52 protein-coding genes and 3 tRNA genes (2 of these 55 cut by a window edge) are annotated in these 57,209 nt (G+C 56.3%); 24 read left to right on the top strand and 31 right to left on the bottom strand.

Annotation, left to right across the window (positions count from 1 at the left end):
• From AC0V60_RS03740 to AC0V60_RS03750, 3 genes are all read right to left on the bottom strand, one after another.
• Positions 1-1,285: the 5' portion of a hemopexin repeat-containing protein gene (locus AC0V60_RS03740; RefSeq protein ID WP_486177196.1), read on the bottom strand. It extends 101 nt beyond the left edge of the window; only the first 1,285 of its 1,386 coding nucleotides appear in the window; its start codon is at positions 1,283-1,285; its stop codon lies beyond the left edge, outside the window.
• Positions 1,286-1,335: 50 nt separating this feature from the next.
• Positions 1,336-2,730 carry a glutamate--cysteine ligase gene (locus AC0V60_RS03745; RefSeq protein WP_486177197.1) on the bottom strand — a complete coding sequence of 465 codons (1,395 nt, stop codon included), beginning with the start codon at positions 2,728-2,730 and terminating at the stop codon, positions 1,336-1,338.
• 86 nt (positions 2,731-2,816) lie between these two features.
• Positions 2,817-3,587: a 16S rRNA (uracil(1498)-N(3))-methyltransferase gene (locus AC0V60_RS03750; RefSeq protein ID WP_486177198.1), complete on the bottom strand. Its 771-nt coding sequence runs from the start codon at positions 3,585-3,587 to the stop codon at positions 2,817-2,819.
• Between the two features lie 145 nt (positions 3,588-3,732).
• Between AC0V60_RS03750 and ubiA the strand changes: the two genes are divergently transcribed.
• Genes ubiA through AC0V60_RS03770 form a run of 4 tightly spaced genes read left to right on the top strand, consistent with a single transcriptional unit; the run spans position 3,733 to position 5,784 of the window.
• Complete coding sequence (ubiA, locus tag AC0V60_RS03755; protein WP_486177199.1) at positions 3,733-4,653, top strand: 4-hydroxybenzoate octaprenyltransferase; 921 nt, start codon at positions 3,733-3,735, stop codon at positions 4,651-4,653.
• Positions 4,654-4,698: 45 nt separating this feature from the next.
• Positions 4,699-4,890: a hypothetical protein gene (locus tag AC0V60_RS03760; RefSeq protein ID WP_486177200.1), complete on the top strand. Its 192-nt coding sequence runs from the start codon at positions 4,699-4,701 to the stop codon at positions 4,888-4,890.
• 25 nt (positions 4,891-4,915) lie between these two features.
• A complete protein-coding gene (locus AC0V60_RS03765) occupies positions 4,916-5,536 on the top strand; it encodes an SOS response-associated peptidase (protein ID WP_486179429.1) in 621 nt (206 codons plus the stop codon).
• Positions 5,533-5,784 carry a MerR family transcriptional regulator gene (locus tag AC0V60_RS03770; protein WP_486177201.1) on the top strand — a complete coding sequence of 84 codons (252 nt, stop codon included), beginning with the start codon at positions 5,533-5,535 and terminating at the stop codon, positions 5,782-5,784. Before AC0V60_RS03765 ends, AC0V60_RS03770 begins: the two co-directional genes overlap by 4 nt.
• A gap of 2 nt (positions 5,785-5,786) precedes the next feature.
• Here AC0V60_RS03770 and AC0V60_RS03775 read toward each other — a convergent pair whose 3' ends face one another.
• The 4 genes from AC0V60_RS03775 to AC0V60_RS03790 form a co-directional block, all read right to left on the bottom strand.
• The gene (locus AC0V60_RS03775) at positions 5,787-6,317 is read right to left on the bottom strand and encodes a SixA phosphatase family protein (RefSeq protein WP_486177202.1); all 531 of its coding nucleotides are present in this window, start codon (positions 6,315-6,317) and stop codon (positions 5,787-5,789) included.
• Between the two features lie 194 nt (positions 6,318-6,511).
• Positions 6,512-7,435, bottom strand: coding sequence for a sterol desaturase family protein (locus AC0V60_RS03780; protein WP_486177203.1), 924 nt, complete (start codon positions 7,433-7,435; stop codon positions 6,512-6,514).
• 107 nt (positions 7,436-7,542) lie between these two features.
• Positions 7,543-8,637 carry an AraC family transcriptional regulator gene (locus AC0V60_RS03785; protein ID WP_486177204.1) on the bottom strand — a complete coding sequence of 365 codons (1,095 nt, stop codon included), beginning with the start codon at positions 8,635-8,637 and terminating at the stop codon, positions 7,543-7,545.
• A 13-nt stretch (positions 8,638-8,650) separates the two neighbouring features.
• Positions 8,651-11,434, bottom strand: coding sequence for an ATP-dependent DNA helicase (locus AC0V60_RS03790; RefSeq protein WP_486177205.1), 2,784 nt, complete (start codon positions 11,432-11,434; stop codon positions 8,651-8,653).
• Positions 11,435-11,769: 335 nt separating this feature from the next.
• On the opposite strand from AC0V60_RS03790, the gene AC0V60_RS03795 reads away from it, so the two are divergent.
• Together AC0V60_RS03795 and AC0V60_RS03800 are read left to right on the top strand one after the other, a co-directional pair.
• On the top strand, positions 11,770-12,126 hold the full coding sequence (locus AC0V60_RS03795) for a hypothetical protein (RefSeq protein ID WP_486177206.1): 357 nt from the start codon (positions 11,770-11,772) through the stop codon (positions 12,124-12,126).
• Positions 12,127-12,464: 338 nt separating this feature from the next.
• Entirely contained in the window at positions 12,465-14,084 is a 1,620-nt protein-coding gene (locus tag AC0V60_RS03800) for a lysine--tRNA ligase (protein WP_486177207.1), read from the top strand.
• Positions 14,085-14,095: 11 nt separating this feature from the next.
• Here the strand turns inward: AC0V60_RS03800 and AC0V60_RS03805 are convergent, their stop codons facing one another.
• On the bottom strand, positions 14,096-14,764 hold the full coding sequence (locus AC0V60_RS03805; protein WP_486177208.1) for a prolyl hydroxylase family protein: 669 nt from the start codon (positions 14,762-14,764) through the stop codon (positions 14,096-14,098).
• A 114-nt stretch (positions 14,765-14,878) separates the two neighbouring features.
• Positions 14,879-16,051 carry an RcnB family protein gene (locus AC0V60_RS03810; protein ID WP_486177209.1) on the bottom strand — a complete coding sequence of 391 codons (1,173 nt, stop codon included), beginning with the start codon at positions 16,049-16,051 and terminating at the stop codon, positions 14,879-14,881.
• A 196-nt stretch (positions 16,052-16,247) separates the two neighbouring features.
• Here AC0V60_RS03810 and AC0V60_RS03815 point away from each other — a divergent pair, with 196 nt between their 5' ends.
• Positions 16,248-16,832, top strand: coding sequence for a pyridoxamine 5'-phosphate oxidase family protein (locus tag AC0V60_RS03815; RefSeq protein WP_486177210.1), 585 nt, complete (start codon positions 16,248-16,250; stop codon positions 16,830-16,832).
• A gap of 47 nt (positions 16,833-16,879) precedes the next feature.
• Here AC0V60_RS03815 and AC0V60_RS03820 read toward each other — a convergent pair whose 3' ends face one another.
• Positions 16,880-18,058, bottom strand: coding sequence for a GGDEF domain-containing protein (locus tag AC0V60_RS03820; RefSeq protein WP_486177211.1), 1,179 nt, complete (start codon positions 18,056-18,058; stop codon positions 16,880-16,882).
• Between the two features lie 312 nt (positions 18,059-18,370).
• On the opposite strand from AC0V60_RS03820, the gene AC0V60_RS03825 reads away from it, so the two are divergent.
• Complete coding sequence (locus AC0V60_RS03825) at positions 18,371-18,742, top strand: hypothetical protein (RefSeq protein ID WP_486177212.1); 372 nt, start codon at positions 18,371-18,373, stop codon at positions 18,740-18,742.
• A gap of 326 nt (positions 18,743-19,068) precedes the next feature.
• Here the strand turns inward: AC0V60_RS03825 and AC0V60_RS03830 are convergent, their stop codons facing one another.
• From AC0V60_RS03830 to ettA, 3 genes are all read right to left on the bottom strand, one after another.
• Complete coding sequence (locus tag AC0V60_RS03830; protein ID WP_486177213.1) at positions 19,069-19,503, bottom strand: hypothetical protein; 435 nt, start codon at positions 19,501-19,503, stop codon at positions 19,069-19,071.
• Positions 19,466-19,954, bottom strand: coding sequence for a Panacea domain-containing protein (locus AC0V60_RS03835; protein ID WP_486177214.1), 489 nt, complete (start codon positions 19,952-19,954; stop codon positions 19,466-19,468). The genes AC0V60_RS03830 and AC0V60_RS03835 overlap by 38 nt, the downstream gene beginning before the upstream one ends.
• Positions 19,955-20,044: 90 nt before the next feature.
• The gene (gene ettA / locus AC0V60_RS03840) at positions 20,045-21,718 is read right to left on the bottom strand and encodes an energy-dependent translational throttle protein EttA (protein ID WP_486177215.1); all 1,674 of its coding nucleotides are present in this window, start codon (positions 21,716-21,718) and stop codon (positions 20,045-20,047) included.
• A 312-nt stretch (positions 21,719-22,030) separates the two neighbouring features.
• On the opposite strand from ettA, the gene AC0V60_RS03845 reads away from it, so the two are divergent.
• Both AC0V60_RS03845 and AC0V60_RS03850 read left to right on the top strand, forming a co-directional pair.
• Positions 22,031-23,200, top strand: coding sequence for a GGDEF domain-containing protein (locus AC0V60_RS03845; RefSeq protein WP_486177216.1), 1,170 nt, complete (start codon positions 22,031-22,033; stop codon positions 23,198-23,200).
• 166 nt (positions 23,201-23,366) lie between these two features.
• Complete coding sequence (locus tag AC0V60_RS03850) at positions 23,367-24,635, top strand: GGDEF domain-containing protein (protein ID WP_486177217.1); 1,269 nt, start codon at positions 23,367-23,369, stop codon at positions 24,633-24,635.
• 80 nt (positions 24,636-24,715) lie between these two features.
• Here AC0V60_RS03850 and AC0V60_RS03855 read toward each other — a convergent pair whose 3' ends face one another.
• Positions 24,716-26,377 (bottom strand): ShlB/FhaC/HecB family hemolysin secretion/activation protein, encoded by a 1,662-nt coding sequence (locus AC0V60_RS03855; RefSeq protein ID WP_486177218.1) that lies wholly within the window; start codon positions 26,375-26,377, stop codon positions 24,716-24,718.
• Positions 26,378-26,518: 141 nt separating this feature from the next.
• Between AC0V60_RS03855 and AC0V60_RS03860 the strand changes: the two genes are divergently transcribed.
• Both AC0V60_RS03860 and AC0V60_RS03865 read left to right on the top strand, forming a co-directional pair.
• Positions 26,519-28,543 (top strand): FecR domain-containing protein, encoded by a 2,025-nt coding sequence (locus AC0V60_RS03860; RefSeq protein ID WP_486177219.1) that lies wholly within the window; start codon positions 26,519-26,521, stop codon positions 28,541-28,543.
• A 56-nt stretch (positions 28,544-28,599) separates the two neighbouring features.
• The gene (locus AC0V60_RS03865; RefSeq protein ID WP_486177220.1) at positions 28,600-30,915 is read left to right on the top strand and encodes an EAL domain-containing protein; all 2,316 of its coding nucleotides are present in this window, start codon (positions 28,600-28,602) and stop codon (positions 30,913-30,915) included.
• Between the two features lie 64 nt (positions 30,916-30,979).
• Here the strand turns inward: AC0V60_RS03865 and AC0V60_RS03870 are convergent.
• The 4 genes from AC0V60_RS03870 to AC0V60_RS03885 form a co-directional block, all read right to left on the bottom strand.
• Positions 30,980-31,056, bottom strand: a tRNA-Pro gene (locus AC0V60_RS03870).
• Between the two features lie 77 nt (positions 31,057-31,133).
• Positions 31,134-31,209 (bottom strand) — tRNA-Ile (locus tag AC0V60_RS03875).
• A gap of 119 nt (positions 31,210-31,328) precedes the next feature.
• Positions 31,329-32,393 carry a polysaccharide deacetylase family protein gene (locus tag AC0V60_RS03880; protein ID WP_486177221.1) on the bottom strand — a complete coding sequence of 355 codons (1,065 nt, stop codon included), beginning with the start codon at positions 32,391-32,393 and terminating at the stop codon, positions 31,329-31,331.
• An 84-nt stretch (positions 32,394-32,477) separates the two neighbouring features.
• On the bottom strand, positions 32,478-34,634 hold the full coding sequence (locus AC0V60_RS03885; RefSeq protein ID WP_486177222.1) for a histidine kinase dimerization/phospho-acceptor domain-containing protein: 2,157 nt from the start codon (positions 34,632-34,634) through the stop codon (positions 32,478-32,480).
• Between the two features lie 375 nt (positions 34,635-35,009).
• Here AC0V60_RS03885 and AC0V60_RS03890 point away from each other — a divergent pair, with 375 nt between their 5' ends.
• Positions 35,010-35,471, top strand: coding sequence for an Lrp/AsnC family transcriptional regulator (locus tag AC0V60_RS03890; protein WP_486177223.1), 462 nt, complete (start codon positions 35,010-35,012; stop codon positions 35,469-35,471).
• A 27-nt stretch (positions 35,472-35,498) separates the two neighbouring features.
• On the top strand, positions 35,499-35,948 hold the full coding sequence (locus tag AC0V60_RS03895; protein WP_486177224.1) for a GFA family protein: 450 nt from the start codon (positions 35,499-35,501) through the stop codon (positions 35,946-35,948).
• Between the two features lie 287 nt (positions 35,949-36,235).
• Here the strand turns inward: AC0V60_RS03895 and AC0V60_RS03900 are convergent, their stop codons facing one another.
• From AC0V60_RS03900 to AC0V60_RS03920, 5 genes are all read right to left on the bottom strand, one after another.
• Complete coding sequence (locus tag AC0V60_RS03900) at positions 36,236-37,555, bottom strand: NAD(P)/FAD-dependent oxidoreductase (RefSeq protein ID WP_486179430.1); 1,320 nt, start codon at positions 37,553-37,555, stop codon at positions 36,236-36,238.
• 242 nt (positions 37,556-37,797) lie between these two features.
• A complete protein-coding gene (gene accC / locus AC0V60_RS03905) occupies positions 37,798-39,147 on the bottom strand; it encodes an acetyl-CoA carboxylase biotin carboxylase subunit (protein ID WP_486177225.1) in 1,350 nt (449 codons plus the stop codon).
• 7 nt (positions 39,148-39,154) lie between these two features.
• Positions 39,155-39,643, bottom strand: a complete 489-nt coding sequence (accB, locus tag AC0V60_RS03910; RefSeq protein ID WP_486177226.1) for an acetyl-CoA carboxylase biotin carboxyl carrier protein — start codon at positions 39,641-39,643, stop codon at positions 39,155-39,157.
• Between the two features lie 109 nt (positions 39,644-39,752).
• Positions 39,753-40,193, bottom strand: coding sequence for a type II 3-dehydroquinate dehydratase (locus AC0V60_RS03915; protein ID WP_486177227.1), 441 nt, complete (start codon positions 40,191-40,193; stop codon positions 39,753-39,755).
• A gap of 46 nt (positions 40,194-40,239) precedes the next feature.
• Entirely contained in the window at positions 40,240-40,635 is a 396-nt protein-coding gene (locus AC0V60_RS03920; RefSeq protein ID WP_486177228.1) for a BLUF domain-containing protein, read from the bottom strand.
• Positions 40,636-40,781: 146 nt separating this feature from the next.
• On the opposite strand from AC0V60_RS03920, the gene AC0V60_RS03925 reads away from it, so the two are divergent.
• Positions 40,782-41,906: an Acg family FMN-binding oxidoreductase gene (locus tag AC0V60_RS03925; protein ID WP_486177229.1), complete on the top strand. Its 1,125-nt coding sequence runs from the start codon at positions 40,782-40,784 to the stop codon at positions 41,904-41,906.
• 14 nt (positions 41,907-41,920) lie between these two features.
• Positions 41,921-42,364: a MarR family winged helix-turn-helix transcriptional regulator gene (locus tag AC0V60_RS03930; protein ID WP_486177230.1), complete on the top strand. Its 444-nt coding sequence runs from the start codon at positions 41,921-41,923 to the stop codon at positions 42,362-42,364.
• 36 nt (positions 42,365-42,400) lie between these two features.
• Here AC0V60_RS03930 and AC0V60_RS03935 read toward each other — a convergent pair whose 3' ends face one another.
• The 4 genes from AC0V60_RS03935 to AC0V60_RS03950 form a co-directional block, all read right to left on the bottom strand.
• Positions 42,401-42,814, bottom strand: coding sequence for a holin family protein (locus AC0V60_RS03935; protein ID WP_486177231.1), 414 nt, complete (start codon positions 42,812-42,814; stop codon positions 42,401-42,403).
• Positions 42,815-42,896: 82 nt separating this feature from the next.
• Entirely contained in the window at positions 42,897-43,778 is an 882-nt protein-coding gene (locus AC0V60_RS03940) for an HpcH/HpaI aldolase/citrate lyase family protein (RefSeq protein WP_486177232.1), read from the bottom strand.
• A 33-nt stretch (positions 43,779-43,811) separates the two neighbouring features.
• Positions 43,812-45,893 carry a TonB-dependent receptor plug domain-containing protein gene (locus AC0V60_RS03945; protein WP_486177233.1) on the bottom strand — a complete coding sequence of 694 codons (2,082 nt, stop codon included), beginning with the start codon at positions 45,891-45,893 and terminating at the stop codon, positions 43,812-43,814.
• A 180-nt stretch (positions 45,894-46,073) separates the two neighbouring features.
• Positions 46,074-46,150: transfer RNA gene (locus AC0V60_RS03950), tRNA-Pro, on the bottom strand.
• A 275-nt stretch (positions 46,151-46,425) separates the two neighbouring features.
• Here AC0V60_RS03950 and yajC point away from each other — a divergent pair.
• The 3 genes from yajC to secF all read left to right on the top strand — a co-directional run bounded on the left by yajC (position 46,426) and on the right by secF (position 49,413).
• Complete coding sequence (gene yajC / locus AC0V60_RS03955; protein ID WP_486177234.1) at positions 46,426-46,752, top strand: preprotein translocase subunit YajC; 327 nt, start codon at positions 46,426-46,428, stop codon at positions 46,750-46,752.
• Between the two features lie 133 nt (positions 46,753-46,885).
• A complete protein-coding gene (gene secD / locus AC0V60_RS03960) occupies positions 46,886-48,415 on the top strand; it encodes a protein translocase subunit SecD (RefSeq protein WP_486179431.1) in 1,530 nt (509 codons plus the stop codon).
• Positions 48,416-48,432: 17 nt separating this feature from the next.
• Positions 48,433-49,413, top strand: a complete 981-nt coding sequence (gene secF / locus AC0V60_RS03965; protein WP_486177235.1) for a protein translocase subunit SecF — start codon at positions 48,433-48,435, stop codon at positions 49,411-49,413.
• Between the two features lie 100 nt (positions 49,414-49,513).
• On the opposite strand, the gene AC0V60_RS03970 is transcribed toward secF, so the two are convergent.
• Positions 49,514-50,698: a glycosyltransferase gene (locus AC0V60_RS03970; RefSeq protein WP_486177236.1), complete on the bottom strand. Its 1,185-nt coding sequence runs from the start codon at positions 50,696-50,698 to the stop codon at positions 49,514-49,516.
• A 73-nt stretch (positions 50,699-50,771) separates the two neighbouring features.
• Positions 50,772-51,368 (bottom strand): helix-turn-helix domain-containing protein, encoded by a 597-nt coding sequence (locus AC0V60_RS03975; protein ID WP_486177237.1) that lies wholly within the window; start codon positions 51,366-51,368, stop codon positions 50,772-50,774.
• A 119-nt stretch (positions 51,369-51,487) separates the two neighbouring features.
• On the opposite strand from AC0V60_RS03975, the gene AC0V60_RS03980 reads away from it, so the two are divergent.
• Positions 51,488-51,973: a DUF6456 domain-containing protein gene (locus tag AC0V60_RS03980; protein ID WP_486179432.1), complete on the top strand. Its 486-nt coding sequence runs from the start codon at positions 51,488-51,490 to the stop codon at positions 51,971-51,973.
• Between the two features lie 83 nt (positions 51,974-52,056).
• Here AC0V60_RS03980 and AC0V60_RS03985 read toward each other — a convergent pair whose 3' ends face one another.
• The gene (locus AC0V60_RS03985; RefSeq protein WP_486177238.1) at positions 52,057-52,656 is read right to left on the bottom strand and encodes a uracil-DNA glycosylase family protein; all 600 of its coding nucleotides are present in this window, start codon (positions 52,654-52,656) and stop codon (positions 52,057-52,059) included.
• Entirely contained in the window at positions 52,653-54,470 is a 1,818-nt protein-coding gene (locus AC0V60_RS03990; protein ID WP_486177239.1) for an ABC-F family ATP-binding cassette domain-containing protein, read from the bottom strand. Before AC0V60_RS03990 ends, AC0V60_RS03985 begins: the two co-directional genes overlap by 4 nt.
• Before the next feature lie 146 nt (positions 54,471-54,616).
• On the opposite strand from AC0V60_RS03990, the gene AC0V60_RS03995 reads away from it, so the two are divergent.
• The 4 genes from AC0V60_RS03995 to AC0V60_RS04010 all read left to right on the top strand — a co-directional run.
• Positions 54,617-55,351, top strand: coding sequence for an SIMPL domain-containing protein (locus AC0V60_RS03995; protein ID WP_486177240.1), 735 nt, complete (start codon positions 54,617-54,619; stop codon positions 55,349-55,351).
• Between the two features lie 129 nt (positions 55,352-55,480).
• Positions 55,481-55,822 (top strand): PepSY domain-containing protein, encoded by a 342-nt coding sequence (locus AC0V60_RS04000; protein ID WP_486177241.1) that lies wholly within the window; start codon positions 55,481-55,483, stop codon positions 55,820-55,822.
• A gap of 126 nt (positions 55,823-55,948) precedes the next feature.
• Complete coding sequence (locus AC0V60_RS04005) at positions 55,949-56,629, top strand: response regulator transcription factor (RefSeq protein ID WP_486177242.1); 681 nt, start codon at positions 55,949-55,951, stop codon at positions 56,627-56,629.
• Positions 56,577-57,209, top strand: partial view of a sensor histidine kinase gene (locus tag AC0V60_RS04010; protein ID WP_486177243.1) — the start only. It continues 870 nt past the right edge of the window; 633 of the gene's 1,503 nt are visible here — the first part of the coding sequence; the start codon lies at positions 56,577-56,579; the stop codon falls past the right edge of the window. The genes AC0V60_RS04005 and AC0V60_RS04010 overlap by 53 nt, the downstream gene beginning before the upstream one ends.

Here is a 57,209-nt window from a genome sequence, read left to right on the forward strand (position 1 = left end):
TGCCGTAAAGGTAATCGAACTGCCCCCATTCGCGGTTGTCTCGCAAGTTCATAAGGGCGCCCGCTTTACTGGTCTGGAAATTGAAAACACGGTAGTAAGGGCCATAAAAGAATAGCGCATGGCTTTTGTCTTTAGACACGATAGCGGCGTCGATACCCTCCTTCAGCCCGGCCCATCCTGTCTTGCCGATCGTGCGAACATTATCGTGGTCAACGCCTTCGCCAAATTTATACCGCCAATAGCGATTACCCTTGAAAAAATAGGCTTTGCCGTTTTTCGGGTGAAGAATGGCCGCATCAAGATTGTGGGGAACACCGGCCCAGCCGTCGACGCCAATTTTGGCACTGGCTTTGTCGACTTGATGAATAGCTGGGTCATAGCGCCAATAGCGGTCCCCCTTGAAAAAATAGTATTTGCCGTTCGGGTGATGGACAGCGGCGTCAACATTGGCTGGTACACCGGTCCATTGAAGAGCGGGCGTCGTCCCGGCTTTCTGCATCCGGATAAAGCTACTTGTCTTCTGCCTGATCCGCTCACGATAAAGGAGGAACTGTTCGACATTTTCCGCACTCTTCGCAGCCCTGAGTGGATCAGATGCGGCAAAGGCCAACGCTCGCGCTTCACCGTAAACCTTGTTTCCGGAGGCATCGTTCAAGTCCACAGTCCCAAGTCCGCCAATAGCATGGCACAATTCATGTGCAATTACCGAGGCTTGGTAGTATTTTTTGTCGAGTTTCAACGCGTGTGTGTCTGATTGATACTTTTTGTTGAACCATTTGGGGCATAGATGAAAACGTCGCGGCCTGGCAGAGCCAGCCGTTTGAAACGCTATGATACCCTCGTCGCATTTGCGCGAACGGCGGCCTGTAGCTGGACGACATCGCACGGTTAGCCCCTTGTCTATTCTCTGAATGATTTCGTTAAAGCGCAATTCCAACCGTTTCAGCGCGCGGTCCGGGTCTTTTTCATACCAGCCGAACCAGATTGGAAAGCTTCGTCCTTCGCTCTTGAAGTAGGCTTCTTTGACCTTATCCATACCTTCGCCGACCCCGCCGCCGGCAAGGCGGATATCGCTAATTTCGTCGCTCGCGCTGGCGCACATTTCGCGGCAAGTGCGGATCGCCTCTTCCACCACGGCAACTGGGTTGCTCACATCAATATGTGCGTCTGCTTGACGGATGAGTTTGATTTTGTGGTCTGACATGTTTCCCTCTAATTCATGGATAAGACTGAGGGAGTGTCTGAATAGTTTCTTAGAGAATTGATGTGTTGGCCAACACACCATGAAAAGATTTCATCCTTTTGCAAAGGTTTTCGAAGGCGAATTAACCTCTATTAGAACGAATGCTTGTAGACTTGGCTCACATCCTCGCCCCAGTCCATGTGATAGGCGTCGAGCAAACGCTGCGCGGGGACTTTGCCGCTGGAGACGATTTCGTCGAGCTCTTCGAGAAAGCCGGTTTCATTGTCTCCCGCGACGTTGAGCCGGGCGCGGGCAGACAGACCCCCGCGTGCGATTTCAAGGACTTCGCGGCCCAGATCCTGCATAGTGCCGCCAGAACTATTGGCGCCGGGCAAGGGAGCCTGAAGGCCAAGTTTGGGCGCATCATTGCGCAGTTTCTCGCGCTCTTCCATCGACCAGCCTTTGACCCTGTCCCACGCGGCATCGAGCGCGCCTTGATCGTAAAGAAGACCGACCCACAGCGCAGGAAGCGCGCAAATGCGGCTCCAAGGACCGCCGTCTGCACCGCGCATCTCGAGGAAACTTTTAAGGCGTACTTCGGGGAAGGCGGTGGAAAGGTGGTCCCACCAATCGCTGGCCGTGGGGCGTTCGCCGGGAAGAACTGACAGCTTCCCGTCGATAAAGTCGCGGAACGATAGGCCCGCTGCATCAATGTATTTCCCATCGCGAAAGACAAAATACATTGGCACATCAAGCATATAGTCCGCCCAGCGCTCGTACCCAAAACCGTCTTCAAAAACGAAAGGCAGCATGCCGGTGCGGTGCGGATCGGTGTCTGACCAAATGTGGCTGCGGTAGGAGAGATAGCCGTTCGGTTTGCCCTCGGTGAAGGGTGAATTGGCGAACAGCGCGGTTGCCAGCGGTTGGAGCGCTAGCCCCACGCGGAACTTCTTCACCATGTCGGCTTCGGAAGAGTAATCGAGATTGACCTGAATTGTGCAGGTGCGCAGCATCATGTCGAGACCCAAATCACCCACTTTGGGCATATGGTCCATCATGATCTTGTACCGACCCTTGGGCATCACCGGCAGCTCTTCGCGGGTCTTATCGGGCCACATGCCAAGGCCGAGGTAGCCCACACCGCATTTCTCGCCGATTTCCTTGACCTGCGCGAGGTGACGTCCGGTTTCGTTGCAGGTCTCATGCAACGTCTCCAGCGGCGCGCCAGAAAGCTCCAATTGCCCCGCAGGCTCAAGGCTCACCGCGCCATCTTTGCCTTTAAGAGCGATGACATGACCGTTCTCCTCGATGGGTTCCCACCCAAATTTGCGAAGACCCATAAGCAGATCGCGAATACCGCATTGCTCATCATAAGAGGGCGCGCGGCGATCTCCGCCTGCATCCAATCGCTTGTAAACGAGCTTCTCGTGCTCTGTCCCAATGCGCCAATCCGCTTTCGGCTTTTCGCCGCGGCGCATGGGCGCGGTGAGGTCGTCCATCCCCTCGATGATCGGTTCGTTGGCGTCAGAGGCTTCGCGGGTGCTCATGTATATTGGGATCCTCTCTCAGGCACAGCCGCTTTAGAAAACGAAGATGAGATGGGGAAGTGCAAACTGGCTTTTGTCGCGCCAAGTCATTCTTTGTTGGACGAGCTGACTTCTTTCCAATCACCCGCGCTGGCCATCCAGACCGAGAGCGCGGCAATCGCGGCAGTCTCTCCGCGCAGGATCCGCGGGCCAAGGGTAATCGCGCGCGCTTGGGGAAGGGCGCGGATGGCCCCGCGTTCTGCGTTGTCAAAACCACCCTCTGGGCCGACAAGGATAGCGGCTGGTCCATTGTTCGCAGCGAAGGTTTCAGCGGCCAGCGCGCCGCCCTCCTCGTCGGCAAAGTAAAGCGTGCGGTTCGCTGGCCAGCCCTTAAGCAGCGCATCAAGCTTCACCGGCTCTGCAAGCTCAATGAGCGCTGTGCGCGCGCATTGTTCGGCGGCTTCGGTCGTGATGGTGCGGGCGCGTTCAGCATTGAGTTTGTCAGCGACACACCGGCGCGTGACGACCGGCTGAATGCGTGCAGCGCCCAATTCTGTCGCTTTTTCAAGCACAAGGTCGAACCTGTCTTTCTTAAGCAGAGCCGGACACAGCCACAGGTCGGGCACGTTCTCTCGGGGACGCAGGCGTTCGGCCACGATTAAATCGACCCGGCGTTTTTCGACCTGACCCACGCGTGCGGCCCATTCACCGGTTTGGTCATCGCACAGGATCACCGTGTCATCAGTCTGCACCCGCATGACCTTGGCAAGGTAGTGCGCATAGTTTCCATCAAGAGTAATAATGCGCCCTTCGCCTAGCTCATCCTCGACGAATAGACGCGGTGCGCTTTTGGGCGGCCAGGATGGTGTGGCAGGCATGGCTTTTCCCTAAGCGTTTGAACGGCTAGGGGGAAGGGATGATAGAGCGCTTTTTCAAGATTTGGACTGCTGTTGGGGTTCTGCGCCGGATTGGTAGGCAGGCCAAAAACAAAGGTGGCAAGGGCGAAGGGAGTATAGTGCGTCTGTGACTGATACGAGCGCTCCCGATATCGTCCCCGACAGCGAACACCGCGGCCTCATCGCGCGCCTTCCGCAATTGCCGCGCGATTTGGCGCAGCTTGCCCGCTTTGACCGCCCGATTGGGTGGTGGCTCCTCTTTTGGCCGTGCGTTTTCGGCGTCTGGCTAGCGGGGGCGGGGCCGCAGTTCGCGCTGCTCGGCTGGCTTTTGCTGGGCGCGATTGCGATGCGCGGGGCAGGGTGCGTCTATAACGATATCGTCGATGCGAAGCTGGATGCGAGCGTTGCGCGCACCGCTTTGCGGCCTGTTGCCAGCGGGCGCGTGTCGAAAAAGCTCGCTTGGGGGTGGCTTATTGCGCTGTGCCTGATTGGACTGGTGGTGCTGCTAAAACTGCGCCTCAGCGCGCAACTTGTGGCTCTGGCCAGTCTCGCCTTGGTCGCTGCCTATCCTTTTATGAAGCGCATCACTTGGTGGCCTCAGGCCTGGCTTGGTATGGTGTTCAATTGGGGGCTGCTTGTTGGCTGGACTGAGCTGAGGTTCGACAATTGGGATGCGCTGGGGGCGCTTTATGCAGGGTGCATTTGCTGGGTGATCGGGTTCGACACGATCTATGCGCTGCAAGATCGCGAAGATGATGCGCTGGTCGGAATTAAGTCGAGCGCTCTGAGGATGGGGAGCCAAGTGCATGCTGGGGTCGCTGCATTCTACGCTGCGACAATTGGCCTATGGGGGCTGGGTATCTGGCTGTACCGGCCCGATTCCATCGCCCTGCTTGCGCTTCTCCCTGTGGCCGGGCATCTTTTGTGGCAAGTCTCCACCCTTGATCCAAGCGATCCTGAAAACCCGCTCGAACGCTTCCGTTCCAATCGGTGGGCTGGAGCCTTGATGGGAGCGGCGTGTTTTGTGGTTGGGAATGCGGGGGCTTAATTGCCTTAGTTATAGGATTAGCAGGCTCGAACGAAGGAATTGCCAATGGCTCTAAGCATAACAGCCAAGTTTCTCGAACTTACTGGTCTTGATGGCGGCCGGGTTGTCGTGATGAAAGATGCGATCGTAGCGTTTGAAGAAGCTGGGCAAGGCACTTTTGTTTACTTACGAGGCGCGGCTCGGCTCGAGGTCAGAGAGACTATCGCTAAAGTCTTTGACCAGATGGAAGCGGGATGAGAGCGTAAAGTCAGTCTATCAGACCATGTGCAACCTATACCGCATGACCAAATCGCAGGATGAAATCGCGCAGCTCTTTGACGCTGTGGACTCTGGCCCGCCTGCCAATTTCGGCGAGGAGGTTTACCCCGGCTATCCCGGTCTGGTTGTTGCTAGCGGAGCAAATGGTGAGGCCCAATTGGGCACGATGAGCTGGGGTTTCCCTCTCGTGATGAAGGGCAAGAACGGGCAAGCCTTAAAGCCCAAACCGGTGAACAACGCGCGCGCGGATAAGCTCGATGGGTTCTTCTGGCGCTCCTCTTTTGAGCGGCGGCGGTGCCTGATACCTGTCTCCGCATGGGCAGAGGCGCAAGGGGCAAAGGGGGAAAAGACCCGCACATGGCTCTCGCTCCCGGATGCGGAGACCTTTGCTTGCGCCGGGGTTTGGCGCAAAAGCGAAGAATTCGGCATGTGTTACTCCATGGTGATGACGACAAGCGCCGGCTCAGATGTGGAGAGCGTCCACGCCCGCATGCCGGTGCTGCTTGCGCCGGAGGACTACGGCCTTTGGATGCGCGGACCTTCCGATGAGGCAAAGAGCCTTTGCAAGCCTTGGGATGCGGCGATTGCGATAAAAGCGACTGATGAGCCTTGGACGCGGCGTTGAGATCTGCCAAGGGCATTGCGGGTTTTCTTCTTGGGCGGGTCAGCAAAGCCATTCGCGCCTCACTTGATGCTCGTATCGCAGCGCTGAAACGCACGCGTGACACGCTCGAGGGATGCATTGGATGCGGCTGCCTCAGCCTTGAGAAATGCGCGAACTATAACCCGGACGATAAGCTCGGCGCAGATGGGCCGGGTCCGCGGCAGATTTTGACTGAGGCTTTAGAAACAGGTCTAACGGCGGGTGAATAGGTTTACGCGCCCGGAGCCAGCTCTGGGTCCAGATCGCGCGGGCGTTTGAAGTGCACCAGCGTGCCTGTGAACTTCTTGAGATCAGCCCAGCTGTCGATATCGCATTCAATAATCGCAAATGATCCGGTCGGAAATTTGATGATCAATTCCTTGAAGAGATCATTCTCATTCGAAGGTGAAACCAGCTCAAGCACGGTTTCATAAAGCCCCGGATTGTGACCAGAGATCAGGACCGCATCGCCATCACCGCCATGCTCTTGGACCACCTCGAAAATAGTATCGGGGCTTGCCAGATAGAGGCGCTCGTCAAAGGTAAGCTCTACCTCAGGAAGGCCAACGTCGAAGGTCGCTTTGACCCGCTCGGCTGGGCTGGCGATGACTTTGTCCCACACTTGCCCATCTTCGCGGATATGGTCGCCCATGACCACCGCGCCACGGTGCCCGCGCTCGTTCAAACCGCGGTCAAAATCGCGTTTCGCGCCGTCGCTCCAGTCGGATTTCGCGTGGCGCAGTATTCCCAATAATTTTGCCAAGCTTGCAGGCTCCATTGATCGAAACGACGTGACGGCGACTCCATGGCATGACTTGATACAAATTGAAATGCGGCAGTCTTGCAAGAGTGTCCTTCGGACATGTTGCCGCTAGGGATGGGCGCTTCATACAAGACTGCCGGTTGCAAGGTTCAGAGCGGAGAAGCACCCCGAACCTTGCTGGAAAAAGCAAGCGGTCAGATAAGACTCGGGTCGGCCGCGATGAGCCAGCCATGCACAGTGGTCGCACCTGCAAGCAGAGCAGCGAGCATGATGCTTACGCTTTCCGCCTTGGTCCGGGCCAACTGGGGTAGACGCTTGCCTCCGAACAATGGCTTCGCATTTTTGCGGAATTCTTCGGCATAACGCGGGTGCTCAGTGCCCATCATGCGGTCCCAAAAGGTGAAGTAGAATCCGTAATTGTGGCCAGAGGAATGGTGCAGATCATGGTGCGTGGTGGTGCTGATCCAGCTGGTAAGGGGATTGTCGACCCAGCCTGCTGGGAACAATTCGCTGCCTGCATGCGCCATCACATTGCGGATGATCATGTGCCACAGGAAAAGGAGCAGTGCGAAGCCTGCATATTGTAAACCCAGCACGCTGGTTGCGATCAAGAACAGCGGCATAAAGGCTGCCTCAACCACGGCCTCAATCGTTGCAAAGCTATAGGCTGTCCATGGGGTTGGGGTGCGCGATTTGTGGTGGTGGAGATGCGCGATCTTGAACAAAGCCTTGGTGTGCATCGCCCGGTGGATCCAATAGAAATAAGCGTCATGCACCAGCACGATCAGCGCAAACTGCCATGCGACGGTGAGCAACGGCGCGCTGTCCAGTGTGAGTTCGATGACGCCAATTTCGCGGCCCACCAGCGTCACTAAGGTGACAAAGGCAAACACCAGAACGGTGCGGAAAGATGAGAGCACCTCGCGTACATAGTCTTTGCCCGAGGCTTTGCGCTTTCGCTGAATGCGTCTCGCATCGGACCAGCTGCGAAACACAAGCAGGAAAAGCGTAAGCGCCCCTGCTGCAATCACATAGCGGCCAAGATCGAAGTAGAGCACATTGGCAAAGTGATCGGAGACCCGGGTGACGGCGTATTCAAGTGTGGGGGTGTCGGACATCGAAAGGCTCCCATTGGATTGGTTGCCCTGATGTCTGGCCGCAGCCCCGCCGAAAGTCTCAGCAGCTTTGAAAAATTCCGCTCAATTTCGAAATCGAGCGCTCTTTTTCAGTTTTGATCAGCTTCAATCAGCGCCGGTTCCACTGGCTCTTCAACGAAGGCCCGCTTGCGAAATTCGCTGGGAGATGAGGCTGTTAATTCGCGAAATGCACGGTTGAAAGGGGGAAGGGAGTTGTAACCCAAATCCATCGCAATCGTGAGGATCGGTAGATCGATATGCTCGCTTGAAGACAGCAATCGCTGCGCCTCTGCAATGCGGTAGCGGTTCAAAAAGGCGCTGAAATTGCGGTGGCCCAGCTGCCTGTTGATGAGCGCGCGCAGTCGGTGTTCCGGTGTGTCCAACTGATCTGCAAGCGTTGCAATGGTAAGCCCCGGCGCGGTGTAAGCGCCTTCATCCATCGCGCTTGTTAGCTTGTCGTGGAGTACTTTTTCGGAAGGCGATAGATCGAGTTCGGGAACCAGTTCTTCTTCCGGATTGGCGCTTTGTTCCTCAATCTGTTTGGGCAAGAGGTCGCGATTGGTTCGGAAAAGGGTAAGGCTCGCAAAAAGCAAGATCACAAGAATAATGGCAGAGTTGAAGAGCGACACGGCGGGATACCGGCTGTCGAGAACAGAAACCAGTTCGAGCACTTCGAAAAACAAAATCTGCCCGGCCTGAACCGCGACTAATAAGGGAAGCCACAGCCTTACAATCCGGCGCTCTTCCACAAGGTCATCATCGCGCTCGAAAATACCGACCCGAACAAGGTCCGCCACAAGGGCAAGCGCAACGATATGGAGCAAGAGAAAGCCCGTTCGCCAGGTCAATTCGGCCAAGAAATTCTGGAGGAACCAACCGAGCACCATGATGGCGGCAGCGGCCAACATGATGCGCTGCTGAGGCTCGCGTTCAAAAAGTCTGCGCCCGAACAGCCAAATCCAAAACGGCGTTGAGAGCGAGACAAGATCAACCCACGGATCAAGCGGACTGTTGGAAGACATAAGCGGCGTTGAGTTGAGCAGATAGCCCACTACGCCCACCACCATGCCTATAAGAGGCACTCGGATGGAGAGGCGCACCTCGCTTGCCACCACCATCGCGATGAGCGTTATGGCGCTGCCGATAGAGAGCAGCCGGATCAGGTAATCCATTTGGTCGATCATGCGCCTTGTCCCATCACATGATGCTATCTGGGATATCATCGTCCAAGATTCCAGTCTCTTGAACGGTTTTGGGTGCGTCTTCGCCGATTAAGCCGCCTTTGACCCTCTCCAATGCCTCATCCAGCGTCACGCGGCGCACCACGGTGCCTTCGGGGAAGGCTGTGAGCAGGCGCGAGGGGAAGGCGGAGGACAGCACGACGAAGTGGCCTGCGTCATCCTTATTGCGTATAAGACGGCCAAATGCTTGGGCAAGCTTTGCGCGGATGATGCGATCATCGTGCTTGCTGCCACCATTTGCCGCGCGGCGGGCCTTGTGGAGGATATCGGGGCGGGGCCATGGGACGGCTTCGAGGACAACGCAGCGCAGCGAGCGTCCCGGTACGTCCACTCCGTCACGCAGAGCATCGGTGCCGAGCAGGCTGGCTTTCGGGTCATCGCGGAATATGTCGACCAAAGTGCCCGTGTCGATCGGGTCTACATGCTGCGCATAGATGGGCAGGCCCTCGCGCGCCAAACGGTCGGCGATCCGGCCATGGACCGCGCGCATTCGGCGGATCGCTGTGAACAGGCCAAGGACGCCGCCTTCGCTTGCTTCAATAAGGCGGGCGTATGCTCCTGCTAAACCGGGCAGGTCGCCCTTCTTCACATCGGTAACGATCAAGACTTCGGCGCGTTTGGCATAGTCGAAGGGGCTGGACGCTTGGGTGAGGAGCGGCTGGCTTTCGATGTGGGCAGCGCCTGAGCGGGCAATGGCGCTCTCCCATTGTGCGCCTTGCGTGTCTCCGGCCTCTGAACCGATCCTGTCGGTCAATGTGGCGCTGGTTAGCATCACGCCGTGGGCGGGCTCCAGTACCACTTTAGCAAAGGGTTTCATCGGGTCGAGCCAGCGGCGGTGGATCGCGACATCAAACTCGCGCGCGTCCGAGCGGTCAACTGCCAGCCAATCGACAAATTCAGGATCAGCCGGACCACCAAGACGCGCCAGCAGCGATTCCCAAGCGGTGAGCAAATCTGCGCGCCAGCTCAGCGAAAACCGCGCGCCTTCTATCCGCGCTCTGCCTTGACCATCGAGCCAATCGGGCGGGTCGGTCATAATCGCCTCAAGCCGGGCGCCCAGCTTCATCAATGGGCTGCGAATACTGGCGAGAGCTTCGGCAGCGGTGCCCGCTGCTTCGATGACTTCGCCGGGGAGGCCGGATGCTTCGGTTTCGATGCCGTATCCTGCCTCCTGCCCGGTTTCATCGCGGGCATAGGTGGCCGTGCGCACGGCTGATAAAAGCGCCTCTACTGAGCCAAACGGCTCGTTTTCACTGAGGCGCTGGAGCCAGCCTTCACCGGGCAGGGCGGAGGCGTTTTCGCAGGCCTGATCAATCGCCTCGCCGCCTTCTTCGTCATACGATGCGACGTCCGCAAGCCGGGCGGCAAGGCCCCGTCTACGGCCCCGATTTTTGCGTTCGGGCCCGATGATCCAGCGGCGAAGTTCAATCGCCTCTTGGCCAGAGATTGTTGCAGCAAAGGTGCTGTCGGCTGCTTCGAAAACGTGGTGGCCCTCATCGAAGATGATACGGGTGGGTCGCTGTGCGTGGTCGCGGCCTCTTGCTGCGTTCACCATAACCAAAGCGTGATTGGCAATCACCAGGTCGGCCTGCGCGCTGTCACGGCTGGCGCGTTCGATAAAGCACTTTCGGTAATGCGGGCAGCCGGCATAGATGCACTCGCCGCGTTGATCGGTCAGCGCTGCAATCCCGCGTTTGCGGAACAACGTGCCAAGCCATCCGGGAAGGTCGCCCCCGATCATATCGCCGTCGCGGGTAAAGCTCGCCCAGCGCGCGACCAAATGCGCTAGGATCGCAGGCCGCCCCGCAAAACCGCCTTGCAGCGCATCTTCCAAGTTTAGCAGGCACAGGTAATTTTCACGCCCCTTTCTCACCACCACAGGCGGCGTCCCATCGTGTCGTTTCATCGGCCAAGCGCGGCGCGATTCTGTCCGCAATTGCCGCTGAAGGTTCTTTGTGAAGGTGGATACCCAAACCGTCCCGCCAGACTGCGCCGCCCAAAGCGAGGAGGGCGCTAAATAGCCCAGCGTCTTGCCAATACCCGTGCCCGCCTGCGCGAGCGCCAAATGCGGCAATTCCCGCGTATCGCGCGGTGCGAATATCTTGGAGGCATCGGAGGCGTAATTGCGCTGCCCTTCGCGCTTTTCGGCGGCCTGCCCGGTGAGCTCATCAAGCTTTGCCAGCACATCAGCAGGTGCCAAATTAACTTGGCGGGGTGCGCCGCGCTCGCCTGCTTCCTCCCACTCGGGGAGCGCCGAAAACAGCCATTTCTCCGCTTTGTCAGGCCGGGCAATATGCGGCTTTATCACTTGCGCCCAAGGCCAACGCAGGCGTTCTAAGGATTGCAAAGAGGACCACGCACCGGCGCGCTCAAACCACTCTGCGTCCTCGCATGCCTCCACCAACGCACCTGCCGCCCTCTGCAAGAACTCCGGTACTGCCTCGCCGCCTGTAGGTTCTGCCATGCCGAGCGCGCTTGCCAGTCCGCGCGGCGTGGGAACGCAAAAGCGGGCAGGGTGCACAAAGGCGAACAGCTCCAACAAATCGAGCCCCGACAAATCTGGATAACCCAGCCGGTTAGCAACCAATGGCGCATTGAGCAGAAGGACCGGCGTATCGGCAGCCGCCATAATCGCATCGCCCTTGGACGCTGCCTCAGTCGCGCCATTAGCTGCCCGCAGCCAATTGCCCGAATGGCTGGCATGTAAAGCAGGGAGAGGAAGAGGGCTAGGATCACTCACGGGGCAATAATGATGGCGCTGCGGGCAAACCTTGTAAACGGATGATGGCGATACTTCTGTGGCTTGATCGAAATTGTTTGCGCAGACTTGGAAAAAATTGGGGCAATTGACACATCAACGCAGACCTTGGCCCAGTATCGAGCACCGGCCGAGCAGATTGCACGGTTATTAAAGCACAAGAATATCATCACCACCGGGCCGCTATATACTCAGCAATATAGGGGGAAAGAATGTCTCGAGTTACCTTTGAAATTGTCTCTTATAGGATTGAAGTGGGAGCTGATGGCAGGAATATTTAGAACGAAAACTTCAACTTGCATTTTGAGCTGAAGGTTGTGCCTGAAAAATCGGACACTTCAACAGGGTTTTACCGCGTCTGGTCAAAACGCACCAAATTGTGGCTCAGCTTTATCCATTTTGAGGACCCTCAAAAGAACAAATCTCACGTGAGTGTGAGGTGGAACCCGCACTATACCGAGCTCGACGGTGTTCCTTCCTCGCGTTCGCGTCGCAGTGAAGATGCTCTCAACGCAAGTATGCCCAAGGAAATGTATGAGAACATGCTCGCCAGTCTCCAAGCGGCGCCTTCAATGGAAATCGCGATGCATCCTCACGATTGGAATGGCAGTGGCCATTTTCATGGGGAGTACGCCTTTATGACCTTTATCTCAGGACCCATCGGTTTTTCCTGATCTGAAGCGCGATTATGGTGAGCTGCGCCGCTTCCGAATTCGCATTCGCGGTGCGGCCAGCTTGCCGATCACGTCACGAAAAGGGGCGACCCGACATCACAGTCCCCATGATAGGATGCCGAGCCGCCCCCCGGTTGCGACCCTACGAGTCTTGCCAGCGTAATAGGTGAGAACGCCGAGCAGAGACTCGCATATGTGTTTCGGGTTTGCTGCTCGCATTGTTACAGTTTTGTTTCCAAAAATAGCGGGCGCACAACGTCTCGATAGCTTACCGAACCTTTTCGCGCGTGCACAAATGTGCTTCACACACGCGCGCCATGCCGATATGCGCGCATCCTATGACAGACACTGCCCTTATCGACGCTGCACGTTCATCCAAGGCTTGGCCCTTTCAAGAGGCTCAGCGCCTGCACAAACGCCTGCACGGCAAGGGCGGCAAGGGTAAACCCAGCGGTGAGCCGGTGCTGTTTGAGACCGGTTATGGCCCCTCGGGTTTGCCGCATATCGGCACGTTCCAAGAGGTGCTGCGTACAACTTTTGTGCGCCGCGCCTATGAGGCGTTGACGGGTGAGGCCACGCGTCTCGTCGCATTCAGCGATGATATGGATGGCTTTCGCAAGGTGCCTGGAAACCTGCCCAATCAGGCAATGTTGGCCGAGCACCTCGGAAAGCCTCTGAGCCGAATTCCTGATCCATTTGAAAAGTATGAGAGTTTCAGCGCTCACAACAACGCCATGCTGCGCGAGTTTCTCGACCGGTTTGGGTTTGATTATGAGTTTATCGCTAGCTCCACACAGTATAACTCGGGTGCGTTTGACGATGCGCTGAAGAATGTCCTTCGCCAAAACCAGGCGATACTCGACATCATGCTCCCGACATTACGGGCAGAGCGTGCGGCGACATATTCTCCGATCATGCCGATCTCACCCAAAACGGGTGTGGTGCTGCAAGTACCGGTTGAAGTGGTTGACGCTGAGAGCGGCGTCATCCGCTTTACCGATGAGGACGGGGAGGTAATCGAGCAAAGCGCGCTGGGCGGTCAGTCCAAGCTGCAATGGAAGGTGGACTTCGCCATGCGCTGGGTCGCGCTGGGCGTTGACTATGAGATGTATGGCAAGGATTTGACCGACACCGGCGTTCAATCGGGTAAAATTGCGCGGGTGCTGGGCGGCAATAAGCCTGAGGGTCTCATCTATGAGCTCTTCCTTGATGAGAAGGGCGAGAAAATCTCCAAATCGAAAGGCAATGGCCTGACGATTGAACAGTGGTTGGAATATGGGACGGAAGAGAGCCTCGGCTTTTACATCTTCCCGAACCCCAAGAGCGCAAAGCAGCTGCACACCGGCGTGATCCCGCGCGCGGTTGATGATTATTGGCAATTCCGGGAGCGGCTCGCCGAACAACCGCTCGACAAGCAATTGGGCAATCCTGTGTGGCACTTGCTGCGCGCGAACCATTCATTGGCAACGCCTGAGGCGCCTGGGGCTGGTGATACGGTTCCGGTTAGCTTTGGCTTGCTGCTGAACTTGGCAAGCGTTTTGGGCGCAGAGGCGACGGCGGAGAACCTTGCAAGCTATGTTGCGAGCTATTTGGGCGAGACGGAGCAGAACGCTGATCTTGACCGTATGATCGAGGCGGCGGTTGCCTACACGCGCGACTTTATCGTGCCGACACTCAAGAAACGCGCGCCCCAAGGCGGCGAGGTGGAGGCCTTACGCGAACTCGATGCTAGGCTTGCTGAAGCAGCGGCTGATGCGAGCGCAGAAGACCTTCAAACCATGGTCTATGAGATTGGCAAGAATGAGACGCATGGTTTTGAAAACTTGCGAGATTGGTTCCGAGCTTTGTACGAAACGCTGCTTGGATCAGAGCAAGGGCCGCGCATGGGCAGCTTCATCGCACTTTATGGTGTGGAGCCGACGAAGAAGCTGATCGCGGAAGCTTTGGCGAAGGCCTAGACGCCTTTCTCCTACTTCCAAGGCCTCGTGCGGTACCATTTGGTGATGATGTATTTCGTGCCCTTGATGACAGGGGTGCCAGCGTGAATGGTGCCTTCGTTCGGGCTGCCATCTTCTAGCGCATTGTTCCATGCGAGCAGCACCCCTTGTTTAGGCTCAATCTTTATGCCGATATCGGTGAAGTGGGTTTCTCCGCCTTCTTCGACATCGTTCAGGAAAACCATGGTTGTCCAGCTGCGCTGTCCGCCGCGTTTGCGCTCGCTCTTCCAATAGTTCTCCGTGGTGTAGAACCAATCGTTGTGCGGCTTGAATTCTTGACCCGGCATATAGCGCTGACCCTGAATCGCCTCGCCGACGACGGCTTTCACACCAAGAAGGCGGTCGATCCGTTGGCTGATGGTTTTGACGAAGGCATCGTGCGGGTCCAGATCTCCGGAAAAAGAGGTGCGAAACCCGCTGTCATAGCCAAGCTCATGCAGTGATGAGGGCCTGGCGGTCGCCTCCACCATAAGGCATAATCGCTGGCATTCGTCAGAGGTCAGGAAATCACCCACAGCAAAGAGGTCTGCTTTGTCAGTATCGACCTTGTAAACCTTCGGATCAGCTTCCAGCCGCTCGCGGATATTTTTGCCCATACGCCTTAGTGCGTCTTGATCAGGAACGGTCTTCGTATTGCTCATGTTTGAGGGTTTAGCATTGGCATTTGGGCAAAGAAAACCCCCGAAGGATTGGCTCCTTCGAGGGTTCTCTTCCCACTTGCACCCAGTGGGTATTAGCCTGCGAGTGATCGCAGATTACCAGAAGAAATCGTGGATCACATCGACCACTTCGCCAGTGTAAACATCGACCAGCACAACATCGTCATAATAGCGCACCCAGCGATAGGGGCCGTAGACAGGCGGCAGGCGATAGGAATACGGATCATTGATCCAATACCTTTGGCCAAAGAACAGGTTGTCGAGGTAAAAGCCCACACTCAGCCGGTTATAGCGATGGCCATAAAACGGTGCGAAATACCGGCCCAGGCGGAAGATGCTGCGGTTGCTCCCGCGGAAGTTCCTCCAACCAAAGCGCCGGTCGTTGCGCCATCCGCGCCGGTTCCAGCGGCGGAAATCACTTCGAGCATCGCTGTAACCCCGGCCATATGCGAACCTACGGTCACGCCATCCGCGATCATTGCGGTAGAAGCCGCGATTATTGCGCGCCCGGCGATCACTCCGGCGGTCAGCGCGGCGTTCAGAACGGACGCCATCACGAAATCCCCTGCTTTCTGCCCGGTCGATGCGCCGATTATCGCGGCGGTTTACTCTACCGTCCCTAACCCGGCCATTGCGAACCCGGTCAGCCCGGCGATCACCGCGCTGCTCTATGCGGTCAGCTCTCCGGTCACCGCGGCTCTCGACACGGCCCGCGCGGCGTTCGCTGCGGCGGTCCACCCGGTCAGCTGCGCGGTTGTTGCCGCGCTGATTTAGGCGATCAGCACGCCGGTCACCACGGTTTTCAACCCGATCAGCCCGGCGTTCACTTCGATTGTCTACGCGGTTAGCCCGGCGTTCACTGCGATTGTCGACCCGGTTAGCGCGGTTATTGCGTGCCGCATTTTGGCGGGCGCGATCTCCTCGGTTGACCCAAGTGTCGGCCCGTTCGCGTGTCTGAGAACTGCGCTGCACACGCTGTTCAGACCGATTTTCCTGACGGCTTGCTCGTCGTTCTGTGCGTTGCTGCGAGCGGCGCTCAGAGCGGTTTGCACGGCGTTCCCCGCGGTTAGCGCTGCGGTTGGTCCTGCGCTCGCTGCGGCGCTGTGAGCGATCGCGCCGATCAGGTTGAACCTCGGTGCCCGAAAACTCTGCTACGGTTGCTGAAATGCTGAGCACTTCTGCCTGAGCTTCTTCAGTTGGAGCAACGAAGGCGAGCGTTATGGCCAAGACCGATAAGGCGCTTCCTTTCAAGAAATGTGAAATGTCCATAATGTGCCTTTCAGTGTTGCCGCCCCACCACTCACGGCCATTTATGTCCCGAGCCTGTGTCGTCTCGATGTAGGCTTTTTTAGCCCTGAGTCGCTGAGCGGAAGCTTAACCGGATGTTTAGGCTTACGTTCATGTTGAAGGCATTTTTTATGAACATCTTGCGCAGGCCATGTCAAAGCGTCATTGCGGCCTGTCTATGTTCGAAACACTAGAAGATGTCGCAGCTGATCTCAAACAGCGCCTTGTGCATGCGGCCAAAGATCGGCGCTCGCCCATGCATGTGCCAGCTGTCGTCACAAGCGACGTTGATGCGCGGGGTATGGTGCTGCGGGAGTTTCATTCGGCTGAGTGGTATTTGCGTTTTCACACTGACACCCGCGCGCCGAAAGTTGCAGCGATTGCGGCCGATCCGCGCATGGCGGTATTGTTTTACGACAAAGGGGCAAAGCTCCAAATCCGGGTGCGCGGCAAGGGTGTAATATTGCGCGATGATCCCATCACTCAAACCGCTTGGGACAATGGCTCCAATTTTGCGCGGCGCTGTTATCTGGGAAACGGTCCGGGCGCATCAAGCGATGTGCCCACGTCAGGCCTACCCCTTGAGTTTGAGGGACATGAGCCTAGCGATGAGCAATTGATCCCAGCCCGCGAGAACTTTGCCGTTTTGCGCGTCGATCTTGACGAACTTGATTGGCTTTATCTTGCGCACACGGGGCATGTGCGGGCAAAATTTGCGCGCGATAATGCCGGCGAATGGCAGGGCCGCTGGGTGTCTCCCTAGTTTGCGCGACGCTGAGGCGGCTTTCGCCCCAAGACTGGCGACCGGCACTAACCTGCGTATCGTTCGCTATCGGGCGTCAAATCTTCGGTAAGGCTGACTGTATGCGCCTGCGTTGCCCCATGTGATGTTCCCTCAATTGGCAACGGTTCATCTGCCGATACCTGCGGTTCGGCTGCCTGAGAGATGTCACTGGCACGGCTTACACAATTGCGGCCCGATTGCTTTGATGCGTAAAGCGCACCGTCGGCACGGGCGAACAAGGCCCGGTAGCCTTCGGTATGCAATTGCTGCGCCACGCCAAAGCTTGCCGTCAAGCGCACATCCAAACCTGCGCCCACCTCAAGGGTGCTCGTGCGCACACGCAGACGTTCGGCCAGCCCAGCTGCGATATCCTCATTCGCATTCCAGACCAGAATACAAAACTCTTCGCCTCCAACCCTGCCTGCAATGTCGCATTCGCGGATCATGTCGCCGGCCATTTTGCCAAAGCCTGTAATAGCGCTGTCGCCCGCCTGATGGCCCCAAATGTCATTGACCTGCTTAAAGTGGTCGATGTCACCGATCACAAGCGCCGTTTCCACGCCTTGCGCATTGGATTTTTTCAGGGCCGCTTCAACCTGTGCTTCGAATTCGCGCCTGACCAGCAGGCCAGAAAGCGCATCGCGCGATGTTTTGCGGTGAAGCGCTGCCACCTGATCTTTTACTGACCCTGCAATCTGGGCAAGGCCAAAGAGCACGGAGCCGAAGGCGAACACCCAGTTCAGCGCGAAGTAGTATGTGCTGTGCCGGTAGGCTTCTGCAGGGATGGGCCCATCGAACAAAAGTGAGACAATCGGACGAATGAAGAACTGGGCAGCTGACAGGATCAACATCACGAGCAGGAACCGTTCTACCGGATCACGGCTGGAAGAATATGCAAACAGCTGAGCGGTCATCACAAAGATTGCGCCGCATGTGAGATTGGTGACAAACAGATCAGCCAGGATGGAGTTGCCCACATTTTGCACCAGCATCATTGTGGCAAACCCTGTGAAAGCGATCCATAAATGCGCAGCCAACGGCGGCTTCACGCCAAGCCGGGTGAGTACGCCCCAAGAGATTGCCACTGCGGCCAGAGTATGCGGCACATGGGTAATTGCCGGTATCGCGCGGCCCCAGTGGTCAGGGCTAAGAAGTGAAATCGAAAAGCCTGACGTCATCAAGATCCAGCCGATGCTCAGTCCCAAATTTTCCAGTCGCCCTCGATCACGGCTCCAGATGATCAGAAACGCGGTCGCAAATATAAGCGTCAACAATGGTGTTGAGAATAAGAGCAGCAACTCGCGCAAAATCGTCAATCCCCCAAGAAATCGAGGCTCTTCGCTAGCGTGCTAGGGTTAATTTGGGGTTAGGGGCTATTGCGCGTTCGCGCTTTTGGTTTTTACGGTTTCTTATTGGCAAGCCGTGCAATGTGCATAAGTCATCCGCTTAGGCGAGATGGCATGGTATAGGCATCAAGTCTTAGCTAAATTTCCCCCTTGAGATTAAGGAGATTGTCAATGGACCAAGGACCGGGGTCTTCGTGTGTTCACGAGGGCTGGGATCAAGACCGGGCTGACGCGCGTTTGTCGGAGCTGCGACGGCTTGATGCGAGCTTGTCTTCGGCGCTTGGCCTCAACTCTTGCTTGAAGCCAGAGGCAGCGTTGATGCTGGAGCTTTACGAAGCCCACCGCGCAGGCCGCGCAATGACGGTATCGGTGATGGGACTGGTAGACCGCATCGCTCCGACAACGACGCTGAGGTATCTGGAAGCGCTGCAAAGCAAAGGCGCAGTGCGCCGCGTAGCGCATGAGAGCGACAACCGGATCACCTATGTGGAGCTGACCGAGAGCGCGCGGGCGGCGATTGATGAGGCGTTGGGGCTGGGGTGAGCGCCGAAGGCCTCGCGTCAGCGTGAGGCCGAGACGCATTGCGAGCCTGAGGGGCCGGGTAATCGGGTCATGACCCGGTGGTTAGTTGATGAAATGCAGCCGTAGCGCAGGATCAACAAACTTGGCAGTTGGTGGCGGATAGCGTTGGGGGTTTAAGGTGCGCCAGCGATGAAGCTAACAGGCGTCTGCGATGTAGGAAAGCGGGTGGGTTTGGGACGTTCCGACCCCCTAACCGTCATCCCGGCCCCCGAGCCGGGATTTGGCTTCTTTTCGTTTGGCGTTGAGAGGAAGAAGCTGGACCCCGGATCAAGTCCGGGGTGACGAAGCTAGTTCAACCTTCGTTTGAAGTGTTCAGCTAGTGCACCAACAATCAAGCCGCCGGTCAGAAGGTTTCGAAGTGCTGCGAGTTGCTCCTCAGAAAGCCAATTCCATTCGACTGGCACCACTAAGTGATACAGCCATGCCAATCCAACGACAAATAGAGCCAAGGCAACAGACCAAAGCGCAAAGATAGCAATGTTCTCGAAATTGCTTTTAAAACGTTGATCTCGATCATGCTCGTTCTCTCGAGCTTTTGCGGCAAGTTCCTTTTCTGATTTGCCGCTTGCAAGTGATGCTGCTTCTGCTTCGGCTAAAGCATCAGCATCAGGATCCTGTTGACCACTTGTCGGGCCCGCTGCGATCGCTGCTTCTTTAGCTGATACGCGAACGCTTCGGGATGGACTAAGCGGCGTTTGCGGATTCTGATCCTGAGTCATCATCTGGCTCCGCTAGTTGACGGTAGTGCTCTTCGATTAGGTCAGTTGGAATAACTTGGCCGAAGCTGCCGGGGGTATAAGTAAGCTGCCAAGGTGTTCCTTTCGCATGCGTGATGCGAGAGAGCTGCATACCTGTATAGTCTCCATAAGCTTCGTAAACTTGATCCACGATGTCGACTTGATCATTATCGAGCGGACGAGCAGAAAACAGGGTCGGCATGCGGCCAGTAACAGGCGCACCACGAAAATCCCGCAAATGCCGATATAATTCGGGCACCACAGGACCATATTGCCACGCTTCGACGTCCTCATTGATTAGCGGTCGTCCGCGAATACCGAGCATCCACCCGTGAGCTATGTACACGAGCTTCAACAGCTGCATCGGAGTCAATGCATCGCCGCTTGTTTCCGCTAACTCAAGGAAGCGATTGGCTACTGTATTAGAACTTGCCATTACTCACCTCAAAGAACATATAAGGAACAAATTGAATTTGGTCAACATATATCGGTCTGTTTAACGAAATTCCTCACCGCAGCAAATAAATCACCTAGTCAGCTTCTTATAAGCCAACCTTGTAGGCCGATCCGCCGCATCACCCAAACGGCGGCGCTTATCTTCCTCGTAAGCCTCAAAGTTCCCCTCAAACCACTCGACGTGTGAGTTCCCCTCAAACGCCAGAATGTGCGTCGCCAAGCGGTCCAGGAAGAAGCGGTCGTGCGAGATGACCACGGCGCAGCCGGCGAAGTTCTCGATTGCATCCTCAAGCGCGCCTAGGGTCTCCACGTCGAGGTCGTTGGTCGGCTCGTCCAGCAGGAGCACGTTGCCGCCTTGTTTGAGCATTTTGGCCATGTGAACGCGGTTGCGTTCACCGCCTGACAGTTTGCCGACGTTCTTTTGCTGGTCTGCGCCTTTGAAGTTGAACGCGCCCACATAGGCCCGCGTTGAGGCGTCGTGGCCGTTGACTTGCATGTAGTCGAGCCCGTCGGAGATTTCCTCCCAGACGTTGTTCGTTGGCGTCAGGTCATCGCGTGACTGGTCGACATAGCCAAGGTGCACCGTGTCACCGATTTCGATTGTCCCGCTGTCGGGCGTCTCTTGGCCCGTAATCATGCGGAACAGGGTCGATTTACCTGCACCATTGGGGCCAATTACACCGACAATGCCGCCGGGTGGCAGCATGAAAGAGAGGTTTTCAAACAAAAGCTTATCACCGTAAGCTTTGGAGATGTTCTTGGCCTCGATCACCTTACCGCCAAGGCGCTCTGGCACTTGGATAACGATTTGTGCCTTGCCAGGCGCGCGGCCTGATTGGGCGTCTTGCAGCTCTTCAAACTTGCGAACGCGGGCCTTTGACTTGGTCTGGCGAGCAGCAGGCGTTTGCCTGATCCATTCAAGTTCGCGTGCGAGCGCTTTCTGCTTGCCGGATTCCTCGCGGCTTTCCTGCTCAAGACGTTTGGCCTTCTTCTCGAGATAGGTCGAGTAGTTGCCTTCGTATGGGTAATATGTGCCGCGGTCCAATTCGAGGATCCATTCCACCACATTATCAAGGAAGTAGCGATCGTGGGTGATCATCAGGACAGCGCCAGCGTATTCCTTGAGGTGGTTTTCCAGCCACTCAACGCTTTCCGCATCCAAGTGGTTGGTGGGCTCGTCGAGCAGCAGGATTGAAGGTTTCTGGATCAGCAGCCGGGTGAGGGCGACACGGCGCTTTTCACCGCCGGAAAGGTTGTCAACCGGGCTGTCCGAAGGCGGGCAGCGCAGCGCTTCCATCGCGATTTCGAGTTGGTTGTCGAGCGTCCACCCATCGACCGCGTCAATCTTACCCTGAAGATCGGCCATCTTGTCGCCAAGCGCGTCGAAATCCGCGTCAGGCTCTGCCATTTGGGCTGATACTGCATTGAACTCTTCGACCAGATCAGCGGTCGCACGCGCGCCGTCTTTGACGTTTTCGAGCACGGTTTTGGTTGGATCAAGTTCAGGCTCCTGCGCAAGATAGCCAACGGTGATATTCTCACCTGCCCACGCCTCGCCCGAGAAGTCTTTGTCGATCCCGGCCATGATTTTCATCAGGGTCGATTTGCCCGCACCATTGGGGCCCACAATGCCGATTTTCGCGCCTTGATAGAATTGCAAATTGATGTCTGAAAGCACAGGCTTTTGAGCGCCGGGGAAGCTCTTGGTCATGCCTTTCATTACGAAAGCGTATTGCGCGGCCATGGGGGCAGGTCCTTTGGATCGAATTTTTCAAAATGTTGGCTGTTCGGCAGTCAGATAGGCATGTGGGCGCGCTTGAGCAAGAAGGCATATCGACCGAAAATTGGTCGATGATGCGCGAATTCGCCCAAAATTGTGCGCAAAGCGCAAATGTAACACATCAGGGTTTTCCCTAAGGCTCCTGTTAACCTTATTGACCTAGCTCTGAGCGGAGGGGGAGTTGCAGCCATGCAGACACAGCTCTTAGGAATGCTGACACCATTAATGGCGCTGCTGTTTGCGGTAACCTTCGTCTTGTTCTGAACACTCGGGCGGATGAAACGCCATGTGCTTGGGTTTGCGATTGGCTACACGTTCTTTGCGGCCGGGTATCTGGTCACCCACTTCCTTCCTTCTGACGCATTCTATCTGTTTCATGCCACACAGGCGCTCTATAGTATTGCGGTAATCGTGATGATCTCCTCCATCTGTGAGCGGATGGGCAAGCCGATCAATCTTGCAATATTGGTGGGCATCTACATCATCAGCGCTTCGGTTTTGGCACTGGCCGCGAGCGTGACCAACGATGTCGCTCCTCGTTTGATTATCGTCAATACGGGTTACGGTGCGATGTATGTTGCCTGTCTGACCACCGTGTTGATGGCTCCCAAGCGGGGGCTTGTCGGCTATACGATCATCGCCATGGTCGGGCTTTGGGCAACCGATTTTCTCGTGCGGCCAAATCTTACATTAATGTATCAAAATTCTATACCAGATGCCTCTTACCGGGACTCATTTTATTACTCACTCATCGGGCTTGTTCTCGGTGTGAAATCTGTGTTTGGTGCGATGGTCCTTATGGGTGCCACTGTCGCAGAGTTGACAACATCGCTGCGCGAAAGCAGCGAGCAAGATCCGCTTACCGGTCTTCGCAACCGTGCCGCATTCGAAGAATCGATGAGCGAGATACTGACAAGGGCTCATAGCGAGAAACGTCCGGTCAGCCTCGTTGTGGCGGATATCGACCACTTTAAGCAGGTGAACGATATCTGGGGCCATCAGTCAGGTGACAGGGCGATTGCAAGCTTTGGTAAGCTCATCAGTGAAATGGTCTGGGAATGTGATACGGCTGGCCGGGTCGGCGGTGAAGAGTTCTGTATTGCTGTGTGGAATTGTCCGAATGAGCCAGCTGAACGGCTTGCTGAGCGTATCAGAAAGACTTTTGCCAAGCTCGATCATCACAGCCTCAATGAAGACATCCGCTTAACGGCGAGTTTTGGTGTTGCTACGGCGAAAAGCGGTGAAAGCTACAAGCGTCTTTTTGCCCGTGCTGATGCAGCGCTCTATAATGCAAAATCTGCCGGACGAGACCGGGTGGAGAACGCAGAGCGCAAAGCGCCGCTCAATGACCGGGCAGCTGCGGTCAAGGTTGATGATACGCCGCCGGTTGAAGAGAATCCGGCCGGGCCTGAGGACAAAACGCGGTCTGGCCCCGTCGCTGCTTAAGGTTGAATGCTCAGCGCGCAGCAACCGTGATCACCGCTTGCATTGCCGGGTAACAAACTCGTTTTCATTCCGGTTCGAAACGGAGGTTCGCGAACTTCTCCTGAGCTTGGATTGAGCTTGCCCTTAACCATTGCCTGCGATTGCAGACGGATTGGTTTAGGGCACGATGCAGACAGCGATCCTCACTTTTATCCTTCCGATCATTTCGTTGATGTTCACCTGCGTTTTTCTAGCGTTTTGGTGGCATGATCGAAAGCAGTGGCCTGTGCTTGCGTTTGCCGCATGTTTCGGATCGCTCGCTCTTGGTGTTGTGATAAATATACGGCTTATCGAACACGTTGATGCGGCTGGTGCGGTGGCCTACCATCTGGTTTCTACGAGCGGTCTAATTGCTTTAATGTGGGGCGTCTCCAAGCGGGCTGAGATAAAGGCTCCCATCCTTTTTTGCACTGCTAGTGTGCTGGTTGTTTGCGTCGTTTTGTGGATCGCAATGCAGCTGGGACAGCCCGACGCAATGAGGCTTGCTCAAAATACCAATTCTGCTGTTGTGTCAGGCTGCGCTGCTGGATGCCTTTGGTACGGAATCAAACGCAATTGGGCCGACCATGCGTTGATGTGGGTGCTTGTGGCTCTTTCTGGCCTAGGCTTCATCAGGCCGGTTTTGACCATTCTCTTCAGGGCAATTCCTGGCGATGAGGGCTCGGGGGCTCTCATCCTTAATTCAATCCATATCGTAGTGATTGCGACCCTGCTCACGATGATCGCTTTATGTCTGATCACGTCTATCGTTTTCGGCACAATGGAAATAGAGCGTGAACAGGCGACCACCGATCCATTGACCGGGCTTTCCAATCGCGGTGCGTTTGAGGAAAACGTGAATCACCTGTTTGAGCAGGCCAACCAGGACAATATTCCTATAAGCTTGCTCGTTGCTGACATAGACAATTTCAAAGCCGTCAATGACACTTGGGGTCATAGCGCAGGTGACAAAGTCATCTCATCATTTGGCTCATTGATCACTTCACAGGTCCGCCCAAAGGATATTGCGGGGCGAGTGGGCGGCGAAGAATTTTGCCTTGTGATCTGGAATTGTTCAGAGACCGCAGCGGTTTCTCTCGCAAACAGACTGCGGGAGGCCTTTGCCAATTCTCAAATCTCAGGTTTCTCCTCCGATCAGCGCTTCACTGTAAGTTTTGGTGTGGCTCATTGGCAAAATGGGGAAGGGTATGAGCAGGTCTTTGCGCGTGCAGACCGGGCTCTTTACGCGGCCAAGAGAGCGGGCCGTAACAGAGTTGAAGCGTCATCGAGCACGCCCAAGGGCGAAGCCCGCCCGGGGTTTGTTCAAGGCCATAACTTTGACCCGGCGCTTCCTTTGAACGAGAGCGGTGAAATTGTTCCTTTTGCGAAAATCAAGACCAGCAAAAGCCGGGGCTGATGCTGCACACTTTGGGTCTTGCCGCTGCTGCTAAACTGTAGAGATGGCCGGTTCGGGAGTCTAACTGAGGCCCTTACCGCTTAGAACGACTGCCCGACCCTTAAATTGAAAAGCGGCGCTGCGCTGTCGCTGTCACGGCGTTCACCGCTCAGCGGCACAGCAACTTCCATATCGACGTCGAGATCGCGCGTAAGGCTCATTCTCAAACCGCTTCCGGCAGATGCGAGCGAACCGCTCCCAAAGCCATCTTCAAGATTTGAGACGATACCAGCGTCTGCGAAGATATAAGCCTGTGCGCGCGGCAACCAGAAGCCTCTTCCTCGCCAATTATAGCGTAGCTCGCCATAGCCCATGATCCCGCTGTCGCCGGACCGTTCGTTAAAGTCATATCCGCGCAGAAACGATGTGCCACCAATACCGATGTCTTCGGTCGCAAGAACCGGGTCAAACGCAAGCTGTCCGCGTGCGCCAAGAGAGACGCTGAACGATTTTGCGAGCGAACGGCTCCAAACAAAATAGCCATAGAGGCTGGTAAAGCGAGCCGATGCGTCATCGCGTGAGGCAAGCGGATCACCTGGCCCGGTTGCACCGAGAATGTCGAGCCCACGCGAGGCCGTCAGACGGCCAGCAAACCGGCCGCCTGCCAGCTTCCCGCGTGAATAAATGCCGGCGCGCAGCGCAGGCACTCGGTCCCTTCGCGCCTGCACTCCTTCACGATCTTGTTTGAGGTCAGTGACTTCAAATTCGCCAACAACCCAGATGCTCAAATCGCGGCTTCGGCGCAGCGGATAACGCGCGCTTACGCCTGCTCTTAAGAAACGCCCCTCAATCTCACGCTCTGATAGAAAATCGCCCGGCTCTGTCATCGAATAGGAAAGGTGAGTTCCCAGTTCTAAGCCGCTTGCATCGACCACGATCTTATACGACCCGCGAGCGAATTGCAGTTCGCTGGGTTGGAGCGGCGTGGTACCAAGGCTTATGCCAACCTCGTCTGCCGATGAGAGGAGACCATTGTAATCGAAATCAATACGTGCCCTCAACGGGCCGACTTGCCGTGAACCGCTATTGCGGACTTCGGCGTAAGCGGATGCATCTGAGCGCCGGGTCTTCACGATCAAAACACCGCGGGAGCCTTCTTTTGCATATTCTGTGTCAAGAATGCGGACCCCGGAAATATCATCTGCAAGAAGCAGGCGCCGCTCGAGCTCGCTCCTCGTGACGGCGTTGCCAGAGGCGAGGGGGGCCAGTTGCCGGGCAATCGCAGCGTCTTTTGCCCCTTCAAGACGGACCTCGTCGATGGTGCCTTCATCAAGCTGTATGCGCAAAATCCCCAGATTGAGATCTTGGCTCGGGACTGTCGCAGAGGCAAAGATGTACCCTTCGAACTGCGCCCTTACGGCAATTCTTGTCGCGAGGGTGCTGAGGTCATCTTGGGAAAGAGGACGCGATGTGTATTCCTCGATGAGGTCCACAAATTCGGTGTCTGGCAAGGCTTTGTTGCCAGAGATAATGATCGAGTTGATCACGAATTCTTCGCCGGGATTGGTCGCGAGAGGAACATTGCCCAATTGCGGCTCTGCACGGCGCACAGCTTGGGCCGGCACCTCGCTCATTGCAAGACGCGGCATATCGTAACCGATGCGCGCTTGGCTTTGATCCCTTACGTCCAGCGACGATTGCGCGGCCAACGCAGGACAGATCAGTGCACCAAGTAACGGGAGGCTAACAAGCCACCTGCTCATTATGAGAATCCTTCTAAGCCATAGGGGCGCGATTAACCCGCAAGCTCCTAAGAATTCGTCAAAGCGGTAATTTGTTAAGCCTCCTTGGTTACGAAATGGACGGGGTAGCCGTCCTATGGAACGCTGACCAAGGAGTTTAACATGTTACATCCGAAGCGTACCGTTCGTACGATCTTGCCAATTTCCCTTCTGCTTTCGAGCACCAGTGTATTTGCTCAATCCGGCCCATGGACCGTGAGCGAAGTAAAGGGCCCGGTTCTTGTTCGCGGTGCGTCTGGTGAACGCCCTGCTCAGCGCGGCACCCGGGTGTCCGCAGGCGAGCAGGTCGTTACGCGGCGCAATGGCAATGCAGTATTGGTGCGCGGCAAAGAGTTCGTGACCGTGCGTCCCAACACACAAATTACAATCGCTCCGGAAAACCGTGACCGGAGCGTTGTCCAGATGATCCAGGATTTCGGCAGCGCGATCTTCAATATTGGAAAGCAGCCCGATCCCCATTTTGGGGTCGATACACCTTATCTTGCTGCTGTGGTGAAGGGTACGACCTTCTCTATAACCGTGACAGAAAGCGGTGCGGCCATGCAGGTGACGGAAGGTGCGGTTGAGGCGTCGACTTTGGATGGAGGGGCGGCGGACCTTATCCTGCCCGGCGAAGTCGCGATGATTGCCGCTGATGACCGGTTTCGGTTGAGCATTGAGGGTGATGTTACAAGGCAGATCGACTCCCCTGAGCGCGGAGTGACGACGCAGGTTCCTACGCCTGCTCCTGCTCCTGCTCCTGCATCCGCGCAGTCCTCTGCGCCCGCCAATGTGCCGCCAAGCGGCGTTTCACCTGCGGCAACATTCACCTCTGTGAATGCGCGCCCGTCCATTCAGCCAGCTGCCATCATCACCACAGCGATCACAAGCAGCAACTCCAATTTGGGTGAACTGACAGGCGGCCTGGTTTCAAGCGCGGTTGAAGATGATGCGGGCACCAGCACAGAAACGGCGGCAAGTTCTGGCTCATCGCGCCCAATTTCAAATGCGGAAAGCTCAAGCGGTTCTGACAGCGAATACGTTTCCGCTAGTGACGACCTTATCGACAGGGAAACCACAGATTTTGCAGGCGCCGAGGAGGGTTTGCGAGAGGCGGAAGAAGATACCATCGCTGATGATGCGGACGAAGGTTCGGTTTCGGACGCGGATACTGGTTCTAGTGCGAATGCAGGATCCGATGAGATGGACGATGCAGGCAATGACAGCATCGATGACGCTGCGAATGAGGCTGTCGAAGATGAGGCTGTCGAAGATGAGGCTGTCGAAGATGAGGCTGTCGAAGATGAGGCTGTCGAAGATGAGGCTGTCGAAGATGAGGCTGTCGAAGATGAGGCTGTCGAGGATGAGGCTGTCGAAGATGAGGTCGTCGAGGATGATGCCGTCGACGACACCGATTCTGGGGACGTGGCGGACGACAGCGCAGACGTCGATGCCGACGCTGAAGAGGACGTTGATGCTGATGCCAATGCGGATGATAGTTCTGACGAAGCCGGTGCGGATGCCGATGATAGCTCCGATGAAGACGAAGCCGAAGAAAGTGATGACGGCGACGATAACGACAGCGGCGGCGTAGACGTTGGTGTCGATATCGGTGCGGGAAGTGGTGATGATGACGCCAATGACGAGGATGATGAAGCCGCTGAAAGCGATGAGGGTGATGAGGGTGATCCCGGCAATGGCAACGGTAACGGAAATGGCCTCGCACTTGGCCTTAATGTTGGCGACGACGATGACGACGACGATGAAGATAATGATAATGACGACGACGACGATGACAGCAACGGCAACGGAAATGGCCTCGCACTTGGCCTAAATGTTGGCGACGATGACGATGACGATGATGATGACGATGACGATGACGATGACGATGATGGCGACGACGACGATGACGACGATCGGAGCAGCAGCTCAGGCGTGACCGACGATGCCGCAAATGACCAGAACCCTGTTGGTTTTGCGAGCGCCGAAGAAGAGGCCTCAGACGACGCCATGGATGAGGAAGTTGAAGAAGCCATGGAAGAGGAATCGGATGACCGTGATCGGCGTGGTCGGCGTGGTCGTTTCCGGCGTGTCTTAGATAGAATTCGTGAACGCATCGAGGAATATGGCGAAAGCCAAGGTGGCTGACGGCACAGAGTGGAGTTTGATAATCAAAACACGATGGGCCTGAGGACTGGGACACAATGACCAAACCGATCTCAAAGACTGCGAAAAGCTGGGCGATCATTTTTGTCAGTCTGCTAATCGCTATAGGTGCTGCTCAGACAGGCGGTCTTCGGCTAATCGAGGATGAGCAGCGCGCCGCAATCGCTAACCTTGCAGCCAAACCCGCTTCCGGTAATCTGCATCTTGTCGAACTTGACGCGATCAGCCTCGAACAGTCCCAGGCTTGGCCCTGGCCGCGCGACAAATATGCACGTCTTGTCCGTCAGCTTGATGATGCTGGTGCGCGCTCAGTCGTCTTTGATATCAATTTTTCATCCCCTTCGATCCCCGAAAACGATGCCGCTTTTGCAAAAGCAATTGCGGAAACCGATATCTCGGTTGTCCTAGCAACCTTTGCCCAGCGCGCCTCGGAAACCGCCGACTGGAAAGAAGAAGCGCTTCCCATCCCAGAACTGCGCGAGAGCACAAGTCTTGCGTCGGTTTCCGTCCGGCCAGATTCTGATGCGCGCGTTCGCCAGATGGTCTATGGCACTGTAACCGACGGAACGCCTCGCCCCTCTCTATCGGCTTTGCTGGCGGGTCTTTCGGGGGCAGTCGGCGAAGAGTTTTCAATCGACTTCAGCATTGATCCATCGTCAATCCCGCGCCACAGCTTCATCGACATTGAACGCGGCGACTTTGACAAGTCTCAGCTTGCCGGAAAGGACGTGATCGTCGGAGCGACAGCGATCGACCTTGGTGATCGCTACGGTGTGCCGATTTATGGTGTGATCCCGGGGGTGACGATCCACGTTCTCGCAGCTGAGACGCTGATGGCGGGCCCCATGCTCGAGTACGGCCCTGTTCCATTATTAGCCTTGGCCCTCCTGCTTACTTTGCTGGTCATTCGCGCTCCCACCTATTTGCAGGTGACCTTTCGCTGCTTCGGCGCGCTTGTCTTCCTTCTTATTGCTGAGGCCTTAGCGTATCACGGTGCACGCACTCTGCTGGAATTCGTTCCTGCTGCGATATTGGTGGTACTATCGGCTGTGTTCCAAACCGCTTGGATTGTGCGCCAAAACCTTCGCAAGGAGGCGCTTGTCGACAGTGAAACCGGGATGCCAAATGCTCTGGCATTCAACACAGGGCAGCATCAGGGGGCTGAATTTACTGTCACAGCGTTTGTCAAACAGTTCGACTCGATCCGCGCCGTCCTGGGTCAGGAGCTTACTGGCAAATTCATCGACCGATTGGTCGACCGGATGCGCGCTGTTCATCCCATCGAAAAAGCATACCGCGCTGACACAAGGATGATCGCCTGGGTCCACACTGGCGATTACCAGGAGCTTATCGACGCGTGCGAGAAAATCAGCGAAGCGATGGAAAAGTCTCTCGAGGTGGGTGGGCGCAAGATTGACATCCACATGGCCTTTGGCATCGCATCAGGGGCGGACCTTGATGCAGCCAGCCGTGCGGCGAGCCATGCGGCTGATGGAGACAAATTATGGCACGCTCACGAAGATGCAGAAGCGGCCATCATTGAGCAGCGCGTCTCGCTTATGGGCGAGCTTGATGAGGCGATTGATGCAGAGCAGCTCAAAGTTGTGTACCAGCCAAAGCTGCGGCTTGAGACCGATCGTATTGAAAGCGTCGAGGCGCTTTTGCGATGGCAGCACCCCACACGCGGCTATATGCGGCCTGACCTGTTCATTCCGCTGGCCGAGGAAACCAACCGGATTGACCGCTTGACGTTATTTGTCTTGCGCCGCGCCATTTCTGATCTGCTCGAATGGTGCCAGAACGGCATAGTGGTTTCGGCTGCGGTCAACATTTCTGCCAATCTCATCACCTCCGAGCGTTTCGTATCAGCCGCCGAACACGTGCTTCAAGAAATGCGGGTTCCCAACGAGCGGCTCATTTTTGAAGTCACCGAAAGCGCAGCCATGCTCGACCCGGAGGTGGCTGCCCGCAATCTTGAGCGATTCCGCGATCTTGGTGTGCTCATCTCAATTGATGATTATGGCACGGGTCAATCCACGCTCAGCTATTTGCAGCAATTGCCGCTCAAAGAGCTTAAGATTGACCGCGCCTTTGTTCAAAACTGTCACAAGAACCGCAGTGATGGACTAATGGTCCGCTCAACGATTGATCTGGCGCACTCGCTGGATCTGCGTGTCGTGTGTGAAGGGATTGAGGAGCAGGAATGTCTCGATTTTCTGCGAGAGATCGGCTGCGATTATGCACAAGGGTATTTGATCTCCAAACCGGTGCCACCAGCAGAGCTTGCGCCACTTTTGGAAGAACGCAGGACAGAAACATCACCAGCTTTTGCTGAGCTGGCGATCACAGGCTGAATGCACAGAACGAGCGGCTCCCAAGCCTGACCCGTTTTCGTTCGTTTTTAGAAAATTGATGAAATGGTCGGGGAGAGAGGATTCGAACCTCCGACCCCCTGTACCCAAAACAGGTGCGCTACCTGGCTGCGCCACTCCCCGACATTTCATCTGAGCGAGCGGTCAATCCGCTGCACTCGGTTCGCCTTTTTTTGCCCATTAGAGCAGACGCTCAAACTTGGTGGGCCCGGCAGGATTCGAACCCGCGACCTAGCCGTTATGAGCGGCCAGCTCTAACCGCTGAGCTACAGGCCCTATAAGGGTTCGTTGGGCTAAACCCAAGGTCGAACTGGCGGTGCCTCTACAGCCCTACTGCACAAATCACAAGCGGGTGTTTGAGGTATTTTCAAAAGATGCGGGCAAGTTGCAAAAAATCATGCACCCACAGCCTCAATTACCTGCGTAACGCTTGCGGATTTCAACCCGGATTGCGCCAATCGCCCATATATTTGTGCAAACCAGTCATACAGCGCGTCGACATCGTTTTGACTGCGCGTGTAGGGTGTGAAGCCGGGCATTAATGAGGGGCTGTGGAACGATAACACGGTGAGCGGTGTCTTGGCCTTCAAAGACAATTCCAGCGCGCGCAATGCCTCCTGGGTGGAAACACCCTCCGGGGTAAGCGCGATCCGCTCCAGCACGCCTGTGCGCGCCAATACGCCCATAAATGAAGGGATATGATTGCCTGTGCGTTGGAGCGCTGAGCCAAACTGCCGCATCGCGCCCCAGTGAACGACTGTCATAGGCACCTCAAGAAGACTGCGCTCTTCATCGGCCCAATAAGGCGAGGAAGGGTGATTTGAAAAGTCAGGCCCTTCCTCAGCGCTGTAATCGAACAATGGCCGCACCGAGGTGTCGATTTTAATGCCGCCTTGTTTCAAAATCTCCGCGCTGTTTGGGCCAAGCCCATATCGCCCAGCCCGGTAGATTAGCGGTGCTGTCCCAAATGCTTCTTCGATCCGGCCGCGCAGCGCCATAAACTTTGCTCGTTCCAATTCGCGCGGCAGATTGCCAGCAAACGAATTGCGCAAGGTCAACGGCTCATCAAACGGAGGGTTCACCCAGGGGTGAAGCTGGGCACCGATATCAGCGGCGCCGCGTTTGACCGCATCGCCAATAATCTCAACAGCGGCGGCATCATTGGCAACCGGCCAATCCACCAGATAAATAGGGTGTGCACCAATCTTCTCGCAGAACTCTTGAAACCGAGGGATCGCTGAGATGTGGCTGAGCCCGTGCTTGTCCCTAGTGAACGGGCCGTTCCAATCAAACTCTTCTTCAGTGTCGACTGTAAGCAGCATGCGCTGGCCAAAATCGGCGTGAAATTGGGGCTTGGCAAAAACGCCGGGGGTATGCGCCATCGAAAGAGGAAGCACCTCTTGGGGTCGAAGACCCACGGCCTGCTCGTCGGCAGATTTGATCCTTGCCCATTTCATCATCAAGGTCATAGCATAGCAGAGTTTAGCGATGCCTTACCGTGTTGCTCGAACTTCGTTAAGGCACAGGTTTAAAGGCAGGAAATACTACTGCGCGGCACATTCAGTGCCAGATTCTTCTTGGCGCTTACTTGCTTTTGGTAGCGTAAGGGCAATTGTCTCTCGCAAACGCACAAGATCACCGCCGCGTGCCCGAGCCTCAGCCCGCGCCAGCCGAAGCGCAAATCCTGAGCCAAAAATACCCGGATTTATCGCGGTTCCCGAAGGACGCGCATCAGCAGCGAACAGGTCATCTTCGCCCAGCAATTGCATAGGCAAATCGCATGAGAGCCGAATGTGCTCACCATCAATCTCGAACTTTGCCTTCAGGGTCTCGCCCGCCGCACACGCGCCGCCAATGCTGGCAAGAAGCCGCCACAAGAGGCTCTCAGCACTTTCGGTGTCGATTGCGGCAAATAGGGCTGCCTCGCTTTCTTCTTTGAGCTCTATCCCCGCCATTCTCGCATCGAGCACCTGAGCCAATTGGCGAATGATGCGGTTTGCCAGTGGGGAGATATCGGTCCGCCCTCCGTCCGGCTCGGTCATTCCGGTTTCGAGCCTTGCCAGCCGGTCAAGCTCTTCAAATCCCGAAAGGATACGGGCCGCATCCGAGGCGATAGCAGCTGCAAGCGCGCGGTATTCGTGCGGCGCAGAGCCAAACAATTGCTGCTGAATCACCTCTGAATAACCTTGCACCGCCGTTACAGGTGTGCGCAGTTCATGGAGCAATTGGCGGATCCGATCCGCTTCTTTTTGGGCAGGACTGGGACCGGTTTTCGCCGGTTCAAGCGGCCTGCGCATCCGCCCAACATAGCCCGCAAACCCGCCAATCTGACTAAAGCGCGGCTGTGCATCGACAACCCAGTCTCCGGCGATGGCAGGGGCCCCGCTAAACACAAAGGGCGCAGCTTTTATCGGCTGGCGCTGGTTGAATGCGGATGTGAGAGGGTCTTGGATCGGAGCCGACCGGGTCCGGCTTGATGCGATCAACCGCGTGCCCACTACCATCGGTGCGATATCCTCCTGAGCCCATTCGATCCGCCCGCCTGCATCAGCTGCAAAGCCAAAGCCGCGAACAATCCGGAGGCGCGCGTCGTCCTCCTCCCCAAGCGGTAAGCGCGGCATGAGCCCATTGTTACCGTTGATGTTTTCATCGAATCGATCATCCACACGCGGCGCGGTTTCGCGGGAGCGTTGAAAATTGGAAATGCGCTCGACCAGCGCTGAAATTTCGCTCCGGCCCTCGGTCCAGGGTGGAACTCCGGCAAGCGGTGCCAGCTCCTCGAGGCCGGGAGCCGGTGCTTCATCCTCTAAGGTGTATGCCTCGTTGTTTGGGTGTGGTGCTTCGATACCTTGAGCCGCAGTATCTTGCGTATCGGTATTTGGTTCGGCCTCGGTCTCATCCGCAGCCTCATCAGCAGCCTCATCAATCCCAAGAGGCTCTTCGGCTATTTCCCTCAGCTCTTCGATGGTGAAGGGATCGGGGGTAAATCCTTGCTCTTCGATAGGATCGGCAGTGTTTTGATCCGGTCTCTCGTTCTTCGTTCTGTTTTTTGGGAAAAATATCGGGCGACTGCGGTTTGAGCTGTCTGTGTCCGTAGGCTCTTTGAGCGGACCGGCGGGCGGCAATATCGGAGGCACCGAAAAGGGTTCGCTCGGCAAATCTTCGACCGGAATGTTCGATCCGGGCAGCTCGTCATTCGGTGATAGGCCGAGCGGCGCGGTAACGGGCTCGGAAGTGCCCTGAGCCGTGGTGGACACTTGAGCGACTGCCGCATCAGGAACCTGCGCATCACCGTGTGTATCAGGGTTTGGAAGACCGCGATCGTGAATGCCAAGCTGTTCAAGCATCGTCTCAACATCCTCAGGCAAATCACGTTGAAGCCGCAAAAATCCGCGTGCCCGAACAGGCAGGCGCGGGACGAGTGTGATCCAGTCCTCGCTCCGCAGTTGCGCACGGCTTATGGCAGCGGACGCCACGTCCGGTTCAAAGTCGGCAAGGTGTGCGACCAATTCTGGATTGCGCAGCCGCCAGCCGGGCTCATTGATCAGCTTGGCGCGGTCCTTGGCCGGAATGGTCTCTGCCAGCGTGTTCATCCGCATCCATGCGGCGGCCACAAGGCTCGGGTCACGTGCGGCATGGCGTGCTCCGCTGGCCTGAGACCCCAAGAGGTCAAGCAATTGCCGATATTGCGTCCGGCGCATCGCGTCGCTCTGAGCTTTTTGTCTCAAAACTGTTGCAAGGCGATCATCAAAGAACATGCAGGCTCCACAAACGCACTATCGCGCACAAGACGAAAGCCGATCTTGGCTAGTGCAGTCGATAGCATCAAGCGAAAGGAGCGATAGACCGGCATTGGAGTGCGTTGCAAAGCGGGACAATTGCTGGCACACATAATTTTATTAGTTTCAAAACCGATGAATCGGGTAGATTCTTTCAGGCGGCTTTTGTCCCGTTAGCTTCGTCCCGTCAGCTTCGTCCCGCTAAAGGGCCGGCCCGAATCGAGTGGCGAAAGTAATCAGGCAAAATATTGAGGGCAGGGGTGTAACACGCCGCCTTTGGAGGAGAGAACAGGGACCATGACAAACTTAGACGAGATTGATCGTCGGTTGTTGAGTGAGCTTCAGTCAGAAGGGCGTGTCACAAATGTTGAGCTTGCTCAGCGTGTCGGGTTGACCGCCCCTCCGTGCCTGCGCCGAGTGCGCGGACTTGAAGAAGATGGCGTTATCCGGGGCTATCACGCGGATCTTGACCCTTCAAAACTCGGCTTCGCGATCACTGTGTTTGCAATGGTCAGTTTGAAAAGCCAGGCCGAGGCAGACCTGCGCGAATTTGAGGAGCATATGGCCCACCTTCCCGAGGTGCGTGAATGTCACATGCTTAATGGCGAGATCGACTTCATTTTGAAGATTGTGAGCCAGGATTTGCAGAGCTTTCAAGAGTTTCTGACCAGCAAGCTCACCCCTGCACCCAATGTGGCGAGCGTCAAAACCTCGCTCACAATTCGCACAGCCAAATACGAGCCTGGTGTACCGCTCTGACAGGACATTTAGCGCGGAGGGATGATAATGAGTGACCCTGCCAAGCATTTAGCGCATCCAATAAGCGGGTCTTGCCTGTGCGGTTCTGTTACAGTCACGCTCGGCAAAGCGCACCGCGAGGTTGATGTGTGCCATTGCACCATGTGCCAGACATGGGGCGGCTCAATGTATGCAGGGATTGAGGCGGATGATTTTTCCATCGCAGGCGAAGAGTATATCACCCGCTATCCCTCCAGCGATTGGGCAGAGCGCGCCTTCTGCTCCAAATGCGGGAGCCATCTTTGGTACAAATTCGTGCCGACAGGAAACCGCACTTTCCTTGCCGGCATGTTCGAATTGCCCAAAGGGATGTCGATCAAGTACCAGATTTTTATTGATGAAAAACAAGACTGGTATGACTTGGCGCAGGACACTCCAAAGAAGACCGGTTCTGAGATAATTGCCGAAGCCGAGGCAGCGGGATTTTCGTTTGATTAGAGCGGATTGGTGCAAGAGGTGGATAGGTGAGTAGGAGCCTTCATGCTGGACGAACCAGTTGTGACGCCTATTGAACTGGCGGATCCCATTGAGGAATCAACGCCGCCTCTTCAGCCCCATTTGCCGACCGAAACCCGCGAGGATGGGACTGTGGTCATTGATCTTTCGGGTCTCGCGCCTGCGCCTCTCCGAAAATACAGAAGCGCAAGCCAATGTCATCAAAAAGGGCGTCGGCGGCTGGAATGCGGATGGGATAGAAGCGAAGGTGAAACTCGAGTTCTAGCGCGTCAGTGCAACTTCAGTTTTGGCCGAACAATGCGGTTCACCCGGCCGATAACCATCAGGCCAAGACCCTTCATCCAGCCGTGGATGCCGATCAAATGCATCCGGTAAAGCGAGGTGTAGATGAACCTTGCAATCTGACCCTCGACCGCCATCGCACCGCCGACAAGATTGCCCATCAGGCTTCCCACGGTGGAAAACCGGCTTAGCGAAATCAGCGAGCCATTGTCTGTGTAGGTAAAGGTTTGGAGAGGCCGTCCACGCTCGCGGAGACGAATGTTGTGGTATACGGTTTCCGCCATCTGATGCGCAGCTTGCGCGCGGGGAGGAATTTGCGGGCCGCCTTCTTCGGGTACGAACGCGCAGCAATCCCCCATGGCGAAAATGTCCTGGTCGGTCACAGTCTGCAAGGTGGGCTTGACCACGATCTGATTGCGCGGTGTCACCTCAAGGCCAAGCGTGCTGAGGAAATCCGCCCCTTTCACGCCTGCTGCCCACACCATAAGATCCGCGTGCAGCGTCTCACCCTCTTTCGTGATGAGCGCTTTGCCGGATGCCTTCACGATCTGGACGCCTTCACGCACCTTGACGCCAAGCGCTTCCAATTCGCCCCGCGCCGAATTGGATAAGCGTTCGGGAAGTGCCGGGAGAATGCGCGGGCCTGCTTCGAGCAAGGTAACCTCCAGACGGCTTTCATCAAACACTTCAAGACCATAGTGTTTTAGGCCAGCCGCAGCATTGTAGAGCTCTGCGGCAAGTTCCACGCCCGTCGCACCGCCGCCGACAATCGCCACTTTGACCCGCTCATCGGCGGTTGGGTCAGTGAGCATGGCCCGGCTTACTCGGAGACAGTGGTTGAGAAGCTTGGTCCGAAACCGATCGGCCTGCGCGCGGCTGTCGAGGTAAAGGCAGTGCTCTTTCACGCCCGGCACACCAAAGTCGTTCGACACGGATCCTATGGCAAGGACCAGCATATCATAGCGGATAGTGTGGGCACCGATGATCTCTCTGCCCTCGTCGTCGAGCACCGGAGCCAGGCGAATAGTGCGGTCACTCCGGTCGATGCTTTCAAGAGTTCCCTGAAAGAACCGGTAACCCCAGCGGGCGCAGTGACCTCGGTATCCGACTTCGTCCATATTGGCATCGAGTGAGCCTGCTGCAACCTCGTGCAAGAGCGGCTTCCAAATGTGTGAAAGGTTTTGATCTACAAGAATAATATCGTGATTGCGCCGCCCGTATTTTGCGCCCAGCTTGCGTGCAAGCTCAAGGCCGCCAGCGCCTCCGCCGACAACCACGATCTGCGTCTTGCGCGCGCCTTTCCGGATGCGTGCATAAGGGGGAGAGGGAAGGGGTTTGCTCTTCTGCGGGGTGATCGTGTGATGTTCCATAAACAAGGCGTCCATTATCATCCCCGATCCCGCGAGGGTTGCTGCCCGGTGTACGGGCTTAGTGGTGCAACACACGAACCTGCGTTTTGTGCCCGAAAGTCAAAGTGTCAGCTGTCCTGCAACAAAAAACCCGGCAGCATTGCTACCGGGTTTCTGTGATGGGTTTGGAGTGGGCGACTTCACCCCTCGCGCTTCTCTAACCATTCCTCTAGCCACTTGATCGAATAATCACCGTGAAGCACGTCTGTTTGACGCAGTAGCTCTTGATGAAGCGGAATGTTCGTTTTCACACCCTCAACCACCATCTCTTCAAGCGCGCGGCGCAGGCGCATAATGCACCCCTCACGGTCGCGGCCGTAAACGATGAGCTTGGCGATCATGGAATCGTAATAGGGCGGGATTGAGTATCCTGCGTAAAGCCCTGAATCGACACGCACATGCATGCCGCCAGCCGGGTGATAGGAATGCACTTTCCCGGGCGAGGGCGCAAAGGTGAACGGGTCCTCTGCATTGATCCGGCACTCGATTGCATGGCCCCGGAATTCGAGGTCTTCCTGCGCCACAGATAGCGGTTTGCCAGCAGCAATGCGGATCTGTTCGCGCACAAGATCGACGCCAGTGATGGCTTCAGTCACAGGGTGTTCAACCTGAAGACGGGTGTTCATTTCGATGAAGTAAAACTCGCCATTTTCCCAAAGAAATTCGATCGTGCCAGCGCCGCGATACGCCATATCGCGCATCGCCTTGGAGCACACCTCACCCATATGCATCCGCATCTCGTGGTCGATTACGGGGGAGGGGGCCTCTTCGAGAACCTTTTGGTGGCGGCGTTGAAGCGAGCAGTCGCGCTCACCCAGATGGATCGCATTGCCTTTGCCATCGCCAAACACCTGAAATTCGATGTGGCGCGGATTGCCGAGGTATTTCTCGATATAGACGGTTGCATCGCCAAACGCGGCTTTTGCCTCGGAGCCCGCTTGCTGCATGAGCGTCGCAAGCTGATCTTCGCTCTCGCACACTTTCATGCCGCGGCCGCCGCCGCCAGATGCGGCCTTGATGATTACCGGATAGCCAACCTCGGCGGCGATTTTCTTGGCCTCCTCAGGATCAGAAACCGCACCATCAGAGCCCGGAACCAGCGGCAAGCCCAGATCACCAGCGGTTTTCTTGGCCTGAACCTTGTCGCCCATTGTCACGATATGCTCAGGCTTTGGCCCGATCCATGCGATATCGTGCGCTTCAACAATCTCAGCGAATTTCGCGTTTTCCGACAGGAAGCCATATCCTGGGTGGATAGCATCGCACCCGGCGACCTCGGCGGCGGATATGATCGCTGCGTGGTTAAGATAACTGTCAGTGGCCGCAGGCGGTCCAATACACACCGCATGGTCAGCCAGCCGCACATGCATCGCCTCGGCATCAGCGGTGGAGTGCACCGCGACCGTCTCGATCCCCATTTCATGAGCCGCACGGTGAATGCGCAGAGCAATTTCGCCGCGATTAGCGATCAAGATGCGTTTAATTGCCATCGTCTAGTTACCCAATAACGACGAGAGGTTGGTCAAACTCAACCGGCTGAGCATTTTCCACAAGGATCGCTTTGATCGTGCCGGCTTTGTCAGCGGTGATTGGGTTCATAACCTTCATGGCCTCGACGATCAGCAATGTGTCGCCCTCGGCAACGCTGTCGCCGACTTTGATAAAGTTTGCAGCGCCCGGTTCAGCCGCAAGATAGACGGTGCCAACCATAGGCGATTTGAACGCGCCTTCATGGTCGTCAGCCGCCGGAGCCGCAGGTGCGGGCGCAGCGGCAGGTGCCGCCGTGGGCGCAGCATGTGCCGCTGCCACGGGAGCAGCCGCAAAAGTTCCAACCGCTGAGCCGCGAGCAACGCGGATTTTGCGGTCGTCATCTTCGACTTCGATTTCGGTGAGCCCGGTCTCGTTCAAGAGCTCTGCAAGCTCGCGGACCAAAGCGGTATCGACATTCATGCCGGACTTGCCAGCGTTCGGCTTTTTGTCAGCCATTCGTTCCTCTGATGTGACCCCTGGGAAAGATTATTGAGCGTGCCTATTCACCCCAATTGTGGCTGGCAAGTGGCAATTTCCGGGAAATGTGAAAGTTTCTTTGCAATCGCTAGACTTGGTCTGACATTACGATGTCTAAAGCAATGCGGTAAGAATCTGCACCATGCCCCTCTACCGTTTTGGCCGCTCCAAGTCCCACGTAGGAAATGTGCCGAAACTCCTCGCGCGTTTTAGGGTCTGATAAATGCACCTCGATCACAGGCGTCGTGATCGCTTTGATGGCGTCGAGCAGCGCGATAGAGGTATGGGTGTAAGCCGCCGCATTCAGCAGGACCGCCTTGACGCCTTCGGCCTGCGCCTCATGGAGCCAGTCAACCAGCATCCCCTCGTGATTGGTCTGACGCATATCAATGCTCAACCCATGTTCGCGCGCCTGATCTTCAAGCATGCCTGCGATTTCATCGAGGGTTGTCGAACCATAGATTTCAGGCTCGCGAAGACCGAGAAGGTTGAGGTTCGGACCGTTGAGAACATAGACAAGATTGGACATGCTCGCAGTCCTAGCGCGTCAGACCTTTACCGCAAAGCGATCCGTGCTAACCCGCAAGCGCAAGACCCAGAAATTTCTCGGCAGCCAGTTTAATCTTTGCAGGCGCCGCGTTAAGTTCGGGCATTATATCAATGGGCAGAGTGTCGTTTTCGGCCAGTTTAATCCGCTTCATCCGCCAGTTCGGGAAAGAGCGCTCGAGGATGCGCGAGTGGTACGCAATCTTGATCGCGTGATGGCGCGGGTCCGTTTTTAGCGTGTTGATGAGGATGTCGACACTCGAAACCGGCCCCTCAATGACCTGAAAAAAGCGCCCATTGGCATATATCAAAAAGCCGGTCAGATCAGCGCTCGCATTGTTCTTCGCTGATTTTTCAACGATCTTAAAAACGTCGCCGGAACCCAAAGTTTCTGACGCGGTGCTGGTGTATACAAGCTGGATCATTTCTTGAGGGATAAATCCAATTTATTGTCCGGGGGTTAACGCCGCGATCTGAAACGCAATCTGAGACTCTCCAATTGCCTCTTGCATTTAATAAGGTATCAAACTAAATCCGTGATGATTAGATATCTAATTAAAAGGAGGCGGTAATGCAAAGACGGCACGTATTGGCGGCAGGCGGAGGTGCTTTAGGATTGATCGCGGCTGGCGGGGTTTGGCGTGTCACTTGCTCCCCAGACAGCGCATTCGAGCCCTGGGTCGCTGCCCAAACTGTGCACGATGATGTGCGGCTTGATGCCTTTAGCCATGCGATCCTTGCGCCCAACCCGCACAATCGGCAGCCGTGGCTGATCGAAATGCGGGGTGAGAAAGAAGCAATTCTGTCTTGCGATCTCGATAAGCGTCTTCCGGTCACAGATCCATTTGACCGGCAGATAACGATCGGGTTTGGAGCTTTCCTCGAGGTGGCGCGGATTGCTGCGGCTCAGCGCGGTGTCGCTATGCAGGCCGAGCTGTTTCCAAACGCAGAAGAAACAGCGCGACTGACTTCGGATCCTGTTGCGCTTCTGAAGTTCGAAGACACTGGCAGCGCCAGTCCCGATCCGCTGTTCGATGCAATTGTCCATCGAAGGTCAAACAAAGAGGCCTATGATAGCTCGCGAATTGTCTCTGAGGCCGAACTCAGCCAAGTGCTTGCCTCGGGCGGGGAGGGCACAGCGGACCCGGCAAAAATCGCAGCACTTCGCGGGGAAATTATTGAGGCAATCAAAACAGAAATGACCACGCATGACGCTCATATGGAGAGCGTTGATTTGATGCGAATAGGCTATCAAGAAGTGGCAGCAGCTCCCGATGGGATTGACCTGTCAGGCCCAATGATTGAGGCAGGCATTGTGACCGGTCAGATTAACCGTGAATTGCTCGCCGACATGGATAGCAGCGCATTTCAACTGGGCGTTGATCAGATGCAGGAAACCTATGGTTCTGTGCCGTCGCTTATCTGGATAAAAACCCCATCCAATTCGCGGATTGATCAGATAGAAGCGGGAAGGCAATATGTTCGGGCAAACCTTCGTGCGACACAGCTCGGCCTTGCGATGCATCCTATGAGCCAGACCTTGCAGGAATATGACGAGGTTTCAGCCAATTACCGGCGCGTCCACGATGTTTTGGGAGCTAAGGGAGAGGAGCGAGTTCAAATGCTCGCCCGGCTTGGCTATGGTCCGAAGACCGGTCCGGCACCGCGTTGGCCGCTTGAGAAATTTGTGAGTTAGGGCTTCGCCTGAAAATGAAACAGCGCTCCGAATTGTTCGCCCTTTTCAATGAGATTGGGATCATAAACCAATTGTCGAACGCGGCCTTAGCCGCAGTGCTGCCTGACGGCATGACAATCGCCCAATTTGGTATCCTCAACCATTTCGTGAGGCTTGAGCAAGGGCCAAAAGCGCCCAAAGACCTTGCCAGCGCCTTTCAGGTGACCCGCGCCACAATGACCAGCACGCTGGCCCGGATGGAGCGGTCAGAATTGGTTGAGATCGCCAAAAACCCTTCGGATGGACGCGGCAAATTGGTTGCCATTACGCCAAAGGGGCGAGCGATGCGCGAGCGCTGTCTAGAGCTGATGGATAAACCCATCGGCGAAGCCCAAAGCGTGCTTAGCGATGAGGAAGTGAGCGCGCTCTTGCCTTTGCTCGCCGGTGTTCGCGCAAGTTTGGACAAATTGCGCGATTAGCAAAACAGATGCGCTTCGTCCGGCAACGGGGAGCCCCTATTTGTCGACACCCTTGATTTTGCCCCATTGGCGCGCCGCTGTATAACCAAGATACCCCGTACCAAACAGCGCATAGAGCGGCTCAGGAAGACCGCCAAGATAGGCGTTCATTCCGCCTGCGATATCTCTGGCAATGCCTGGATTGAATGCGCTGAGTAAGCCCATGGGCAGGGCGGTGAGGATCAGCACATACATGACGTAAAGAAAGCTCGGCCGGGCTCTGCTGGTCCATGGGTCATTGGAGTTCGCCTCTGCAACGATGGCCTGAAGACGCGCCTCGATTAGGTCCATCTCCTGCGAGCCTTCTAGCCGAATAAGTTCAAGCTGCGCTTTGGCGCGCGCTTCCTTGTCTGGGATGATCTTGTCGAGCAGCTTGGTGAGTGGTCCAATAAGCGTGTTGAGCAATCCCATATGCGAGCTCTCCTTTACATGAGTCGCTCTCGAAATAACCAAATGGGTTCGTGTAGGAAAATAGAATTACCTAGATTTATTCCTATTCGCCAGCTTCTGCCAGCAACCTTTGCGCCAAGGCAAGGTGTGGGCGGTCGATCATATTGCCGTTTAGTTGCAGCGCGCCAGCGGCGGGGTTTTGGGCAAAGGCTTCGACAATATCGCGGGCATGGGCGAGCTCATCATCACTCGGGGTAAAGGCAGCGTTTATGGGGGCAATTTGGGCGGGGTGAATGGCCAGCATACCGCGAAACCCTTGCGAGCGCACCCGGCGAGCGCGCGTTTCAAGCGCGTTGAGGTCGCGAAATTCGGGTTGCACCGTTTCGATGGGCAAAACGCCCGCCTTTATCGCGCCGAGCAGGCACAAGGACCGCGCCATTTCAAAGACATGGGTGTACTCGCCGCCGGGGCCACGCTGCTCGCTCGCGCCCAATTCGCTTGAAAGATCCTCTGCGCCCCAGCTCATGGCGGTAAGGCGCGGTGCGGCGTCATAGGTGCCGGTGGTGAACATCGCGGCCGCGGTTTCTGTGACGAGTGCAGCGATCTTGGTTGTTCCTTCTGCAATTCCCGCCGCATTTTCGCGTGAGGTGATCATTGTATCGAGGGTTGCGACATCATGGCCGCCCTCGGATTTGGGCAGAAAGATGCCTCCGGGTCCTGCGGCAATGACAGCATCAAGGTCGGCCTCAGTCCACTCTCCAGAAAGGGGATTGACCCGCACCCAGATGCGGCGTTTATCGGGGGCGTTTGCAATAGCGTCTGCCACCATTTGGCGCGCCTCTGCCTTGCTGTCTGGAACGACGGAGTCTTCAAGGTCGAAAAGCGCAATATCGGCATCGCTCGCAATGGCTTTGCCCATTTTCTTCTCGCTATCACCCGGCGCAAACAGCCAGCTGCGCATTTTGATGGTCGGGGCGGTGATCATGGAAAATCCTCTTCATCTTGCTGAATAAAGCGCTCAGAAGGTTCCTTCAATCTCCAGCGTGAAGATTTGTCCGAAGCTGCGATCCCGGTCCTCGCGAAAATCGACTATGCCAGCGGCGCGGTCGAGGAAAACGGTACGGTCGATCTTGTTTGTTCGGTCGAGGATATTGTTAATCGCCAGGCGGACGACTGCACCCTTAACGTCCTTGTTCTCAATGTAGTAACCCGCAAATCCGAAGGTTTCTCGCTGCAGGGAAATTTGGTCTAGGCGCACATCGGCCGCCCTGTCGTTCCAAAACGCTGTCACGCCGGTTGCCCAATCAGAGGAGGCGAAATCGTGGCGCAGTTCAAAATCGACCTGCGCGGTCTCGAAGCCAGAAAGATTGCGCGAATTGCCTAACAAGGGATCACGTACAGAGCTGTTCGCAAGACGAAAGCCTGCATCAAAGCGTGTGCCCTGCCATCCCAAGCCATCAGAGAGTAGCGTTATATCGCCTTCAACACCAAAGCGGCTCGCCGAAGGGATATTGCCCGGCGCCTGGCCTCCGCCATCAATCGGGATGAGATCGACAATATCAGAGACGTCTTCGTAAAACGGGCGCAAGGCCAGCGTTCCCACAGCGCCAAGGCCAATATTGCCTTCAAGCTCGATGCGCCAAAGCTGTGGCGGGACAAGTTCGACATTCGACACATTGGCATTGCCGAAATCCAAATCAACTGAAGCGATAAAATCGAAGAAGTTGAGCTGGCCGACTTCGCGTTCGATACGGCCAGATATGTTGACGGTGTCGCTTGCTTTCCAATCGAGCGCAGCAAACCCCTTTGGCCGGAAAAATGTCCTCGTGAGCCCTGTTGGCCCGTCCTGACTGATGCGCGAATATTCTGCGCCAAGGCTCGTTTGCAGTTGCAGGTTAGCAGCAAGCGGGCGGCTGTAAGTGACACTCGCCTCTGCGCGGTCTTCGTCAACGCGGCTGTTTGCCCCTGTAAGGACAACCGGTTGCAAAACCCCCTGATCATCGCGTGCCTCGAGAGAAGCTTCGATATCGAGGAAGTTTTTGACCCCCTCAAGCGCCAGCACCACGTCCCCGCCAGCCGCACCAAAGGTAAATTCGCCGCGTGCGATTGTCTCGGCTTCGTCGGCGTCTCGGGTGAAGAGGGACCCTTCTTCAGCGCTCCCATCGGCAAACTGCGTCAAGACGGAGTTAGTGGTCGGGCTGTCCTCGAACCGGTGGTAGCCGATCAATTTCAGCCGCCCGCCAGCAATCACAAAATCATAGTCTGCGCCGACCTCGAAATTGAACTCGTCCTCTGTGCCGCGTAACGTGCGAAGACGGTCAACCGGATCAATGGTGCCAGAGCGTTCCGAAATCTCGCTGTTGCGCCGGATAAACCCGTTCACTTCGCCTGTCAGGTTGAGAACATTTCCGTTGCCAGCGACGCGCGAATAGGAACCTGCAAGACTGATCGTATCGAAGGCAAAGTTGGCTTGCTCATCGCGTGTGTCGATCAGAGTGTCATTGCCGTCGAAGACAAATTCGACCCCGTCATCGCCGCGCCTGTTTGAATCGTTTTCAAGCGCGAGGGTCCACTCATCCTTTTGCCCGCCACCTGCAAAAGAAACCCGTCCTTCGAGTAAGCGTGGCGGCGTGCCTCGTGTGCGAATCTGCGGCGCGTAACGGAACGTGCCGGTGATCCCGCCGCTTCTTGCTGTCATGACGTTCAAGACCTGTCCGGTGAGCCCTCCGATATCGAGGCTTGCGCCGTCGACAAGCTCCAGCCGGACAACCTCTTCCACCGGAATACGTCCGAGCGCTTCAACAGGACCGTTGGATTTGCCGGATATGCGGCGTCCATTGATCAGGACATTGGTATCGGCTGCACCAAGACCGCGCGCTCCTTCACCTTCGCGGATGGAAAAACCTGGGACCTGGCGGGCCATGTCCGCAGCGCTACGCGGGGCGAAGCGGGAAAAGTCCTCAGGCATAAACACCGCGCGCGTTCCAGAATCTTGTTTTGCCTCATCAGATGTTTCTTCGGGCGGGTCTACTTGTTCGCGGGCCTCGTCTTGCGCATGGATCGGCGCGGATGCGAGCGCGATTTGAGCTACACCTGCCAACGACACTATTCGAAAAAATGATAAGGGAGCAGGCTTGGCGATCATGAAATTTCCTTGCGCGCGCCTGAAATCAAAATTCGAGTCATTTGAACAGTGTCAAAGGACGAAAGGGTCACCATTCCCGACGAAGAGCCTTCGATCAATAGCTTTTGGCTGAGCGGATTTGAATGATCACTCCACTGGTCGGGAAGACAGGATTCGAACCTGCGACCCCCACACCCCCAGTGTGATGCGCTACCAGGCTGCGCTACTTCCCGAACCGGTGGAGTGGCGCGCCTATAAGCCGACCTTGTAACGCTGGCAAGCGCCGATCCTGCGGTGTTCGCAACCTATGATCATGCACTGCTCGATTGAGCGGGCCAATTGCGGGGCGCTTGCAATGCTGCTAACCGCGCCCACTTAAGCCCGAGAACGAATGTGTTCAGGAGAGGGATCGTAAGCAAACTACGGGGCAGCAAATGTTGCTTATGGTTTTTTGCGACAATGCCGCTCACGGACTTATCTTGAGAATTTACATAGGTTTTTAAAAGATATGCTCGAACTTCTTACCGCAGCCGCAGCCGCCGGTGATGCGCCTCCTGCATGGATCAACTGGCTGCCAATCGTTGGGATGGTGGTGATCTTCTGGTTCCTGATCATCCGCCCTCAGATGAAGCGGCAGAAAGAGCATCAGGCACGTGTTTCCGGCCTTAAGAAAGGCGATGAGGTCGTAACGCAGGGAGGGCTCGTGGGCAAAGTCATCAAAACTGACGACACCTACGCCGAGATTGAGCTTGCCAAAGACGTGCGGGTCAAAGCGGTCAAACACACAATCGCCGATCTGATTGAGCCCGGCTCAAAGCCCGCAGCGAACGATTAAGCGCCCTGTTCATCTTTGGCTCTCTGGCCATCCTAAATACATCTCAATAGGATCAATGCGCTCTCATGCTTGATACCCCCTCTGGAAGAAAATATCGCTTTGGGCCTTGACCCTCGCATTGATCGCGGCGGCGATGCCGTCCTTGCTGTCATCGACTGGTATCGACCTTGGCGAGGATGCGCCTGAGGTCAATTTGGGGCTCGATTTGGCGGGCGGCTCGCACCTTTTGCTCGAGGCTGATCCGGATGATGTGGCGGCTGAGCGGCTGGAAAATATGGAAGAAGCAGTAGAAGCGGCGCTGCGCCAGGCGAATCCTCGCATCCGTTTCGGCGATACCTCGCGCGGCAATGGGCGCTTGTCGCTCTTGCTGGAATCGGCGTCTGATATCGACCGGGCTCGCAGCTTGCTTGAACCGATGATGATGGGCACTGACGGTTCGCTGCGCCAAGAGTGGGAACTGGAGGTTGTCGATACGCAGCGTCTGGTTCTGGTACCAACGGACAGCGGGCTCAATGTTGCGGTCAACAACGCCATGGAAAGCGCGATCGAGGTCGTCCGCCGCCGGATCGACGAACTGGGCACTCGCGAGCCCACGATTGTAAGGCAGGGCCCGACGCGGATTGTGGTGCAGGTTCCAGGTTTGCAAGACCCGCAGGCATTGAAGGACCTTCTGGGAAAAACCGCTCAGCTCGAATTTAAACTGGTCGACCAACAGGCGCTGCCGAGCAACACTGAGGCCGGTGTTGCCAATCCAGGCAGCCAGATTTTCCCTTACGCCGGCGATTCCCAATTCGCGGGCAGTTTTGAAGCGGTGAAGCGATTGGGCGGCATTCGCGGCGATACCCTAACCGGCGCACAGGCCGGGGTAGATCCGCAGTCCAATCAAAACGTCGTCAACATCCAGTTCAATTCGCAAGGCGGGCAAAAGTTCGCTCAGCTTTCAACCGAAAATGTTGGGCAGCGTTTTGCCATTGTGCTCGACGGGGAAGTGATCTCGGCTCCTGTTTTCAACGAGCCTATCCTTGGCGGGGCGGCGCAGATCTCGGGCAGTTTCACCCCCGACAGTGCCAACCAACTGGCAATCCAGCTGCGTTCAGGGGCCTTGCCGGTGCCGTTGACAGTGATCGAAGAGCGAACCGTGTCGGCAGAATTGGGTGAACAGTCCATCCGTTCGGGTATGATCACGATGTTGATCGGAAGCATCGCGGTGATTGCTTTGATGATTGCAACCTACGGCCGCTTTGGCATTTACGCGACCGGGGCGCTTGTTATCAACGTGCTCATCCTGCTTGGCCTAATGGCGATCGGGAACTTCACTTTGACGTTGCCGGGGATTGCCGGTTTCGTTCTCACAGTGGGCGCGGCGGTGGATGCGAACGTGCTCATCAATGAACGCATTCGGGAAGAACGAAAGCGCGGGCGAAAAGTGATTACTGCGGTCGAAAACGGCTATAAAGAAGCCTCTAGAGCCATTTACGATGCGAACATCACCAACTTTATCGCAGGCGCTTTGCTGTTCTGGTTTGGCTCAGGCCCTGTGAGGGGCTTTGCAGTGGTTTTGGTGATCGGGCTTATCACCTCAGTCTTCACCGCATTAACGCTCACTCGCATGTGGGTCGCGGGCTATCTTGCCTCGAACCGTCCTAAAGACATCAACATTTAAGAGGCAGGCGAGAGCATATGAAACTTCTCAAACTCGTCCCCCAAGACACCAACATCCGCTTTCTGCGCCTGCGCTTACCGTTCTTTATTGCCAGCCTTGTTCTGATGGCTGCAAGCTGGGGCCTCGTGGCGGTCAATGGTCTTAACCTTGGTATTGATTTTGCAGGCGGCCAAAAGGTCGAGCTTGTGTTCGAAGAGCGAGACGACGCCCCCGTTGGCGAATTGCGCGAACTGGTCGAGGGGCTTGGATACGGCACGCCTGTGGTTCAAGAATTCGGGCAGGCGAACCGCGTGTCGGTCCGGGTGCCTTTACCTGAAAATATCGAAGAACAAGGTGAGGGCGCGGCCAACGCCATCGGTGACAATGTCGTCGCTGCTATTCAGGCCGAGTTCGACAATGTGAGACCTGATGGGAACGACACGGTGTCAGGTAAGGTCGCCGAAGAATTCAGCCGCGATGCCGCGCTTGCATTGCTGTTTGCTCTGGTTGCTGTTGCGCTTTACATCTGGATCCGGTTTGAATGGCAGTTTGGGGTCGGCGCTCTGTTCGCGCTGTTCCATGATGTCTCGCTCACTCTGGGTATGTTTGCGCTTTTCCAGCTTGAGTTTAGCCTTCAGATTATTGCGGCCATCCTCGCGATCATCGGCTATTCTTTGAATGACACCATCGTTGTTTACGACCGTGTTCGAGAGAACCTCAAAAAGTACCGCAAGATGCCGCTGCCTGAGCTTCTTGATTTGTCGATCAACGAAACTTTGGCGCGGACTGTGATGACCTCGCTCACCTTACTTGTGGCGCTTTTGCCGCTGCTGGTTGCTGGCCCCTCGAGCCTGTTTGGACTTGTGGTTGCGATCACTGCGGGTCTGTTTATCGGGACCTATTCCAGTGTCTATCTGGCATCGCCCATTCTCATCTGGCTGGGCGTCACCTCGGACAGCTTTGTTCCCAAAGAGACAGAGGCTGATATCCAAGAGAAGAAGGTTTTGGGCGAAATTTGATTGCTCGACTAAGGCGCGTTCGCGCTTTTGTCCTCTGCGAGCAGGTTCCTCAAATATGCGACCGAGCACCTGCGATCCTGCAGGCCGTTCAGTCCGCAGCCTATTGCTGCGCAATCAGACCATCGTAATAGGCGGCAAGCTCAATCGCATTGGTTTGCCAGCTGAACTTTTCCGCTAACGCAGCAACGGCCCGGCGCATTGGCGGGTCGTTAAGCACTTTTGCGATGCCCTGAGCGACCGCCTCGGGGGTGCGTTCGACCAGCCGTCCTGCGGTGGAATTTGTGATGATCTCGCGCGCTCCGCCCACATCACACGTGACCACAGGCGTACCGCAAGCAAGCGCCTCCACCCACGCATTGGCAAGACCTTCGTTGTTCGTTGGGAGCACCATGACATCGGCAGCTGAGAGAATAAGCGGGAGCGTGTCGTGATCGAGCGAGCCTGCAAAATGCACTCGCTCGCCAACGCCCAGATCACGCGCCAACTCGCGCAGATGCGCCTCGTCATCGCCCTTGCCAACAAGCACCAGCCGCGCGCCCGGTGTCTGCGCCAGAGCGGCGATTGCAATGTCTTGACCCTTGCGCTCAATCAATGCGCCAACGCACACCAAAAGAGGCGCGTTGTCAGGTATTTGGAAACCCAACTCTAAACTCAGCTGCGGGCGCAATTGGGTATGGGTGAGAGGCCGAAAACGGTCGCGATCAAGGCCGGTATAGTGAACTTGGATTTTCTCTAGCGGCATGCCAATTGCGGCCATTTCTTGCTTCAATGAGCCGCTCACCGCCAGAAGACCGTTCGCTCGGCTCGCTGCGTCGATCATCTGGTCGCGGGCAAAGTCAAACGTGCCCCAGTAGGTGATGTCTGACCCGCGCGCTTTGAGCGACAAGGGAAGGCCCATCTTCCGGGCGACCCATGCGGCTGCGGGGCCATCAGGAAAGAAGAATTGCGCATCAATCAGATCAATCGGCGTCTCAGCATGAATGCGCTCAACCACTGGCAGGGCCGCTTTCGCAATCGCAGAGGCATTGCGCCGCGCGCCAACCGCCGGGATCAGGGTGAAGTGCGGACGGTGCACGCTCACATCGTCTTCTTCACTTTGCTCAGGCAGTTTGGATAAAGCCCGGTACCTTCCAAGGGCCACCGGGGGCAGGCCGATGGGATTGACCACGCTCACCTTCCAACTTCCCCGCTCTGCCAAGGCTTCCATTGAGCGTGCAACAAACGTCCCAAATCGCGGGTTCACCGCATTGGGATACAGAGTGCTGATTGACAAAACATGCTTCACTGGGGTGTGTCTCCGCTAGGGGGAGGCTGTGTTAGCGCTCTTATCTTAACGAACTTCATGGCCGGTCTGCGGCCTAAAGCGGGCGCACAAGCATCACCGCAACTGCAATCCAATCGGGGTTGTCGATAACTTGCTGTTTTTGACCTGCCTGTGCAGGCAAGATGCCAACCAGAGGCCCTTTTTTGTCAATCAAACGCCCAAAGGCAAATCGTCCACCAGGCCTAGGGACAAGGCAATCACGGTTCATGGCTGCCAGAAAGTCCTGATCTTTCGTGGCCCACGCATCCATTTGACGAAGCCATACGGTATCGCCTGTGCGGTATTCGCCAATTGGTGCCGTCACTTCGAGCACGAGCATAGGCTCATCATCCTGACCGGTGGACATTTCGCTTGGCAGAACGGCATCACGCGGTGACTTCAGCGCCTCGGGATCATTCGTCCCGATCTCAGCGATTACTTTTGCCCGTGGGCTTTCGCTAGAGCGCACCAGAACTTCAGGATTAACATCAAGCGCAATCGCAATCCGCTCCATCCATTTGGTGGAAAGGGTGCGCATGCCTGTTTCGAGGCGGCCAATGGTTTGAGCCGTCGTCGGGGGATGACAAGCGGCTCCAAGATCCGCCAAAGTCATTCCTCTCGCCTTTCGAATTTCGCGAATTCGATTGATCATGAACTTCTGAGCCCCCTGCGAATGCGGTGTCATATGTAACCAAATCGGCAATAAGACCTTTCCTACATCGCTAGTGGGATTGCAAGTCTGTTCTAACCCAATTGGTGAAAAGGAGTGTGATCGTGCGCAGGCTGGTTGAACGAGAATTGACATCTGAGGGACCAAAGAGGGCGAGCAGTGCGCAAGGCAAGCGCCGCAGCGTGACTGTCAATCTGGGAGAGTCTCCAATTGCGTGGCTTCATTCGCGCGGGCATTTGTCCGATCGTTTGTTTGATGCTGGTGAAGCTCTGCGGGGTGATTATGAGCGGGCACAACTCTCACCCAATATGACGATGCGGTGGGACCCGGTGCGGATCAAAACGGGGAATAGAGGAGGCGCGGAAGCCGGTCTCACTCCGAGCGAGCGGCAAGTGGCAGCCAAACAGCGCTTTGACGGTGCGATAGCCGCCGCGGGCAAGGGGCTGGAGGATGTTTTATGGCGGGTGGTGTGTGCTGGTGAGGGGCTACCACAGGCGGAAAAAGCGCTGGGTTGGCCGGCAAGAAGCGGAAAATTGGTGTTGCAACTGGCGCTTGAGCGGGTGGCTGACTTTTACCGCATTAGGTGAGGCGGTTTTTTGGCTTCGGCCCATGTGCCAAATGTGCCAATTGTGCCAAATGGGTTGAGCCCAAGCATGCTGCCCCGGTGAAACTACGCCAAAGCCTCTGCGACACGGCGGCGTATATCAGGAAGCGTCTGCGTTTCATACCATTCGTTCTTGGCCATCCACATCCGCACCCTCCAGGAGGGGTGGGGAAGAGGAATAACGGGGCCGATGGCGTCGCTGACTTGCTCGCCGTCATGAACTGTTTGAGTGAGGGTCTGACGACGCAGCTGCGGCAGGTAACGCTTCACTGCGTAGGTGCCGATAAGCAATGTGAGGCGCTTTTTGGGAAGCACAGCGAGGATACGGTCGTGCCAGAGGGGAGCGCATTCCGGGCGAGGCGGAGCGTCGCCGCTTTGCCCCTTTCCTGGGTAGCAAAATCCCGACGGCATAATGGCCACGCAGTCAGGATCGTAAAACACCGGCTTTTCAAGGCCAAGCCAGTCGCGCAGTCGCTCTCCACTGTCGTCGTTCCATGGGAGGCCGGTTTTGTGGACCTTTGTGCCGGGGGCCTGACTGATGATCAAAATGCGCGAGGCCGGCGAAAATTGAACGACAGGGCGGGGGCCGAGTGGCAGGTGCTGGGCGCACACGGTGCAGGCTTTGATCTCCCTGTAAAGAGTTTCGGCCTGCGCTGCACCGCTCATCCCTCAACCCGCTCAGCCAGTTCCAGCCAGCGTTCTTCTGCTGCGTCTTTTTCGGTGCGGGCGTTCTCCAAGCCTTTGGAGATACTGGCGAAACGCTTGGGGTCTTGAGCAAAGAGGTCGGGGTCTGCCAGGATCATCTCCCCCTTGTTGATGGCTGCTTCGAGCTCATCAATACGGGCGGGTAAGAGTTCGTAATCGCGTCGGTCTTTGTAGGAGAGCTTCGCGGAGGTGGGGGCAGGTGCCGGTGCGGGTCCTTCGGCCGGCTCAGGACGAACCGCTTTGGGTTTGGATGCGATGGGCTTGCGGCGCTTGGCCTCCCAATCTTCATATCCGCCTGCAACGATATCGACCCGGCCTGTACCATCAAGACCCAGCGTTACGGTCACAGTCTTGTCGAGGAAGTCGCGGTCGTGGCTGACGATGAGGACAGTGCCATCAAAGTCTGCGATTACCTCTTGAAGCAGATCGAGTGTTTCGAGGTCGAGGTCATTGGTGGGCTCGTCCAGAACAAGGAGGTTGGCGGTGCGCGCAAATTCGCGCGCCAAAAGAAGCCGTGAGCGCTCACCGCCGGACAAAATGCCGACCTTGGTATCGACAATCTTGGGGTCGAACAGAAAGTCCTTAAGGTATGCTTGGACGTGTTTGCGCGCGCCCCGCACATCAATCCAATCGCCTCCTTCCGCAAGAATATCGCGTACAGTCGAACCCGGTTCCAAAAGCTTGCGCTGTTGGTCGATCATGACCCCGCTCAATGTGCGCGCGTGGGTAATAGTGCCGCTGTCAGGCTCAAGCTCCTTGGTGAGCATTTTGAGCAGCGTCGTCTTGCCCGCTCCATTGCCCCCAACAATACCGATGCGGTCACCATTTTGGATGCGAAGGGTGAAGGGTTTGATGACCGCGCGGCCGTCATAGGACTTGGATATGCCTTCAGCGACGATAACCGATTTGGATTTAAACTCCTCGTCGTTGGCGAGCTTGAGTTTGGCGGAACCGGTATCGGAGATCATCGCCGCTCGGGCCGCGCGCATTTGGTGCAGTTTTTCAAGGCGGCCTTGGTTGCGTTTGCGCCGCGCAGTGACGCCGCGCTCCAACCAATGCGCCTCAATTTTGAGCTTTGCGTCCATGCGTTCGGCAGCGCGCGCTTCTTCGGCGTAAACTTGCTCTTCCCACGCCTCATAGCCGCCAAAGCCCACTTCTTTGCGGCGCAGTGTTCCCCGGTCGAGCCACAAGGTTGCCCGCGTCAGGCGCTTCAAGAACGTCCGGTCGTGGCTGATCGTAATAAACGCGCCTTTATAGCGGTTTAGCCAGTCTTCCAGCCAATCAATCGCGCTCAGATCCAAATGGTTCGTCGGCTCATCCAGCAGCAGCAAATCGGGGTCTTGAGCAAGCGCGCGGGCAATGGCGGCGCGGCGTTTCTCGCCTCCGCTAGCCGTTGCCGCATCCGTGCCCATGTCAATGCCAAGCTGGCCCGCGATCGCCTCAACCTCGTAAGCGGCAGGAGCGTTCTCTCCTGCCAACGCAAAATCCATAAGCGTGTCAAAAGCACTAAAATCAGGCTCTTGCTCAAGAAAGACAATGCGCGTGCCCGGCTTAACCCGCCGCGTTCCTCGATCTGCCTCGATCCGGTCTTCAATGAGTTTCAGAAGCGTGGTTTTGCCAGCACCGTTCCTGCCAATGAGCGCCAAACGATCTCCTGGCAAGATATGCAGGTCAATAGGTTCAGCGCCTTCTCCGGCCCGTGGCCCGCCGAAAAGCCAGCGCGCGCCTTGTTGCAGGGAAAGGCCTTCCCATGAGAGGATTGGAGGTTGTGCCATTGCTAAGTGCGCCGTTACGCTCTTGTACCCAGACTGCCAAGTCCTCACAAACCAAGTCATCACTAAGTCATCACAAGGCGGTGCCGGTTCACTGCACGCTCAGGCAAAATCGGGTACTAGGCCACAAATACTAGGAGGTATATTCGATGATCCGTCAAACATTTGCGCTCGGCGCTGCTGCTGCTCTTTTCGTAAGTCCCATTGCGGCTATGGCCCAGCAAGTGGAGATTGAGGCCAATGGCCCGGTGATAGAGTTATCCGTCTTTGAAAGTGTGACGGCTGAACCAGACCTTGTGACGATTGGTGCAGGTGTCACGAGCCAAGCGAAAACAGCAGTTGAGGCCATGCGCATGAATGCGCGCCAGATGCAAAGCGTCGTTGATCGTATCAAGGCGCTTGGCGTGCCGGAGAAAGACATTCAAACGACCGGCATCAATCTCAATGCGCAATATGACTATGACCGACCAAATCAGCGGCAGGTCTTTCGCGGCTATCAAGTCTCTAACCGCGTCAGTGTGAAACTGCGCGATGTGCAAGAGACGGGCGCTGCGCTTGATGCGTTGGTTGTCGCGGGCGCGACCGATCTTTCCGGACCCAGTTTTAGCATTGAAGACGACACCGAGGCAAAGGCGCTTGCTCGCAAACGTGCGATTGAACGTGCGCAGGAGCGAGCGCAAAGCTATGCTGAGATGTTTGGTTATGATGGCATCGAAGTGCTGTCGGTAAGCGAAAGCATTCAAGGTAGGGGGCAGGTCAGTGCACCGGTCATGCGCTCTGTTGCCGAAGCCGACTTGGCAGCGGCACCTGTCCTTCCGGGCCAAGTTTCGACCGGGGTGAGCCTGTCGATCAAATATGAAATGGTGCGCGGGGCTGGCCGATAGGAGCGGCCAGCAAGGGTGTCTTGCAAAGGCTGGCGTAAAGATGCGTGACAAGGGCTTACGTGCCTGAACGCAATGTAATATGCGCATTCAGTACTTGTTCAATGCAACTGGGCTAGGCATGAAGCCACGATGACAAACCGCCGTTTTCTTTTGGCCGCTATGGGCGGCGCCGCATTGACGGTGATGCTGGGCGCGGGCTCTGCAACTTCTGTTGTGGCGGCCGGCGTCGCGGTTCAAGATCAAACCCGCACCGACCAAGGTACAGCGCGCCGCGAAATGCGGGCTGGCAACCAGCTTTCTTTACGTGAAATCGAAAAGCGCGTGCTTCCCGGTATGCGCGGAGCTGAATATTTGGGGCCTTCCTATGACAGCACCGCGCGCGCTTACCGGCTTAAGTTTATTCGCGATGGCCGTGTGACCTATGTTGACGTTGATGCGCGCACTGGCCGCATTATCAATCGCAGCAGGTAGGGGCCAAGGCATCGCATTTATGAATTGTCCGGGGACTAAGGCACGTTTCAGCGCCTACGTTTGCTTGACGCGCTCGCCGCAAAGGCTCACGTCTCATCGGGTAAACGCACAAAAAGATGGTGGAATATGCGCATCCTAATTGTCGAAGATGAACCAACTCTCGGCCAACAACTTAAGTCAACCCTTGAGCAAAATGGCTATGCCGTAGACCTTTCGACCGACGGCGAAGACGGGCACTTCCTTGGAAGCACTGAGGATTACGACGCCTGTATCCTTGATTTGGGCCTGCCTGAAATTGACGGACTTTCGGTTCTTGGCATGTGGCGTAAAGAGGGACGCACTTTCCCGGTTCTGGTGCTTACGGCGCGGGATTCTTGGTCCGACAAGGTGGCCGGGCTTGATGCGGGCGCGGATGATTACCTCGCCAAACCCTTCCAAACCGAAGAACTCATCGCCCGCCTTCGCGCGCTTATCCGCCGTGCCTCGGGCAACACCTCATCTGAGCTCACCGCTGGTCAAGTCCGGCTGGATACACGATCTGGCAGAGTGACGCTGGACGGCGAGCCGGTGAAGCTGACGGCGCAGGAGTATAAGCTGCTCTCCTACCTCATGCACCACAAGGGTAAGGTGGTGAGCCGCACAGAGCTTATCGAGCATATTTACGATCAAGATTTTGACCGCGATTCCAATACGATTGAGGTCTTTGTCACCCGCATCCGCAAGAAACTTGGCAGTGAGGTAATCACAACCATCCGTGGCCTCGGTTACAGCCTCGACGACCCAGCAGAGCCCCCAAGAGCCTCATAAGGCGGTTGGTGATCTGAGCGAGGTCCCTATTAAGGACGGTGCTGAGGCGCCGGCCTTGACGGTGCCAGCGGAAATCGAGAGGTCAAAACCTCGCGCCAGCCTTGCGAGGCGGATGGGGCTGATCGCAGCGGGGTGGATTATAATCCTGCTGCTTGGCGGCGGGATCGCGCTCGAGCGTACACTGACACGGCAAGTGGTCGCCAATTTCGATGAGCAGCTTGAGTATCAGCTGACCTCAATGATTGCCTCGGCCGAAATCGACAGTTTCGGCGAGGTCTGGTTTTACCGCACACTTGGCGATCAAAGGTTCTTGGAGCCGGGAAGCGGGCTATATTGGCAAATCAGCGGGGAGGGTTATGAGCCTTACCCCTCGCGTTCGCTTTGGGACCGGACGCTTATGCTTGAGGTGCAGGGACGCATTTCCAATGCCGAGGCCGAAGACTTCGACAGTCAAGTCAGCATTTACAATTCTGCGCAGTTCGAGGGCGAGCCGCTGCGGATTGCGGAGCGTACCGTTTTGCTGCCGGGGAGCGAAACGCGTTGGACTTTCGCCGTAGCGAGCGCGACCAAGCAAATCGAC

Source organism: Erythrobacter sp. S259, from assembly GCF_057364965.1.

Bases quoted from the DNA above. Each gene is read 5' to 3' on its own strand.
- AC0V60_RS03885 (WP_486177222.1), bottom strand. From the start codon at position 34,634: ATGCGCCGGACGCAATATCGGCAATTGCTTGACCTCTTGGGGTCTCAG.
- AC0V60_RS03920 (WP_486177228.1), bottom strand. From the start codon at position 40,635: ATGATCCAGCTTGTATACACCAGCACCGCGTCAGAAACTTTGGGTTCC.
- AC0V60_RS03805 (WP_486177208.1), bottom strand. From the start codon at position 14,764: ATGAGCAATACGAAGACCGTTCCTGATCAAGACGCACTAAGGCGTATG.
- AC0V60_RS03975 (WP_486177237.1), bottom strand. From the start codon at position 51,368: ATGATCAATCGAATTCGCGAAATTCGAAAGGCGAGAGGAATGACTTTG.
- accC (WP_486177225.1), bottom strand. From the start codon at position 39,147: ATGGCAATTAAACGCATCTTGATCGCTAATCGCGGCGAAATTGCTCTG.
- AC0V60_RS03895 (WP_486177224.1), top strand. From the start codon at position 35,499: ATGAGTGACCCTGCCAAGCATTTAGCGCATCCAATAAGCGGGTCTTGC.
- AC0V60_RS03990 (WP_486177239.1), bottom strand. From the start codon at position 54,470: ATGGCACAACCTCCAATCCTCTCATGGGAAGGCCTTTCCCTGCAACAA.
- AC0V60_RS03995 (WP_486177240.1), top strand. From the start codon at position 54,617: ATGATCCGTCAAACATTTGCGCTCGGCGCTGCTGCTGCTCTTTTCGTA.
- AC0V60_RS03850 (WP_486177217.1), top strand. From the start codon at position 23,367: ATGCAGACAGCGATCCTCACTTTTATCCTTCCGATCATTTCGTTGATG.
- AC0V60_RS03800 (WP_486177207.1), top strand. From the start codon at position 12,465: ATGACAGACACTGCCCTTATCGACGCTGCACGTTCATCCAAGGCTTGG.
- AC0V60_RS03935 (WP_486177231.1), bottom strand. From the start codon at position 42,814: ATGGGATTGCTCAACACGCTTATTGGACCACTCACCAAGCTGCTCGAC.
- AC0V60_RS03785 (WP_486177204.1), bottom strand. From the start codon at position 8,637: ATGATCGACCAAATGGATTACCTGATCCGGCTGCTCTCTATCGGCAGC.
- AC0V60_RS03745 (WP_486177197.1), bottom strand. From the start codon at position 2,730: ATGAGCACCCGCGAAGCCTCTGACGCCAACGAACCGATCATCGAGGGG.
- AC0V60_RS04005 (WP_486177242.1), top strand. From the start codon at position 55,949: ATGCGCATCCTAATTGTCGAAGATGAACCAACTCTCGGCCAACAACTT.
- AC0V60_RS03845 (WP_486177216.1), top strand. From the start codon at position 22,031: ATGAAACGCCATGTGCTTGGGTTTGCGATTGGCTACACGTTCTTTGCG.
- AC0V60_RS03890 (WP_486177223.1), top strand. From the start codon at position 35,010: ATGACAAACTTAGACGAGATTGATCGTCGGTTGTTGAGTGAGCTTCAG.
- AC0V60_RS03830 (WP_486177213.1), bottom strand. From the start codon at position 19,503: ATGATGACTCAGGATCAGAATCCGCAAACGCCGCTTAGTCCATCCCGA.
- AC0V60_RS03865 (WP_486177220.1), top strand. From the start codon at position 28,600: ATGACCAAACCGATCTCAAAGACTGCGAAAAGCTGGGCGATCATTTTT.
- AC0V60_RS03760 (WP_486177200.1), top strand. From the start codon at position 4,699: ATGGCTCTAAGCATAACAGCCAAGTTTCTCGAACTTACTGGTCTTGAT.
- AC0V60_RS03940 (WP_486177232.1), bottom strand. From the start codon at position 43,778: ATGATCACCGCCCCGACCATCAAAATGCGCAGCTGGCTGTTTGCGCCG.
- AC0V60_RS03860 (WP_486177219.1), top strand. From the start codon at position 26,519: ATGTTACATCCGAAGCGTACCGTTCGTACGATCTTGCCAATTTCCCTT.
- ettA (WP_486177215.1), bottom strand. From the start codon at position 21,718: ATGGCCGCGCAATACGCTTTCGTAATGAAAGGCATGACCAAGAGCTTC.
- AC0V60_RS03750 (WP_486177198.1), bottom strand. From the start codon at position 3,587: ATGCCTGCCACACCATCCTGGCCGCCCAAAAGCGCACCGCGTCTATTC.
- AC0V60_RS03815 (WP_486177210.1), top strand. From the start codon at position 16,248: ATGTTCGAAACACTAGAAGATGTCGCAGCTGATCTCAAACAGCGCCTT.
- AC0V60_RS03855 (WP_486177218.1), bottom strand. From the start codon at position 26,377: ATGAGCAGGTGGCTTGTTAGCCTCCCGTTACTTGGTGCACTGATCTGT.
- accB (WP_486177226.1), bottom strand. From the start codon at position 39,643: ATGGCTGACAAAAAGCCGAACGCTGGCAAGTCCGGCATGAATGTCGAT.
- AC0V60_RS03930 (WP_486177230.1), top strand. From the start codon at position 41,921: ATGAAACAGCGCTCCGAATTGTTCGCCCTTTTCAATGAGATTGGGATC.
- AC0V60_RS03835 (WP_486177214.1), bottom strand. From the start codon at position 19,954: ATGGCAAGTTCTAATACAGTAGCCAATCGCTTCCTTGAGTTAGCGGAA.
- AC0V60_RS03780 (WP_486177203.1), bottom strand. From the start codon at position 7,435: ATGTCCGACACCCCCACACTTGAATACGCCGTCACCCGGGTCTCCGAT.
- secF (WP_486177235.1), top strand. From the start codon at position 48,433: ATGAAACTTCTCAAACTCGTCCCCCAAGACACCAACATCCGCTTTCTG.
- AC0V60_RS03825 (WP_486177212.1), top strand. From the start codon at position 18,371: ATGGACCAAGGACCGGGGTCTTCGTGTGTTCACGAGGGCTGGGATCAA.
- AC0V60_RS03810 (WP_486177209.1), bottom strand. From the start codon at position 16,051: ATGGACATTTCACATTTCTTGAAAGGAAGCGCCTTATCGGTCTTGGCC.
- AC0V60_RS03880 (WP_486177221.1), bottom strand. From the start codon at position 32,393: ATGATGAAATGGGCAAGGATCAAATCTGCCGACGAGCAGGCCGTGGGT.
- AC0V60_RS03925 (WP_486177229.1), top strand. From the start codon at position 40,782: ATGCAAAGACGGCACGTATTGGCGGCAGGCGGAGGTGCTTTAGGATTG.
- secD (WP_486179431.1), top strand. From the start codon at position 46,886: ATGCCGTCCTTGCTGTCATCGACTGGTATCGACCTTGGCGAGGATGCG.
- AC0V60_RS03915 (WP_486177227.1), bottom strand. From the start codon at position 40,193: ATGTCCAATCTTGTCTATGTTCTCAACGGTCCGAACCTCAACCTTCTC.
- AC0V60_RS04000 (WP_486177241.1), top strand. From the start codon at position 55,481: ATGACAAACCGCCGTTTTCTTTTGGCCGCTATGGGCGGCGCCGCATTG.
- AC0V60_RS03985 (WP_486177238.1), bottom strand. From the start codon at position 52,656: ATGAGCGGTGCAGCGCAGGCCGAAACTCTTTACAGGGAGATCAAAGCC.
- AC0V60_RS03765 (WP_486179429.1), top strand. From the start codon at position 4,916: ATGTGCAACCTATACCGCATGACCAAATCGCAGGATGAAATCGCGCAG.
- yajC (WP_486177234.1), top strand. From the start codon at position 46,426: ATGCTCGAACTTCTTACCGCAGCCGCAGCCGCCGGTGATGCGCCTCCT.